We start from the raw sequence: 57,460 nt of genomic DNA, 5'->3' as shown, positions 1-57,460 counted from the left end.
TTTGAATGATTGGTATTGGACGGCATCGCGCAGCACACGGCGCCGGGCGGCGTCCTTGTCCGTTTGCGCTAAAAGCTGCCGGCAACGCTCGGTGGCCTCCGGTGGCAAGGCGGTGGGCAGGTCTTCTGCCAGCAGGGCGGCCAGCCGCCCCCCGTCCTTGCCGGAAATCACTGTCAGTACCGCGTCGGCCAAGGGCGCGGACCACGGCTGCGGCAGGTCTACCAGGAGCGGAGCCAGTGTCAGTGGTTCGTCGCTGCCTAGCCTGACGTGCCTCTCCAGCCAATGTGCCCGCTCCTCCGGAGGGAGGCAATCCAGCAGCCTCCTGTCCGTCGCCGCCGTAAGAAGTGCGCGGGCCCATTCAGCGTCCTGACGGGCTGCCGTTGCAGCAATCATTGCATCCAGGATCCGCGGTTCCTCTCGCAGCAACGCAACGGTGGCCGAGCGGTTACGGCCTGTCACAGACGTCCAGACGTCCAGCGGGGCGCCTTTGATGATGGCTTCCAACCGTGACATCCGATCCGGTTCCCTGTTGCGCGGGTTACCCGGAATTCCGTCCCGAAGCGCCTCCTTATCAGGATCCGGAGGGAGGTCGATCTCCAGCCGTTTGCTCAGAAGCCCTGTGGCGTGAAGCAAGGGTCTTAGCCGGGCGGCCATGCGGCCCGCGCGCGCACTCCCGGGAAGCTGGTCCAGGAGCCTAAGGGCAACGTCCCGTACGCCTTTGGCTTTGTCGTCCAAGGCCCGCTCCAGCAATGCTTCGTCATCGTTATGGAGGTTGCCGACGAACAGCGCCAAAGTGCCGGCCCGTTCCCTGGCGCTGAGCGACGTCCAGTTCTCCGTGAGTTGGACACGCGCATCTGAAGGTTTACGTCCCCCTAGCGGACCGTAATCCGCCGCAGGCTCAGAGCTTGAGAGGTTGGCCGTAGGAGCTGCAGGATCTGGTGAAGACGGGTTCTTGATCTCTTGCATCCACCGGCCGCGGGTACCGATGGCAGGCTCCAGATGCCTGAAAACCGCGGATTTGGTCTCGGCCAGCGTCAGCAAGGCCGGTAGCAGCCGGTGAGGGACCCGTCGTCGTGATTCTTCTGCGAACCTCAACCAGTCCACTATCAGCTGGTCCGTAGCTCAAGACCCACGGGTGGCTGGGTCAGCAAAAGCTCAAGAAGGCGGGCGGCCTCGCCGTCGGCCTGTGGTTCTGTGTCGACAGGCGCCGGTGAAAAAAGTCCGGTGTCCGGCGCCGCGGATGCTGTCCGCGTCGCCCGGGTCATCACGTCAGCCAGGGCGGCTTGGTCCAACATGGATTCCTCGCGGCCAAGGTCCTCTGGCGCGCGAAATCCCAGCTCGGCGGGTGGAGGGGGAGCGTCGTGCCGCCCCGTACCCACCAGTGCTGCCGTTCGGAGTTCATCCAACCAGGTCATGGGGTCACCACCATTGAATCCACGACGACGGTCAGCGGACGCAGGCGGCCATCTTCCAATTCGCCGAAAATATGGCTCGGATGGCCACCAGTCAGTGCCAGCAAGGAGTCCAGGGGAGCGTCCACCAAAGGAAGAGAGTCGCCGTTTCCGTCCTGCAACCAGCCACTTCCCTCGGGGTTGACTATGACACCACCCAACAACACAGGAATCCTGGGCCGCCATGGCGAGCGGGCGACCGCGCCGGACTCATCCTCGAGCGCTTGCCGAATGCTGTTCCCGGGGCCGAGACCAGTGGCCGCACCTTGAGGAGTGAGAGGTCCAGTGAACATGGCACGCTGCGGTGCTGAGCCGGGGTAGCGGGCAAGTGTGACATCAAGCAGGGCCCCGGCGAGTTGCGGAGCAGCCAAACCCTGGCCCTGTACTGCGAAATCTAGGACCACCACCACGGTTCCGTCCGGCCCCTGAAGCCAGGTCCGTTGTTGCTGTAGTCGTCCGTCCTCGCTCCGGTGAGCTCCCAGAACCAGCCATGGGCCAGCCAAAGACTCCGTGTCCTGTACATCGGCAGACGCCGTGGCCCACCCAAGGGCAGCCTTGAGGTCAGCGAATTCTTCAGGGGACAGGGTGTCCCTGGCTGACCATGCCTTGGTGAGGGCCCACCAGCGACCCGCGTGAAGGAGAAGATGCTCAGCCCAGTCCGTCCTGCCGTGGACCTGGGAAGCCATCTCCCGTATTTGTTCGGCCAAGCCGGGAAGCTGGGAGTCAACCAAGCGGGCTGCAACCCCATCCCACCAGGAATATGGCTGGTTGCGCGCAGCAGCGAGTCCTGTCCGGACCAGGTCCGTTAGCCACCGCGAAAAGTCACTCACCCCTGCGTCCATGAGGGCCAGCCTGGCGGCCAGACGTTTAGCCTGTGCTTCAGGATCGGCGGGCTGCTCGGTTTGCCGGCGTTCTTTGGCTGTGGCGCGATCGGCTCGTTGATCGGCCCACGCCTGCGCGAAATCAGCGGTGTTGGCTCCTGCTTGGGCTGCTTCACCCCTGGACCACAAGAGAAGCAGTGCAAGGGCATGCTTGCAGGGGAACTTTCGGCTGGGGCAGGAGCATCGGTAGGCGGGCGCAACGATGTCCACACTTACTTGGTACGGTGTTTTTCCGCTGCCTTGGCATTTGCCCCATACAAGGACATCATTGCTGCCGGAGTCCGACCACGGGCCGGGATGCGCAAGCTTCCGCGCTGCTGCCAGTGAGGATGAGTCCGGGGCTGCGTTAATGACTGTCTCTTCGCTCCAACGCCCCATGACTCACATTCTGCCTGACGGCTCCGACACTATAGAACAGCACAGACGGTGTGGCGATGGAACTGCCGGGGAGTTGATACTCGACTCCCCGGCATTCTCCCTTGCCCCTACGCCTGGTTGCTGACCAAGCCCGGCTGGGTTTCGCTGGCAGGCCGGCCCGCCGACAACAGCGGGGCGAAGAATTCGCCGAGCTCTGCGGTGGCTGTCAGGGGCAGCACGTTGGCGACATACTGGTCTGGTCGAACCACCACAATCACGCCGTCACGGCTCAGCCCGCGCAGATCGTAGATGTCGTTGCTGGGATCGGTGCCGAAGACCTTTTCCAGGTAAGTGAGCTTGAAGGGTCCTACGGTGGGCTTGAACGCTGCGGGTACGGCGTTGATATCAACGTTGGTGTGGTCCTGCTGGTAAATCACCTTGACGTCGAACCAGGCGTCGCGGTCAAGGTTCGACGGCGTGGCGGCCAGCGGCGAGTCCGGCGAGTTCGCGATCCACTCGGCCAAGTCCGCAACTGGCCCAGGTGTGCCTGCCGGGGCGGCGTCGGCGAACACGTAGATACGCCACCGGCCGTCAGCTTTGGCGTGGTGTCCCAGGTGCATGGGGTTGGTGTCGCAAACCCGTAGGACCGGGGCCGATTTGAAGCGTTTGCCCACGGGGAAGCCGGCGGCCAATTCCTGATGCTCTGCCTTCGCAACCAGCATTGAGGGCGAGTACTGGGTCATGAAGCCGGCCGGGAACTCGGCCGTGCTGGTGTAAAAGGTCTCCAGTTCCGCCGGGTCCTCAAATTCTTCAGGTTTCTTGGCCATCAGCGTGGACCATTGTTTGTCGAAGTCGATGAGGTTTTTCGCCACTACCTGGCGTTCAGCCGAGTAGGTGTCCAGCAGGCTTTCGGGGCTTCGTCCTTCCAGGACATGACCTAGCTTCCAGCCGATGTTGAAGCCGTCCTGCATGGAGACGTTCATGCCTTGGCCGGCCTTTGCGGAGTGAGTGTGGCAGGCATCTCCGGTGATGAACACCCGCGGGGTACGCGTACCGCGCTCCTCCGGCAGAACGTCGTCGAACCTGTCCGTGAGGCGGTGGCCTACCTCGTACACGCTATGCCAGGCGACGTTGCGGACATCCAGGGTGTAAGGGTGGAGGATGTCGTTGGCCTTCCGGATGATCTGCTCAATGGTGGTCTTTCGCACCGCACCCTTGTCCGCAGGGTTGACTTCTCCCAAGTCCACATACATGCGGAACAGGTGCCCACCCTCTCGAGGGATCAAGAGGATGCTGCCACCGGTTCCGGACTGGATGGCGCATTTGGTTCGGATGTCAGGGAAATCGGTCACTGCCAGCACGTCCATGACACCCCACGCATGGTTGGCCTGATCGCCGGCAAGGTGACATCCGATGGACTCACGCACCTTGCTGCGGGCACCGTCAGCACCTACAACATATTTCGCGCGGATGACCCGTTCCTGGCCTTCGTTCGGCCCCGAGGTGTGGGCGAGCGTGACGGTGACGGGGTAGTCGCCCTCTCCATTGACATGGAGACCATGGAATTCGTAACCGTAATCGGGTTTCATCCGCGTGGGGGAGTTGGCCATGAATTCCGCAAAGTAGTCCAGGACGCGGGCTTGGTTCACGATCAGGTGCGGGAACTCGCTGATTCCTGCGGGGTCATCCACGGCCCGGGCGGCACGGACAATCCGGGAATGGTCGGCAGGGTCCGGCTTCCAGAACGCCATCTCCGTGATCCGGTAGGCCTCCGCGATGATGCGCTCAGCAAATCCGAAGGCCTGGAACGTCTCTACGCTGCGGGCTTGAATACCGTCCGCCTGGCCGATGGCCAAACGCCCCGGACGCCGCTCCACAATACGTGTGGTCACGTCCGGGAATTGGGACAGCTGAGCCGCCGTAAGCATGCCGGCAGGGCCGGTGCCCACGATGAGGACGTCAACCTCGTCAGGAAGCTCGGCCGGGCGATCGATCCCTACACCGGCGGCCGGCTCAACTCGGGGGTCACCGGATACGTAACCGTGATGGTGAAACTGCACGGGCTTTCCTCACTTCTTTGTGGGCTACTGCATTTGATTAGTTGTTCGATAATAGAACACGCTGTTCTATTATCGCTCAGACAATCGTAATGCGGCTCACACCGCTGTTCAAGTCTTTGGCTAGTCTTATGCCGGAACCTTGTGCGGCCTCCTCCGGATTGGACTGCAGACATGTCAGGATCAGGTATGCCGCGACTGATGCTCCTGGACACTGCCTCCCTGTATTTCCGCGCCTTCTACGGCGTGCCCGATTCCATTCGTCGATCCGACGGAACGCCAGTTAACGCAGTGCGTGGGCTGATGGACATGATTGCCCGCCTCACTACTGACTATGAGGCCACACATCTGGTGGCATGCTGGGACAACGATTGGCGCCCGCAATGGCGCGTGGACCTGATCCCCAGCTACAAGCAACACAGGGTCGCGGAAATCGTCTCCAACGGCGCTGACATAGAGGTTGTCCCGGACCCGCTTGAGGCACAGATTCCCATGATCCGCCGGGTCCTGGAGCTCGCCGGGATAGCGGTAGTGGGCGTTGACGAGCACGAAGCGGACGACGTCATTGGCACCTATGCAAGCCACGCAGCCATGCCCACGGATGTGGTCACCGGTGACCGCGACCTCTTCCAGCTTGTGGACGATGACCGTGCGGTCCGCGTCATTTACACCGCACGGGGCATGAAGAACCTGGAAGTTCTCACCGACGTCGTAGTCGTGGGAAAGTACCGTGTGCTGCCCCGGCAATACGCGGACTTCGCAACCCTCCGCGGTGATGCCTCCGACGGGCTCCCCGGCGTTGCCGGCATCGGCGAAAAGACGGCGGCGTCACTACTCGGTACCTATGGGTCATTGGAAGGGCTGCTGGACGCGGCGGAAGCTCCCGACGGCGGCCTGTCGGCTACCATGCGGAGCAAGCTGTCTGCAGCCGCTGACTATCTCAAAGTGGCTCCCGCCGTCGTGAATGTTGTGCGTGACCTGAAGGTGCCCAGCCTTGAAGCGGCGGGCGCTGAGCTCCGCCCCGTCACCGGAGATGCCCGCGCTGAACTGGAGAAGTTGGCAACAGAGTGGAATCTGGGTGGATCGGTCAAAAGGCTTCTGGACGCGCTGGATCAGGTCCGCTAAGACACAATCTCACAGCTGCTGGTCAATTTTCACAGCCGAATGACAGGTTCGAAACAGCTTGGACTGTGGTGGGTCTCCCATCGTGTTAAGAGGACGGAACCATTGACCGTCCCTCAGACACAAGCCGTACCAACGGATCATTGAGGAGAGGCATATGTCGAAAACCAAGAGAATCACGCTGGGAGTTGCAGCCGGAGCTTTGGCGCTGGGAGCAGGGCTGGGCGCAACCAGCATTGCAACGGCTGCCACCACACCGTCGCCGAGTTCCACAGCTTCCCCGAGCGCTACCTCGTCTACTGATGCGGGCACGCCGTCCGACCGTGGCGGAAAGCCTGGTGGGCACGGACGTGGGGCCGATCGTGGACAGATAGCCGCTGAACTGGCCACCAAGCTCGGTGTGGACGAAGCCAAGGTAACCGAAGCCTTGAAAGCCTTCCGTGAAGCGAACAAACCCACCACGCCTCCTGCCGAAGGAACCAAGCCGGACCGCACAGCACAGGATGCAGCCATGGCGAAGTCGCTCGCCGAAGCATTGGGTGTTGACGAAGCCAAGGTCACCACCGCGCTGGAAGAAATCCGGGCGGCTGGACAGGCGGAACGTGCGGCTGCGCTGAAGACCAGGCTGGACCAAGCCGTCACGGACGGCAAGCTCACTCAAGCCGAAGCTGACGCTGTGACAAAAGCTGTTGAAGCCGGGGTCCTCGGAGGAGGCGGCCACTAAGGCCACCGAAAAGGCGACATCGTACAAAGGATCCTCCGGATACGTCCGGGGGATCCTTGCTGTTGGCGCTTGCCATTGACTGACCGGGACTGAACTGGCCCGTCTCCGGGCACCCGAAGGACTCACTGGCAAACAGTTTCACCTCGTCCAGTTATCGCAGACCACCGCCACCCAAGGGGCAGGCAAGTTGGTTTCCTGTGCGGGATGTCCAGCTCCCTGCAGCAAAGGTGGGGCGGCGTCCGGTCTTGCACCGGGGCAGCGCATGTTGCCGAGCGGGGGAGGAGAAGCGCCGAGCACCCTTGTTACGTGTAGGGCAACTTACGTCACCACGCGGGGGAGGAGAAGCGCCGAGCACCCTTGTTACGTGTAGGGCAACTTACGTCACCAAGCGGGGGAGGAGAAGCGCCGAGCACCCTTGTTACGTGTAGGGCAACTTACGTCACCACGCGGGGGAGGAGCGTCTCGCGCTATGGCAACATGCCGGGGCAGCGCACGTCACTACGCGGGCTGGACTCACCCGGCCTCACCACCCGGCGCAGCGCCCGCCCCCTGTTTCTGCGCGTGCTTATGGTCCTCGCGCGTGTTTATGTTCGTTGGGGTGTGTGGTGGTGGTTGCGGCGTGGTGTTTGGTGGGGGTCGATGTGGGGTATGGCTTTGCGGATGTGGGGTGGGAAGATCCGGGTGGTGCGGCCGATGTCCAGGACGCGCGAGTCGCTGCCGAGCAGGATGGGGATGATGTCGGCGTCGCAGGCGATTTTGCGGATGGTGTTCGGGTAGATCGGGCCGGTGAACGTCGCTGTGCCCGTCCCTAAACCTGTGCCTGTCCCGAAACCTGCACCTGCAGCTGCACCCGTACTTGCAGCTGCACCCACACCTGCGCCTTTGCTGTGCTGTTGGTGGTTGGTGAGTTGTTCGAGGAGTTCTTGGTAGCCGATGGTGATGGCGAGTTGGGGTCGGTAGCCGCCGTTGGAGGGGAGTTTCCCGGTGGTCATCGCGACGCTGCAGGCACCGACGAGGCCGTTGAGGAGTTTCTGTGCCCGGGAGCGGCGGTCCAGGTCAGGGCCGGTGCCGGGTGCTGCTCCGCCGGCTCCAACACCGCCGGCTTCCCCGCCAACACCGGGTGCTGCTCCGCCGGCCCCGGCGCCACTCCGGGCCCCGGCACCGCTACCGGTGTCGTTGTCGGTGTTGGTGTCGTTGGTGGTGAGTCGGGGGTTGGTGGCGGTGTTCATGGCGGTGGTGAGGGTTTCGTATTGTTCGTCGGTGGCGAAGATTTCGATGTGGTGCAGCCCGTAGCGGCGTCGTTTGCGCAGGAACGCGCCTTGGTGTTGGCGGAGGAGTTCTTCGGAAGGTTCGGGGCCGTTCTGGTCGATGGAGTCGATCCAGCGTTTGGTCATGGTGGTGAGGAAGTCCGGGTCGGTTTCGGTTGCGGTGGCGGTCAGGGAGTGTTCCATCCGGGTGATGGTGTCCTGATCGGTGAGGTGCCGGACTTTGTCCAGGGCGGTGCTGATGATCGTCGCGGACTTCGAAGAGATCAGCCCGGTCCCGACGGTTTGGGCGAGGGTTTCGCGGCGGGCCGGGATCTCTTGGCCGGTCATCCCTGCCTGGGGGAGGACGTTGGGGGCGAGGGCGAGCCGGCGCCGTGCTTCACTGATCCCGATCCGCAACCGTGCCCGAAGGAACTGCGCCGCGTCCCGGTACCCATCATCCAGAACGTTGGCCGCGGACCCGGGACCCCCTTCCGCTGAGCCTGTCCCTGTGCCCGTGGTGGAACTGTCGCCGTCCATGTTGGAAACTGACGCCGTGTCGGTTCCCGGCACCGGGTCAGTCCAGCCCGTCCGCCACTCCTGGGAAGCCGCTGTTCCAGTGGGCGACGTCCGCCCTGCACCGGCTTGTTGTGCTTCGTTCCGGGACCGTTCCACCGCCTGCGCCGCAACAATCTGCAAGAACTCCACGCTCCGGGAGATCTCCTCAACCCTTCCCGCAAAATCAGCAGCCTCCACAAACCCCAACAATCGCACCTCATCGATGACGGTTTCACGAAGCGTCCTCAAAGCTTCATCCGCCTGCGCAAGCGGCGCCGCCATCATCCCGGGCGCCACCATCTTTCCGGGCGCCGCCATCATTCCGGAAGCGCCCTGGCCAGCCACCGAGAGGGGATCCGCGCGTCGGTTATCTCCCGGATCCACGGACTGGTCCACGGAATGACCCGTCAGCACGACCCCTGACCCAACGCCCGCATCAGCAGTGCCCCTGGATGAGCCGCTCCATGACTCCAGCCCGGAAAGCAGCTCAGCGTTTCCAGAGGTACCCGCGAGGGTCTCTGCCGCCGTCGTGTACCTAAACGCATGCTCACAAGCGGGCACCCGGGCAGGTCCACTGGAAGAGGTCAGGGCGCGTTGACGCAGCAAAGCGTAGGCGCGCTGCGAAGCCGGCCGCCCTGCCACGATCTGCCCGATGATTCCCATACAAGAACCCTGTCACGGGGCTCTGACATTTTTAGCCCGTGCCCATTTGCGCCCACGGTTTAGCTGCCTCGTATAACAGCGGGTGACGGAAAGTTGGCACCAGGTTCTTACAGCGGGGGCAGCAAACCGGGCACTTTCGCATCACCTCGGCGTGTCTGCGCCAGGCAGACTCCGTCGGTGACGTGCTGAAGAATCTATTTATTGTGAAGGTCCAGGCGAAGGCTTGAATCCTCAGGGCTTGTAAGAGTGGTGGCCCCCCAGCTTGCGAGGAGCTTAAGAGCGTCATCCGTGCCTGTGCCGGGCTCGGCGTTGTACACCGTCAAGGTCATGCCGGCGTCGGCGGAAAGCTCCAGGGCTTCGTAGAGCAAGAACAGATCTCCCACTATCCGATGACGGAATTGTTTCTTGCCGGTGTAGTGCTGCCGGACATTGTGTGAGGCCCAACGCACCCGGAATTCCTCGCTGCGGGTGGACAGTTCGCCCACCAGATCGCTGAGTCCACGGTCATAAGGATCTCGGCCCGCCTCTGTGCGCATGATGGCTACGGTGTCATTGGCGGCGCGTTCCCAGTCGGCGTAAAAGTCATGGCTGCGGGGATCGAGGAAAAGGAATCGGGCGTGGTTGGGCGGTCCCGCGGGGCTGTCGTAAATGTCCGAGTACAAGGCGCGGCCCAGTGCATTGGTGGCCAAGAGGTCCAAACGGCCGTTGCGGATAAAGGCAGGGGACCCGGTGATCGCATCCAAGGTGAGTTGAACGCCAGGCCGGATTGCCTGCTTTCGGACCGGCCGACGTCGTGACCTGCCGCCGTCGCTCGCTGCACGTGCGAGGTCGTACAGGTGAGCGCGCTCGGCGTCGTCCAGTTGAAGGGCGTTCGCCAGGGATTCCAACACGCTTTCGGAGACTCCCGCCAGATTTCCCCGCTCCAATCGGGTGTAGTACTCCACGCTTACTCCGGCCAGCATGGCTACTTCACCGCGGCGAAGGCCCGGCACGCGGCGGTTACCGCCGTAGGCGGCCAGCCCTGCATCCTCAGGTGTGATCTTCGCCCTCCTTGTGGAGAGGAAGTCACGCGTTTCGGTCCGGTTGTCCATGCTTAAACGGTAAGGCGTTCGGCCCACTGAGGGAGTCCCTGTCATTACCCCTAACAGCAGTAACTCCTTCCACTCAGGAAATCAGGGTTAGATGGAGTTATCCAACAAAGTGAACCACGCAGGAGAAACATGCCTACCGCTAACGCTTACGCTGCCCCCTCAGCCACGGGTGACCTGACCCTGACCACCATCGAGCGCCGCGAAGTGGGGCCGAACGACGTCCACATTGACATTAAGTTCGCGGGAATCTGCCACTCGGACATCCACACGGTCCGGGGTGACTGGGGCCCGCAGCAGTATCCATTGGCCCCCGGCCACGAAATAGCCGGCATCGTCACCGAGGTCGGCTCGGAGGTCACCAAGCACAAGGTGGGCGACCGCGTTGGCGTCGGCTGCATGGTGAACTCCTGCAAGGAGTGCAAGAACTGCCTGGCGGGCGAGGAACAGTATTGCCTCAAGGGAAACGTGGGCACCTACGGCTCCGTTGACCGCGACGGGACCATTACCCAGGGCGGCTATTCAAGCAACGTAGTGGTGAATGAAGACTTCGTAGTGACCATTCCTGAAGGATTGGACCTCGACGTCGCCGCGCCCCTTTTGTGCGCAGGCATCACCACCTACTCGCCACTGCACCACTGGGGCGCCGGACCCGGTAAGAAGGTTGCCGTGGTTGGCCTGGGCGGACTCGGCCACATGGCAGTGAAGATTGCAGACGCCATGGGTGCTGAGGTGACCGTGCTCTCGCAGTCGCTGAAGAAGATGGAAGACGGCCTCAAGTTGGGTGCCGACCACTACTACGCCACCAGTGACCCCTCCACGTTCGAGGAACTCGCCGGCACCTTCGATCTCATCGTCAACACGGTCAGCGCCTCGATCGACATCAGCGCCTACCTGCAGTTGCTCACGCTGGACGGCACTTTGGTGAACGTTGGCGCTCCGGCCGAACCACTGCCGGTGAACGTGTTCTCGCTGATCACGGGTCGTCGTCGCTTTGCAGGATCTGCAATCGGTGGCATCCGCGAAACCCAGGAAATGCTGAACTTCTGCGCGGAGCACGGCCTTGGCGCAGAGATCGAGGTCATCCCGGCCAGCAAGATCAACGAAGCGTACGAGCGCGTCCTTGCCTCGGATGTCCGCTACCGCTTTGTCATTGACGCCTCCACCATCGGCTAGGGACACAGCACCTTCGAAGCAAGCATCACGGGAAAGGCCATGCCCCGTAACGGGGCGTGGCCTTTCCAGTACCGCTCAGCGTGGACAATGGTCTGGTGACTTTCAGACTGGACACCATCGGTACGGGCCTGGTCTTTGCTGATTCGCTCCCGAACCTTGCCGCCGCCCTGACCGCCCGCGCCGGCGGCGCTGAACTTGGGGGAGCCGTAGTTGTCCAGGCTCCTCCAGGCACAGGCAAAACCACCCTCGTCCCTCCGCTGCTGGCCAATCTCGTGTCCGAACGGATTCCCGGCCAGCCACGCGTCGTCGTCACCCAACCGCGGCGTGTGGCCGCGCGTTCAGCGGCACGGCGCTTGGCCTCGTTGGACGGAAGCGCCCTGGGTGGCAGGGTGGGCTATACCGTTCGAGGTGAAAGCAAGGTCAGCAGCCACACGGTGGTGGAATTCGTCACTCCGGGAATTCTGCTTCGGCGCCTCCTGGCTGACCCGGGGCTGGAGGACGTTCATGCTGTGGTCCTGGACGAGGTCCACGAACGTGGTCTGGAAACGGATCTCCTGGTGGGCATGCTCGCGGAAGTCCGTGAGCTGCGCGGCGACCTGACGCTGGTAGCGATGTCGGCCACCCTCGATGCGCAGGGCTTTGCAGCACTCCTGGGAGCAGGGGGAGCAGGGCTCGACGACGACTGGCCGGCTCCCGTGGTCGACTGTCCTTCCGCGCTCTACCCGCTGGAGGTCCAGTGGGCTCCCGCGCGGGAGCATCGCCTGGACGCCCGGGGAGTCTCGAGAAGTTTCCTCGATCATGTGGCCGTCACAGCGGCGTCCGCCTACACAGCTGCCCTGAGCCGAAACCCCGAGGTAGACGCACTGGTGTTCCTTCCTGGCGCCCGGGAAGTCGCCGACGTCGCCGCTCGTCTTCGGGGGCAGCTGCCACCCGGTGTGGAAGTACTTGAGTTGCACGGCCAGATCGGTCCGGACGCCCAGGACCGGGCGGTATCGGGCCGCGGACCCGGCGGGCAACCCAGGATCATCGTGTCCACGTCGTTGACGGAATCGTCCCTCACAGTCCCCGGCGTCCGCCTGGTCATTGACTCGGGTCTTTCAAGGGAACCACGGCGGGACTCCGGCCGTGGCATGTCCGGTCTCGTGACGGTCTCCTGCTCCCGGGCGTCGGCGGACCAGCGTGCAGGCCGTGCAGCACGACAAGGTCCGGGCACTGTGGTCCGCTGCTACGATCAGCAGGCCTTTGCCGCGGCGCCCGCGCACCAGACGCCCGAAATTGCCGTCGCTGACCTCACCGGTGCAGCCTTGGTCCTTGCGTGCTGGGGAGCGCCGGGCGGTTCTGGCCTCAAGCTGCCGGACGCGCCTCCGTCGGCTGCCATGAAGGATGCCATGGAAGTTCTCCGGGAACTCGGTGCTGTGAACAAAGATGGATCGGTCACCGGCGCGGGCAAAACTTTGGCCCGCATCCCTGCCGACCCACGGCTTGCCCGCGCCTTGTTGGACGGTTCCACCGTGGTGGGCAGGCGCGTAACCGCTGAAACAGTGGCCCTCGTGGCCGGTGACCAGAGAGCGCCCGGCGCTGACCTGACCAAGCTGCTGACTCTGCTGCGTTCGGGGTCAGACCCTGCCGCCCGTCGTTTCGCCGAGGACGTCAAGCGAATGGAAACGCTGGCAGGGAAGGAAACGCGCCCGCGTGAGGAGGCTGCCGGCGTCGCGAATCCCCGGCCGGCCACGGACGTCACGGCGAGGGAAGCGCCCGGCTTTGTGGTGGCGCTGGCCTTCCCCGACCGCATCGCCAGGCGCGTACCCGGTGATGGATCCACCACGTACCTGCTTTCGTCCGGGACGCGCGCCGGGCTCCCTGCAAGCAGTTCATTGTCCGGGTATGACTGGCTTGCCGTGGCCGAGGTGTCGAGAGCACAAGGACGCGATGCTGCGGGAACTGGCGCTGTCATCCGTTCGGCCGCGCCGTTGTCAGGGGAACTTGCGGCGATCGCCGCGCCGGGCATCCTCACAGAGGAGGTGCAGGCGAAATTCCACCAAGGCCGCGTCATGGCGCGGCTGGAACGCAGCCTGGGCGCCATTGTGTTGTCTTCGACGCCCGTTCGCCCCACCGCTGAAACCGGGCGTCACGCAGTGTCCACGGCGTTGGAAAGATCCGGCTTGTCCGTGATCGGTTGGTCCACGGCAGCCGATGCGCTCCGCCGGCGCCTGGCCATGGTCCACCGTGAGCTCGGGAATCCGTGGCCGGACGTTGGGGAGCCGGCCCTGCTGTCCAGGCTGCAGGAATGGCTGGGCCCGGAGCTGGAGGCCATGGCGGCCGGCGCGCCCGTGACCTCAATCAATCTGGTTGACCCTTTGAGGCGTCTGCTCCCGTGGCCCGACGCCGCCCGGCTTGAGGACCTTGTACCGGAGCGGCTCCTGGTGCCGAGCGGTTCGCGTATCCGGATCGACTATCCCGAGGTCTCCGATGACGGCGGAACGGGTCACGACGACGACCGCCCGGTTGTAGCGGTTAAGCTTCAGGAATGCTTCGGCTGGGACCGCACGCCGCGCCTCGTGGACGGCAGGGTCCCTGTGCTGTTTCATTTGCTGTCACCGGCGGGAAGACCGTTGGCCGTCACTGATGATCTCGCGTCCTTCTGGTCCGGCCCCTACTCCCAGGTTCGGGCAGAGATGCGTGGGCGCTACCCCAGGCATCCCTGGCCCGAAGACCCGTGGACAACTCCTGCAACGGCCAAGACGAAGAAGCGAATGTAGTCCCGGTGGGGTGGCGCTGCCGGAGACTAAACGAGCCGCTCCAGCATGAACTGGACCTCGCCATCCACGAACGTTCCCAGGACCCTGCTCGCGGCGAAGTCGTCCGGGGCAGTAGTCAGCGGATCGAGTTCGAAGGCAGTGAAGTCTGCCCGCTTGCCAACTGTGATGGAGCCCGATACGTCCCACAGCCCTGCAGCTTTGGCAGCGTGAGACGTGTAGCCTTCCAAGGCCTGAAGCGCGGTGAGGGCTTGGGATGGTGCAATGGGCTGCTGATCCGGGTTTCCCGATCTCCGGCGCAACTGGGCGTCCGCAATGATCGGAAGCGGCTCGAAAGGAGCTATCGGCCAGTCCGAGCCGATACCCAGCGTCACTCCCGCGTCGCGAAGATCCCTGCATCGCCAGGCCCTTCCCGCGCGCTGAGGGCCGAGCCGGGTGGACCAGTTGTCGCTGTGATCAGCCAAGGAATAGTGGGTGCAGTGGGTGGGCTGCATGCTCGCCACCACTCCTGTGCCCTGAAAACGAGCCACCAGCTCATCCGGGACAGTTTCCAGGTGCTCTATCCTGTGGACGGTACGCCGCAGAACGTCGGCAGGCACCGCGTCACGCAGGGATTCCAGGGCAACCAACACATGGTCCACCCCGGCGTCGCCGATTGCGTGCGTGGCAGTGGGAATACCGCGGGCGGCAAAGTACCGGACAGCGGCGGAGTATTCTTCCGGACGCGGCCAGAACGGTGCAGTTGACTGGCCGCGCACGTCGGGTTCGTAGAGCCAGGCCGTTCCATTGTCCACCGTGCCATCGACGAACAGCTTGATGGCTTCAATGGACCAGCGCCGCCCGCCTGTACCCATGCTGCGGGCCAGTTCCTTCCAGTTGGCTTCATTACTGCCCGGCATGCACCAGGGCGCGGCCCGGAGCCGGAGAGGGAGTTCGCCCTCGGCCTCCAACGCCTGAAAGAGTTCGGCGGATTCTGCGCTGTGGTCCATGATGTGGCCACCGGTCAGTCCCGAGCGCGCAAAGTCCCTCAGGAGATCGCCGAGCCGCTCCTTACGCCGGGCAAAGGATTCTTGCGGGATATGGCGCTGGACCAACTCCATGGCGGCGGCTTCAAGCAGGAGACCGGTGGGAACACCCTCTGCGTCGCAGACCACCTCTGAGGCTTGGTCAAATTCGACTCTGCCGTGGATTCCGGCCAGTTCCAGTGCGCGGCTGTTAGCCAGTGCTGAATGGCCGTCGAACAAGCGAATGAAAGCGGGTTGTTCGCCGCTGATGCTGTCGAGGGCACTTCGGTGCAGGGGGACTGTTCCAAAAGCGTTGGGGTTCAATCCCCATCCACGCAACCAGCCGCCGTCGTGCCCTGCTTCTGCTTGGAGGAGCGTGAGGACTTCAGCCAGCGACGCAGCGCCTGTGAGGTCGACGCCGATGGTGAGGTCCAAGCCGAATACCGGGTGGATATGGCAGTCAACCAGCCCTGGGGTGAGCGTCGCGCTTCCGAGGTCCAGTACTCGTGTGCCCGCCTGCTGCCACTGACCGGCATCCTGGCGGCTCCCGACGGCGGTGATCACCCCGCCGCTGACGGCGACAGCTTGGACCGGTTGTTGATGGGTGTCAGGTTGAGCGTGATGTTGCTCATCCATGGTGTGAATGGTGTCGGCAAGGACAATGAGGTCAGGAGTCATGGGTTTCGAAGCTTCCAATCCGGGCGAAGACGTCAGGGCGGGTGGTGCGCAGTCTGCGGGCAATCAGCAGGCCTGCAAGGAAAACAACGGGCGCAACCATCAGAAGGATGGTGTTGGTCAGTGCGTCTGCAAAGGTGAGGAGTTCGATGTTGATGGCGATCAACGCTGCCACACCGAACAGCAGGACGGCCGAGGCCAGGCTCAAGGGAATGAGCAGGCGGTGGGTAGCTGCCGCCGGGTTACGCCGCAGGTAAATGAACGCAGCAACGGAAACCAGTCCCTGCAGCGCCACAATTCCAAAGATGCCCGGCGTGTTGACCCAGATCAGCAGCTGCTTATACGGGTCAGCGCCGGCGATGGGGCAAATGATGATGACGACGGCGGCCAGGATGGTCTGGATCTGTCCGGCACGGTGCGGGGACTTGTACTTGGGGTGGGTCCTGCCGAGGAACGCGGGCAGCACACCGTCTTTGGCGAGCATGTACACGTAGCGGTTGATGGCATTGTGGAAGGCCAGCTGGGAGGCATAGACGCTGGTGACGATCAGCACGTACATGACCACTTCAGCCCAGGGCCCCACGTATTGGTTGATGGTGGCAAAGAACATCCCATCGGCCAGTTCACCGGCGGCGGTAACTACGTTTCCATCGCCGAAAGCCTGGATGACGGTCCACACAATGAAGGCGTAGAACACGGACATGAAACCCACGGCGATGTAGGTTGCCCGGGGAACCGACTTGTCCGGATTCCGGGCCTCACGACGATACAGCACGGTGGACTCAAATCCCATGAAGGCGGCGAAGCAGACGGCCAGGATGGCAAGGACACCTGGAGTGAAGGCATGCTCGGGTGAGAACGAGGAGAAACTGATGCCTTCGGCGCCGCCGCGTGCAAGAATTCCGAGGCCCATAATGGCCAGGATGGCGGTCTCGGCGACTAGCAGGACTCCAAGGACTTTCGCGCCGACGTCGATGCCCCGGTAGCCGAGGAACCAGACCGCCGCAATGGCTACCAGGGCCACCACGGGCCACGGCACATCCAGGCCAAAGAGGGCTCGGAGCATGCCTTGGGTCTGGACGGCGAACAATCCGTAGACGCCGATTTGGAGGCAGTTGTATGAAACGATCGCCAGGATGGCTGCGGCCAGCCCTACCGTTTTGCCCATGGCCAACGTGATGTAGGTGTAGAAGCCGCCGGCAGCTTTGACATGCTTTGTCATGGCCATGAAGGAGACGGCGAATACCAGCAGGACTGCTCCGGCAATGACGTAACCCATGGGGGCGCCTATGCCCCCGACGCCAATTGCTACAGGCGCGACGCCGGCCATAACGGTCAGGGGGGCAGCAGCGGAGATCACCAGAAAGGCGATGCCGCCGGTGCCTATGGCATTTCTTTTGAGCCCATTGCCGGCGTCTGCTGCCGGGGGTCGCGTTTCGAGGTCAGACATGGGGATCCTCAGGTGTTTGGGGAGGGGGATTCGGGTGAAAGCCGAACACTAAGCGAAAGGCTTTCGTTTATCGTAGGTCCTTGTGACCCCGGGCACAATACTTCGAAGCAAAGTTCTGGCTAGAGTCGTAACAACAACCTGAATGGAGACACCTCAATGGCACGCCCGCTGGTCCCGCTGATATCCATCGATGCACTCGTCACTGCCGCCCTGGAGCTGGTGGACGAGGCAGGAGACTTCAGCCTGCCCAAACTGGCCAAGCGGATCGGCGTAAGCCAGTCCTCCATCTACAACCATGTCAGCGGGCGGGAGGAGATCCTGGAGCTCATGCGGGGCCGGATCATTTCCGAGAGCCCGTATGTCCTGAAGGATGAGCAGGACTGGGAGGCGTCCCTTCGCGCCATCGTCCGGAGCTACCGGGATGCCTTCGCCCGCCATCCAAAACTAGCGCCCTTGTTGGTCCTCCAAACTGTGCAGGATAACCAGGTCATGGCCCTCTACGAGAACCTGGCTGTGGCCTTGGAATCGGCAGGTTTCCGCGGCCGGGACGTGATGTCGGCAATCTCCACTATTGACAGCTTCGCCCTCGGCTTCGCCTTGGACCTTGCGGCTCCGGACCTCGTCTGGGCACCACCCGCCCACGGCTACCCCGCACTCACCGACGCTTTGGCCCACGCCGGTCCATCGGAGGAGCGAGCCGAGGCAGCCTTTGATTTCGGTCTTGAGATTCTCATTGCCGGGCTGCATTCCCGACTTCAATCGAGCGTCCTGTGAGGCTGGTAGTCCTGTGAACCTGGTGCAAGACTGGTGGGCCGCGGTAACCCGCGGCTTCACCGACACCCACACCACAGCGGTACCTTTGCCTGCCCTGCTGGGCATCCTCGCGTGCGCCGTAGTGCTGAGCATCCCGCGTGTCACGTGGCGATGGTTCGGACTTTACGTCACCTTCGTTCACGAACTCGGACATGCTTATGCCGCGCTGATGACGGGACGATTCGTCCACGGGCTCCGGATAGGCCTGGACCATTCGGGGCGTCTTGTCAGCAGCGGGCGGAGTGCATTCGGAGCAGCGTGGTCCGGATTCTGGGGCTATCCGGCTCCCGCCGTAGTCGGTCTGTGCTTGATTGTCGCCTTTGCCACCGGCCGGGCCGGTGCAGCCATGTCCATAGGGGCCTTGATCCTGCTCGTCTCGCTGATCTTCCTGCGGAATCTCACGGGAATCCTCGTGGCAGTGTTGAGTGCCGCAATTGCCCAACTCCTGATCCTGTTCGGGAACCCCACGGTTGTCAATTATGTGGTGCTGGCACTCGGCGTGGCACTCTCCGTGGGCGGTGTCCGGGACCTGTTCAAACTTGCCGGTGTGCATACCAGGCGTCGCAACCGCCTTTCGGCGTCGGACGCCTTCATCCTTGGCCGCACTACAGGTGTCCCTGCGTTCGTCTGGTTGACAGGATTCACGGTGGTAATCATCGGGTGCTCCCTCGCGTCCGTCTGGTTGTTGTGGGGAATGCTCGCCGTTTAGGCCGGTGGTTGACCGAGGTCGGGTGCCCGACGGCGGTTGTCCGGTTTTGGTTACTGTGAGGCCTTGCCCTGTGGTCGCTCCAGGGTGTCCAATCCTCTTTAACGTTCGAACCGGATGTGTTCGGACTTCGTGCCGGGATACAACACCAGGAGGTGCCCATGTCCACGAAGGGGACGCGGGAGACGGTCAAGGGGCCGGGCTCCGGCACCTCCGACGCCCGGCGGGGCGATAACGGCTTTGTCCTGGCGCCGGGCGATCCCGCCAAAATTCGCAACGTGGCACTGGTGGGCCATTCCGCTGCGGGCAAGACCACTCTGGTGGAAGCCTTGCTGGCCGCAACAGGTGCCATCACCAGGATGGGGTCCATCAGCGAAGGCACCACGGTCAGCGATTCGGATCCTTCAGCGATTCATCAGCAACGTTCGGTCACTATGTCCGTAGCGCCGATATTGGTGGAGGACATCAAGATCAATCTGATCGACACCCCCGGCTACACAGACTTCACCGGCGAACTGCGCGCAGGTTTGAGGGCCGCCGATGCGGCCCTTTTTGTTGTGTCGGCCGTTGATGGCATTGACGGTGCCACGGTGGCCTTGTGGGGTGAGTGTGAGAAAATCCGGATGCCGCGAGCAGTGGTGGTCAGCAAACTGGACCATCCGCGCGCAGACTTCAGCGCCGCCGTCGTGCGTTGCCAGGAAGCGTTTGGCGAGTCAGTCCTCCCGCTGTACCTCCCCGCTGTTGGCAACGCCGGACTTATCGGCGTCCTCCACGGTACGGAGGCCGAAGACGTGACGCCGGCCTCGGACGTGGAAGCGGCCAGAGGACCCTTGATCGAAGGAATCATTGCCGAAAGCGAAGACGAAACCCTCATGGACCGGTACCTGGGCGGCGAAGAACTCCCCCTTGCGGACTTGATCACCGATCTTGAAACGGCCGTGGGACGCGGGAGCTTTTTCCCCGTGATGCCTGTATCTTCAGAAACCGGTCTTGGACTTCCCGAACTCATGGCACTGTTGACCGATGCTTTGCCGTCGCCGTTGGAGCGCAGTGCGCCGGCCGTCATGAAACTCGACGGTTCCTCACTAAAGCCGCTGGAGTGCGATCCCGACGGGCGCTTGGCCGCTGAGGTGGTGCGGACCACCGTGGACCCGTTCCTGGGCCGGGTGTGCTTGGTCAGGGTGTTTTCCGGGACCCTGCGCGAAGACTCCGCCATTCACATTGGAGGCAGGGGTTTAGCGGACCGGGGCCACGAGGACCACGACGCCGATGAACGCATCACGCACCTCTACTCGCCTGTGGGTTCGAGTCTCAAAGCCGTTCCACAGTGCATTGCCGGTGACATCTGCGCCATCAGTAAACTGGCCAGCGCCGAAACGGGGGACACTGTTTCCGGTCGCGAGGCGCCGCTGCTGATCGAGACCTGGAACATGCCCGAACCATTGATGCCTGTAGCCATAGAAGGGGCATCACGCAGTGATGAGGATGCGCTGGCAAAGAGCATTGGCAAAGTGGCTGCCGCCGACCCTACTCTTCGATTGGAGCGCAACCAGGACACTCACCAGCTCATCCTCTGGTGCATGGGGGAAGCCCACGCGGAAGTGGTCCTGGACAGACTACGCAACCAAGGTGTCAAGCTTCAAACCGTGGATGTCATCACTCCTCTCAGGGAGACCTTCGCCAGCAAAGCCACCGGGCATGGACGGCACGTCAAACAATCCGGTGGGCACGGTCAATTCGCCATCTGTGACATCGAGGTGGAGCCGTTGGACCGCGGTGCGGGCTTTGAATTCACGGACAAAATCGTGGGCGGTGCCATTCCAGGGACGTTTGTCTCCTCCGTGGAGAAGGGGGTCCGCTCACAAATGCTCAAAGGCGTCTCAGCAGGATTCCCCGTAGTGGACATCAAGGTGACACTGGTGGGCGGTAAGACGCACAGCGTCGACTCGTCCGACGCCGCCTTCCAAGCTGCCGGCGCCCTGGCCCTAAGGGAAGCCGCGGCAGCTGCAAAAATGCAGTTGCTGGAGCCGGTCTCTTCCGTTGTCATCAGCGTTCCCGACGAATACGTTGGTGCCGTGATGAGCGATCTGTCAGGACGCCGGGGCCGGGTTACAGGCACCACCGCCGCTGACGGAGAGGGAACGGACATCAGCGCCGAAGTACCGGACCAGGAGCTTCTGCGCTACGCCATTGAACTCCGCGCCCTCACTGCAGGAACCGGCCGTTTCCGCCGGTCCTTCCTCCGTCACGAACCTCTGCCCAAGCAGCCCTAGGGGTTTGCCCGCAGGAAGGCGGCAACTGCAGGCGCCAGGGAAGCTCCTACCTCGGCCGCTCCACGCTTTATACCCTTGACGGCGAACGAATGGTCTCCACCCTCCGCCCACTGCAGCGTCGCCGTCGGGCCGATCTTTTTCACCACTGCCTCCAGCAGCTCCCGGGTAGCAAAAGTATCGCGGGTGCCTTGGAGAAAGAGCATGGGCACTGTGACGCCGTAGAGGTGCTCATCCCGCAGTTTCTCCGGCTTGCCGGGGGCGTGGAGCGGATAGCCGAGGTACACCAAACCCCGTGCGGGCATGCCCTCGGCCACTGCCATGGAAGCCATGCGGCCACCGAACGATTTACCGGCAGCCCACAACGGCTCACCCGCACTGAATTCTGCTGCCTTGTCCATCACGGCCCGCCACGTTGCGATGGCAAGTGGCGGCCGGTCCGGAAATCGGCGCCCAGCCTCACGGTAGGGAAAGTTGAAGCGCAACGTGGCCACGCCTTGGTCCGCCATCGCTTCAGCGAAACCTTGCAGGAACGGATGTTCCATTCCTGCTCCGGCGCCGTGCGCCACCACCAGGGTGGCGAAGGGCTCTTCGGGCAGGATGTGAAGGGCGGATACCTCGGCTTCCCCCACCACGATGGTCACGGATGTTTCAGTGTTTGGCATGCATCCATCATTACCCACCACGCCAAAACCCGCCGGGTGCTGACGCGAACGGCATAAACGAGGTAGCTTGTGGCCATGGCGAGCGAAGCAACCACCGTTACTGTCCCAGGTCCCCACGGCCCGCGGGAGGTCAGAATTTCCAGTCCCAGCCGGGTGATGTGGCCTGAGGCGGGACTGACCAAACTGGACCTCGCCAATTACCTTATTGACGTGGGGGAAGCCTTTGTCGCGGCCAACGGAAACCGTCCCATCAGCCTCCAGCGATACTCCGGGAACATTGAAGGCGAAATGTTCTTCTCCAAGAACCCGCCCAAGGGCGCGCCGGAGTACGTCCGTTCCGTACCCGTGACCTACCCCAGCGCGCGTTCGCACCCCCAGTTGGTGATTGACGAGCCGGCGGCTGCGGTGTGGGCCGCTCAAATGAATACGGTGGTCTTCCACCCTTGGGCGTCCCGGGCCAATGAATCGGACAACCCGGATCAACTGAGGATCGATCTTGATCCACAACCCGGCACGGACTTCGACGACGCCATTCCGGCCGCAGTGGAACTGCGCTCCGTGCTGGAAGAAGCAGGACTCACCGCGTTCATCAAAACCTCCGGAAACCGCGGACTCCACGTATATGCGCCCATCCATCCCAAACATGAATTCCTCGATGTCCGCCATGCAGTGATCGCTGCCGGACGCGAGCTGGAGCGGCGCATGCCGGACAAGGTCACCACTGCGTGGTGGAAAGAAGAACGCGGAACCCGGATATTCGTTGACTTCAACCAAGCCAACCGGGACCGGACCATTGCCGGAGCCTATAGCCCCCGCGCTGTACCCACTGCCCAAGTCTCCTGCCCGTTGACGTGGGAAGAACTGGAGAAGGCAGATCCGGCGAAGTACACCATCAAGACCGTCCCGGACCGGTTGGCGAAGGTTGGAGACCCTTGGGCGTCCATGCACGATCACCCTGGTGAGATCGATGTTCTGCTCAAATGGTGGGAGCGCGACGTAAAAAACGGACAAGGTGAAATGCCGTTCCCGCCGGAATTCCCCAAGATGCCGGGTGAGCCTATGCGGGTTCAGCCGAGCCGGGCACGGAAGCCGGAGGAGTAAACCGGTGGTTCCTATTCGAAGCGCGAGGGATCGCCGGTCCCGTACCGCACAACTTCGGCCACGCCGCTGGAGAAATCGATCACGGTAGTGGGTTCCGAACCGGTGTCGCCGGCATCAATAACGCCGTCCACCTGGTTGTCCAGGCGTTCCTTAATCTCCCAGCCCTGGGTCAAAGGTTCTTCCTCATCCGGCAGCAGGAGTGTGCTGGAAAGCAGGGGTTCGCCCAGCTCGGCCAAGAGAGCCTGGACCACGCGGTGATCCGGTATGCGCACACCCACAGTCTTCTTTTTGGGGTGCAGGAGGCGCTTGGGAACTTCCCGGGTGGCCGGGAGGATGAAGGTGTAGCTACCGGGTGTCACAGCCTTGATGCTCCTGAAGATGTCGTTGTCCAACATCACGAACTGCCCCATTTGGGCGAAGTCCTTGCACACCAGGGTGAAGTGGTGTTTGTCGTCCAGTTGCCTGATGGACCTGATGCGGTCCAAGGCTTCCCTGTTACCTATCTGGGCGCCAAGCGCGTAGCAAGAGTCGGTGGGGTAGGCGATCAGGCCGCCGCCTTGGAGCATGTTTACCACTTGGCCTATGGCGCGTGGTTGGGGATCTTCCGGGTGCACATCAAAGAATCTGGCCATGGAAAGAGCCTACGACAAAGCTAGGATAAGACGTCTTTGTTGGAGAATTTTGCATAGGCAAGCGCGCCGCAGACCACAATGTACCCGGTTTGGAGGAGCGCGTTCAGGCCGAATGATGTCCACGAGACGGGCTGTCGCAGCAGGTCCGCGAAGCCAAGCCAGTGATGGCTGAACAGCCACGGATGCAGCCACTCCAGCTGGGGCAGGTTGTCCAGCACCTGGGACACCACGGAGAGCACAATGGTGGCAGCCATGGCCCCCACCGGTACATCGGTAAAAGTGGAGATCAAGAGGCCGATAGCAGACAGACCCAGCAGGGACACGGTGATGTAGGCAGCAATCAGCAAGGATCTCAGAGCTGATTCGCCAACGCTGATGGTGTCCCCGGACAGCAAAGTCACCGGACCCACAGGAAAGAGCACGACGCCGGCCAGGGCACCGGACGCTGTCACGGCGGTTGTGGCAGCGAAACAGAAAGCGACGGCCCCCGCATACTTCACCAGCAACAACCGAATCCGTCCTGCGGGAGCGAGGAGCAGGTAGCGCAGGGTTCCAAGGTTCGCCTCACCGGCGATGGTGTCCCCGGCCACCACCCCGACTGTGAGTGGGAGGAACAGCGGGACACACACCACCAAGGCGGTCACAGCAACGAAGAGGCCGTTCTGGGTAATGCGGTCCAGAAAGAGTGGACCCCGGCCGGGCGTGGTGGGCCGGGACGACAACTTGACGGCTACGGCGATCAGGACGGGCACGGCAGCGAGGGCGAGCAGCATTGCCCATGTGCGGAGCCGACGGAACAGTACCAACAACTCCGAGCCCAAGAGCGCCCACCCGGGCCCTGGACGCACCGCACCCTCCCGGTCAGGACCTGCAACCTTAGCCGACAACGTCAAACCCCTCACCGGTCAAGGAGACGAAACGCTCTTCCAAGCTCGCGTTCTCCACCGTGAAGCCACGGACACGTACGCCGTCAGCAACCAAGGCAGCAACAATCGCCTCGGGGACATGACCGTTGATACCGGTGGCCAACACAGCTGTGGTTTCCCACGTGCTTCCCTTATTTGGTGCTTCACCGGGAACCAGGCCAAGGCGCGTCAACACCCCGGACGCCAACTCGACGTCGGGTGTTTGCACCACAACGTGAGCCTGGCCGGCAGACCGCAGCTCCTCAATGAGCCCCTGGGCCACCAGACGGCCGGCACTCATCACGCCCACGTGCGAACACATTTGTTCCACCTCCGCCAGCAGATGGCTGGAGACGAACACGGTGGTGCCGCCGGCGGCGAGGGAGCGAACCAGATTGCGGACTTCGCGGGTGCCCTGGGGATCCAGACCGTTGGTTGGCTCGTCCAGAACCAGGAGCTCCCGTGGCCTGAGCATCGCATTGGCAAGGCCGAGGCGCTGCTTCATGCCCAAGGAGTAAGCGCGGACCTTCTTACCGGCCGCGTGGCTGAGGCCCACCCTCTCCAGGGCGTCGTGGACGCGCCGCCGCCTGGTGGAGGCCGACGCATGGGGGTCGGCGGCATCCAAGCGCACCAGGTTTGCCGTACCCGAGAGGAAAGGGTAGAAGCCGGGACCCTCCACCAACGCACCAACCTCCGGAAGGACAGAAGCCAAGGCTTGCGGCATCTCCCTGCCAAGAACGCGGACGTCCCCGCTGCTGGCCGAAGCAAGGCCAAGCAGCACCCGAATTGTGGTGGTCTTTCCCGAACCATTTGGTCCCAGGAAGCCGAACACCGAGCCGCGGGGCACAGCGAGGTCTATACCATCCACGGCGGACCGGTGGCCGAAGCGCTTCACCAGTCCGTGAGTTTCGATCGCCAGGTCAGGGGTCCGGACAGGAACCGCATGTTCAGTTGCACCAACAGAGGCTGCGGTCCGGGATTCGTTCACTGGGCGGCAGCGACTGACTGGAGTCGTTCCAAAGGCACCATGCCTGCATAGACACGGCCGTCGTCGAGAATCAGCACGCTCAGCAACGACGTCGTCACGGCCCGTCCACCGTCCACAGCTTGCAGGGCTTGAGACAGCTGGGGATCAGAGGCGAACCCGGCCGGAACAGACCCAGCCGGCAAGGAGATCACTGAATCCCAGCCCTGCCCCGTGACACCTGGATCGGGTGTGGGCTCCGCGGGAAGGGTCATAGTGGGCGTTGGCTTCGCCGGCGCTGCCTTCTCAGTCACTGTTGCACCCTGCGGCGGGGTGAACTGAAACAGCGAGGGATCCGGCGTGGAGAGGTCCAGCTGTGTATAAGCCAGCGAATAGGCTGGCTCGGACTGGCCTTTGGCCCGCACCTCGATACCCAAGGGCAGGCCCGTTTCGGAGTCGACGTCGATGCTCACCGACTCAACCAGGGTTTCGGAACTGCGTGGATTGAGGATCAGAGAGTAGACACTCCGGCCGGCCACCGATGAAGCCTCAGCAACAGTGACCTCCGTACTGGCATCAACAGCTGCAAGGAAACGGCTGGCCATGGTCGCCGGCGTCGGCATGTCCGGCGCTGGCATGTCCTGCGCTGGTATGTCCGGCGCTGGCATGTCCTGTGCCTGCATGTGTGTTGCGGGCAGGCTCAGATGTGTGGCGCTGTTGTCCTTTGAGCTGTAGAACCATGCATCCCCGCCGTTGACAATGACGTCGCGTTCGGCCATCTGGTCCAAAATTTGCAACCGTGCCTTCCGGGGTCCATCTACATAGACACGGGCTATGTGGGATCCAGTCAAAAATTCCAAGCCAGAGGACGCCCCCGGGGCTATGCCCGAATCGGATGCCGGTAGCTCGGGAAGCCCCAAGTCGGCGTCCTGCTTCACTGTGCCGGACAACGCCCGCACCTCGGTGTGCGCAATCAGCGCGAGGATTTCTTCAGCACTCTTGGGCGGGAGGGAAACACTGGCTCCTGCCTGGACTGAGCCGAACATCAGGGCAATCGCCAAGGCAACGGGAATAAAGAGAGCTGGCAGCCACCGCTGCCGGGCCCGCGCCATTGTTACCAACCACCGCTGATGAGGGGCATGAGTCCAGACTACTCCGGTTGGCTCCAGCGATCACCTGCCCCTGATCGCTCCCCGAACCGCCGCCCGCCAATGCATCAGAATGGCTCAGTCCCTGGTCAGCTGCCGGGCCAATTCCACCGCACCGTGAACCGGAGGCTGAGCCAAAATCCGGATTGAGGACGGATCTTCCAAGGAAACCTTGCGCGCCACGGCCCCGGCCAGTTGACTCTGATTCACCAGCAGGGCACCGGCCATCACCAACGGTAGGTCCAGCCCCAACTCGCCCATGACTTGGCGCGCGAGCGTTGCCAGGGAATGGGCCGCCTCAGCCTGGATACGCAACGCCGCCGGGTCGCCCTCAGCCGCCAAGTCAAGTACCAGGGGAGCCAGACCAGCCCAATGGTCAGGTTCCGGCTTGGCGTAGAACGAGTCCATGAGCTGCAACGCATCCACGCTCGCTGTCGCCGCCATCAAGGCTCTGACCAGCGTGCCGGGTTCCAGCCCTGCGTAATACTCCCGCAAAGCCTCGCGGACGGCATCACGCACCACCGAGTAGCCGCCGCCTTCATCGCCCAACAGGTAACCATAGCCTCCGCTGCGGGCCTCGCGCCCCTCGTGGTTCCGGCCCCACGCCACGGAGCCGGTGCCGGCAACCACCACCGCGCCGACCTCGAGCCCCGCTGCGGCCAACACAATTCGGGTGTCATGCACGACGTCGATCCTGGCGCCGGGAAAATGTTCGGTCAGCAGGGCGGCCAGGACAGCACGGCTCGCCGGGGTGTCCGCTCCGGCGGCACCTGCGCAAACGGCTTCAATTCCGCCACCCACGCTTGCAGCGATCCGCCGCAGCACGGCGTCCGCCCCTTGGTGCCCAACGGAGGAGAGGTTGGCACTGGCTTCAGTGATTTCAATGCCGGTACCACTTTGAGGATCAACGCCGCCCGGCGAAGCGTCTGAGCGCACGGCGTGCGTCTTTGAGCCACCAAGGTGAAGGCCCAGAACAGCGGGACTCACAGGATCTCCGCCAATTCACTGTTCTTTCGCTGTATTTCCTCCAACTGACGGCCCTTCGTTTCGAGTGCGAACCTTTGGACAAACATAAACCTGAGGAGAGCCAGTACACCGAAGGTCACTCCGCCGGGTGGGCGGCTTGTCCCTGAGCACAACATGATCGACATCTTTGTCCTTGGTCCAGTGAAAAGTTATGGTCTCAGTGGGTGTTACCGCCCGTTGGTTCAGACCAACGGGATCAACATTGGCATAGACCAATGGCGTTGTCTATAAGTAGGATGTCCAATATGTCCAGTGATGCGGCGCAAGCAACCCCTAAGTATTACCTGTTGAAAACTGAGGTACTCGGGCTCATAGCAGGTCTTCATCCGGGCACCCTCATTCCCACAGAGCGTGCGTTGGCGGAAAAATATGCCACGTCCCGGACCACAGTGAGGCAGGCCATCAGCGAGCTCGTGGCCGAAGGAAAGCTGGGTCGCATCCAAGGCCACGGCACGTTCGTGGCGCCCCCAAAAGTGACGCACGTCAGGCAGCTCACCTCCTTCTCAGATGACGCCCGCACCCAAGGCCTGCAGGCTGACTCGACGCTTCTTGCCCTCAATGTCGTGGGTTCAGATGCAGAGGTTGCCGCGCATTTGGAGCTTGATCAAGGTAAGCCGGTGACCCGGCTCGAGCGGATTCGCCTCATTGACGGTGAGCCGTTGGCGCATGAAATTGCGTGGCTTCCCGGCAAGCTGCCCCGGTTCAAGTCCAATCTGGCCAAGACGGGCTCACTCTATGCGGTCCTGTCCAGCGTTTACGGGATCCGGATAGCCGATGTGGAGGACACCGTGGAAACCGCCCTCGCTGGTCCGGCGGATGTCAGGCTGCTGGGAATCGAAATGGGTGCACCGTTGCTGGTGGTGCACCGCCTGGCAAGGGATGAATCCGGCGCGCCGGTGGAGTGGACCCGGAGCGCATTCCGCGGCGACAGATTCCGGTTCGTTTCCCGCGTGAAGTCCGGGAACTGAGGAGATGGCCAATTCGTCCTCGGGCGAGTCTGTTATTCGCCGGGTAGTCCGCCTGGTGGGAGCGTTCGACGACGCCCACCGCACCATGAGCGTCGCCGCGTTGGCCCGGCGTTCCGGCCTGCCGGTGACAACCACCTACCGTCTGGTGGACGAACTCCTGGGTGAAGGCCTCCTGGAACGGGAAGCCAACGGTGAGGTTCGGGTGGGCACCCGGTTGTGGGAGCTGGTATCCAGGAGTTCCCGCATGGTTGGCCTCCGCGAGGCTGCCCTGCCATTCATGGAGGACGTGCAGTCGGTGGTCCAGCACTCCACCACGTTGGGCATCCTGGATTCCGATGAAGTTCTCTACATAGAGCGAATCGGTTCCCGGGACTCCATGGTGGACATCACCAAGGTAGCTGGCCGGCTTCCGGTCCATGGAACTTCCTCCGGCTTGGTGCTGTTGGCGTATTCTCCACCTGCCTATCAGGACTTGTTTCTGTCCCGAACGCTGCAAAAGTTCACTGATTCGACGCTGACCGACCCGGCAGAACTGCGACGACACCTTGCGGGCATACGTCAACGGGGGTTCGCTTCCATGCCTGGAATCATCGTCCCTGAGTCCAGCGGAATTGCAGTCCCCGTCTTCGGTCGCGCCAATACGGTGGTGGCTGCCTTGAGTGTGGTGGTTCCAAGGAATGAGGAAAACCCAACCATCCGGGTGCCTGTCCTGATGACGGCAGCCCGCGGAATCTCCCGCGCCCTGGGGTGGCGCGGAGAACTCAAAGGCGCCCTTCGGCAAAGCAACGGAAGCATCTGATTCCCGTTCATCGGTAACACTGTGGTTCCACTCACAGCCGCGCTGGCAGAGTGGAACCAAGCAGGGCAAGTCGCCCGGTCACCACTAAGCAAGGCCCTTGTGGGTCCATTCCGTGCTGCCCTGCATCCGAACGAAGTTTCAGCAGCCGCAACGCCGCGGCAGGAGGATTTGTGGTGAGAACAACAACGCAGCCAACTACAAAGTCAATGGCCCGCCGGGTGGCCGGCAAAATTGCCGTAGTCACCGGAGGCAGGGGAGACCTCGGCAGCGCAACGGCCGGATTGCTCGCCGATCATGGAGCAACGGTGGCCAGCCTGGATCGGGCTGGGACAGGTGCTGCGGGCACCCATCCGGGAATTACCGAGTACGACGTCGATGTCACCGACGAAGCCAGCGTGGTCGAAGCAATCCGCAAGGTTGTTGCGGAGCACGGAACCCCGGATGTCCTGGTCAACGCGGCGGGAATCATCGGCCCGGCGGGAGCCAGCCACACCGCCACTGTGGATGACTTCAATCTCATCTTCGATGTCAACGTCAAGGGCGTATGGCTCATGACAAAGCACGTTGTTCCGGGCATGATCCGTCAGCGGTCAGGCAGCATCATCAACTTTTCCTCAATCCATGGATTGACCGGCGGGCGGAACGTGCCCCTGTACCACGCCACCAAGGGCGCAGTCCGGCTGCTCAGCAAGTCTGATGCAGCAACCTACGGCGTCCACGGTGTGAGGGTGAACTCCATTCATCCAGGGTCCATGAACACCCGGATGAGCCGCCGCTCGGCCGAGCAGTCGGACATTGGTGCGGAGGCCTACTACAAGCAGTTGGTGGGTGGAAACCCGCTTCCCCGGCAGGGCGAACCTGACGAGATCGCTTACGGAGTCCTCTACCTGGCCTCCGATGAATCCCGGTTCACCACGGGTTCAGAGCTTGTAATCGACGGCGGTTACACGGCGGTTTGAGCAGCATCTCCACCCGGAACTCCACATTTCTTGAGTGACCAGGTCACTTTTTGACCAGATCGCTCTATTGAATCGCTCTATTGAGAGGTACCACCATGCAATTCATCAACGGCACACCATCAGATACCTATGACGTCGTCGTCATCGGTTCCGGCGCAGGGGCATTGACGGCAGCGGCAACGGCCGCACGGTCCGGCAAGTCCGTCGTCGTACTGGAAAAGACCGAGCTGCTGGGCGGCACCTCGGCTGTATCCGGCGGCATGCTTTGGGTGGCGGACAACCACCACGCCCGCCAGGCGGGGCTGAACGACTCCAAGGCGGCCGCTGCTGAGTACATCAGGGCCGTGGCAAGGGGCCGGAGCCGCGAAGAGCTGCTTGACGCCGCGCTCAACTACGGCGACACCATGCTCCGCTTCACCGAAGACGAATGCGGCGTACGGTTTATCTTCCTGGACAACTTCCCGGACTACCGTCAGGACCTCCCGGGTTCGGTGGAAGGTGGCAGGACAGTTGAACCTGAGCTGTACAACATCCGTGCAGGACTCGGGAAGCTCGCGGTCCATGTTCGCTCGGATGGCCGGGCGCCCTTCACTATGCAGGAATATGAAAACTGGGGCGCCTTCACCAAGTTCCCTTGGCAGGAGCTGAAAGAGCGGCAGGAGCAAGGCCTGGTGGCCAAGGGGCAGGCGCTGGTTTCGATGCTTCTTGCTAGCCTTGTCCGCGATCACGCAGCGTTGGTGATTGGCGCACGCGGACATCGTTTGCTGACCGACGCCGGCAGGGTAGCAGGCGTCCAGCTCGAGTCGGGCGAAACTTTCCACGCAAACGACGGCGTAGTTCTCGCCACGGGCGGTTTCGAATGGGACAAGTCCTTGGCGGACTCGTTGCTGGCCTCGCGGCTGTACATCATGTGCTCGCCTCCTTCGAACACCGGCGATGGCCTGAGGATGGCTCAAAGAATCGGTGCACAAACCCGCGGCACACGGGAAGCATGGTGGGCTCCGATGTCCATCACCGGAGACAGTCGGGACGGCCAACCTGTTGGAACCCTGCTCCGCTTCGAGCGGCAAGGTCCGGGCTCCCTCATGATTAATCGCCATGGCCGCCGCTTCGCCAACGAATCCCAGAACTATAACGACCTCGCGCGATGCCTCCAGTCATGGGATTCGCCCAACAACCAAACCTTGAACACACCGGCGCATGTGGTGTTCGATCACAGCTACCTGGAGCGCTACGGCGTCCTCGCCCACCGTGCGGGCCAGCCGACGCCGGACTACCTGGTGGAAGCTCCCACATTGGCCCGACTCGCAGCAAAGATTGGTGTCCCCGCGGATAACCTTCAAGCCACGGTGGCTCGCTTCAATGAAGACGCCCTGAAGGGACAGGACCCTGACTTCGGGCGCGGCGAAAGCGCCTACGACAAGTACTGGGGCGATGACGACTGCCCGTGGCCCAACCCTTCCCTCGGACCCTTGCAGTCAGGACCCTTCTATGCCATGGAAGTGGTCAATGGTGCCTTCGGCAGTAACGGGGGAGTTGCCACCGATGGTTCGGCAAGAGTCCTGGACGTGGACGGACAAGCAATTCCCGGGCTGTTCGCCGCTGGAAACACCACGGAGAATGCCTATGCTGCCGGATACCCGGGCGCCGGGGCAACGCTGGGTCCCATCATGACCATGGGGTACCTCGCAGGCCGCACCATAGCCGGGCAACCGGCAGAGTACGTCTCGGAAGAATCCGTTTCAGCAGCGTACGTGGGCGCCGGAGCCGGCGCTGATCCAGGAGTCGGAGCATGATCCGCCACGCAGTGCTCTTCAAATTCAAGCCGGACTTTCCAGCCGCGGAGAGGGCTGCATGGATCGCTGGCCTGGACCGGATGGAGGGCAACGTTCCAGGGCTCTTGAGCCTCAGCCACGGAGCGGATGTGCTGAAGCAGGATAGGTCGTTCGATTACGCGATCGTTGCTGACTTCAATGCCGTGGAAGACCTTGAGGTCTACAACACGCACCCGCTGCATGAACCGCTCAAAAAGTACTCGTTCCCCAACAGCGAGCAAATTATCGCCGTTGATTTTCCGCTTTAGCCTCGGAATTTTCGAACCTGCGCCATTCAAAGGAGAATCGCATGACAAGCACTACCCGGCAGCCCGCAACGCTGCGCAAGACCCCCGGAAAAGCGGCCCTGGCCTCATTCCTGGGGAGCACCCTGGAGTACTACGACTTCTTTATTTACGGCTCGGCCGCAGCTTTGGTGTTCGGTCCGCTTTTCTTTCCTTCAGATGACCCTGCCGTTGGCCTGATCGGTGCGTTCGCTACTTTCGGGGTGGCCTACGTCGCCCGCCCGGTGGGTGGACTGGTGATGGGCCATTTCGGTGACAAACTGGGCAGGAAGAAGATTCTGCTCATCACGCTGAGCGTCATGGGCCTTGCTTCCCTGGGTATTGGTTTCCTGCCCAGCTACAACCAGATCGGTGTCTGGGCTCCGATTCTTCTGGTGGTGGGCCGCCTTGCGCAGGGCTTTTCCGCCGGTGCCGAATCGGCGGGCGCCTCCACGCTGACCTTGGAACACTCTCCCGAGGGCCGGCGTGGGTTCTTCACCAGCTTTGTCATGACCGGATATGCCTCAGGGATGGTGCTTGCCACGCTTGTTTTCATCCCCGTTGCGGCGCTTCCCACAGAAGCACTCATGAGTTGGGGCTGGCGCGTACCTTTCTGGCTTTCCATCGTGGTGCTGGCCATCGCCTACTGGGTGCGGACCCACTTGGATGAAACGCCGGTGTTCGAAGAATCGAAGGAGCGCAAGTCAGTTGCGCCGATGCCGATCCGGGAAGTCCTGCGCTTTCAATCGGCAGATGTGGTCAAGGTGGTTGGCATGTCCATCATGTCGGTCATGCAAACCATCTTCACGGTCTTCGGCCTGTCCTATGCCACCGGAGCTGCGGGATTCGACAAAGCATCGATTCTTACCGTCAATGCCGTGGCAATCGGCCTGTCCATGTTCGTGATGCCCTTGGCCGCCAGGATCTCTGACCGGGTGGGCCGGCGTCCTCTGTTGTTGACGGCGGCCATCGGTTGTTCGGTGACGATCTTCGCCTACTTCGGGGCCCTGTCCACCGGCAACATCCTCTTGGTTTTTGCTGCCGCATTCGTGAACATGACCTTGCTCTACTCCTGCTTCAACGGGATCTGGCCCGCCTACTTTGCCGAGCTTTTTGCCGCGCCGGTCCGGTACTCCGGAATGGCCCTGGGCAACCAGCTGGGTTTGGTGGTTGCTGGATTCGCTCCATTGATTGCGGGCCTGCTCCTCGGCAAGGGCAGCGACGGCTGGTTCCCGGTGGCCTGCTTCGCCGTCCTGTGCATGGCAATTGCAGGAGTGGCCGCCTTCTTCTCCCGGGAGACTGCCAAGACGCCCATCGAACAGCTCGGGGAGCCCTACTGGCGGGGCGTCGCAGCCCGGAACCGAAGCTAGTCAGCAGAAGCACTCAGCGTCTTGCGCACAAACTCCCCACTCGGTTCCGAATAGGCAGCAACTATCCGGCTGAACAAGGCAGTACCTTCAGCCCCGGGCCAGTCCGCAGGCAGAAAAGCCGACGGCAGTCCGGGGTCGAGGTACGGGATGATCCGCCACCGGTCGATGCATTGGACGTACGCCGCAAAAACCTCGGGAGATGGCTCCACCTGGTGACCGGCAGGCAGCCACGTACCCACGCCGTTGACGCCGCCTGATCCGTGCTCGCTGATGAAGTCCCTGTGGAGTTCGGCTACGGCGTCCAGATCCCACCACTTGGAGGCGGCATCCTGAAGGGTGCCGCCCACCAGCGGAGTTTCCGTCACGAAGATGGTGGCCATGGCCCGCAGCTCCAGATCTGCGAGGATCTCCTCCACCTCCAACCGCAGCGAGTCGGGGCAGATCCAGAGACCGGCAGCTACCGTCCCGCAGCCGATCCAATGCAGCCGGCGCCGTAGCTGATGCCGTTTTTCGCGTTCCGTCTCCGGAATGGAGAAGGAAATCAAGCACCACGGATCAGACTCCGACATACTCCGGGGGTTGTAGATCCTGCGGTCGCCGCGGGCCAGCATGGTTGCGGCGCCCTTGGTCAGCGTGAACCCCGGCAAACCCTGGCGGGACTCCTGCAACACCACATCTTTTTTGCGAAGCCGCCCCAGGGCGGTCCGGGTTACTGTTCCGGAGGTACCCAAGGCTTCCATGAGGGTCACAATGTCCTTCGTGGACATCCACCCCCCTGCATCACGCAGATACAGCCCAATAACGGTGCGCAGCAAGGATGTTGTACTCCCGGGGCGGGAGTCCATGTCGTCAAGGACGGCACTCATTTCCGGCTCACAGTGATTCGGAGAGGGCCTCGCGGATGGCTGCGACTCCCAACTCGACCTCGGCGTAGCTGGTGCTCAGGGGCGAGAGTCCAATGCGCAGGCCGTGCGGGGGACGGAAATCGGGGATGACACCCTTCTCCCAGAGTTTGGCCGTCACGTCAGCGAAGAGCGGGTGGTCCACGGTGATGTGGGAGCCGCGCTCCGCAGGGTTCCGGGGACTGACGATTTCTGCACCAAGGGGGACCAAATGTTCCTCGGAGAGTGCGATCGCGTATTCGGTCAGCTTGATCGACTTCTCGCGTACAGCATCCATTCCCACGGACGCGATCAGTTCCAGCATGTCCTTCATCGGCTGCATGGCAAGCACCGGAGGTGTTCCGGTGATGAACCTGCGAATGCCCCGAGCGGGCTCGTAGGACTCCGTCATTCCAAACGGGTTATCTGCACCCATCCAGCCCCAGATGGGTTGCTGCAAGCGATCCTGCTGCGAAGAGTTGACATAGGCGAAGGCGGGCGAGCCGGGGCCGCCGTTGAGGTATTTGTAGGTGCAGCCGACCGCAAGGTCCACGCCCCATTCGTCTAGTTCCATGGGCACTGAACCCACGGAATGGCACACGTCCCACAACATCAGGGCGCCGGCCTGATGCACCTTGGCCGTGATTCCTTGGGCATCGGCAAGGAACCCGGAGCGGTAGGCAACGTGGCTGAGGACCACGACGGCGGTCCGCTCGCCCAGCAGCCCGTCCAGGTCTTCGGCGCGAACACCACTGGCAGGGTTGGCAGCAATCCACTTGATGGTGGCACCGCGCTCCTTGGCAATGCCTTCAATGATGAACCGGTCAGTAGGGAAGTTGTCGCGGTCGATGATGATTTCGTCGCGGCCCGGCTGGGCATCCACGGCGGCGCGGATCATCTTGTAGAGCATTACCGAGGTGGAGTCACCCACTGTGGTCTGCCCCGGGGCCGCACCCAGAGTCACCTTGCCGATGAGGTCTCCCACTGCGGTGGGCTCGTCCATCCACTGTTCGTCCCACCCTCGGATGAGGCGGCTGCCCCAGGCGTCGTGAACAAAGGATGCAAGATTCGCGGAGGTGACCTTCAGCGGGCGCCCAAGGGAGTTGCCGTCCAAATACGAGGCGAGCTGACCGGCGTCGGGCGCGTAGAAAGCATCACGCTGTGCGGCGAGGGGATCAGCGGCGTCCAACTCGGCCGATGTTGGCTTTTGGGTCTGTTGTGCTGTAGTCATTGTTCCTCCTGCGGAAGTGTTGGGTGGCAGAGGCCGGGCGGTGTGGTTAGTTGCCGATCTCGGTGCGGACGGCGTAGAGCTCAGGGAAGAATGTGAGGTCCAGGGCCCGCTTCAGGAAGTCCACTCCCGAGGATCCGCCGGTGCCTACCTTGAATCCGATGGTGCGCTGGACCGTTCGTAGGTGGCGGAACCGCCAGGCTTGGAAGTTGTCCTCAATGTCCACCAGATCTTCGCAGGCTTCATACAGGCCCCAAGGGGTGTCGTCCGATTCGTAGATCTTCTGGAAGATGGGCACAAGGTCTTTACGGAACGTCCACGGTTCGCTGCTGTCCCGCTCCAGAATGTCGGCAGGGATGTCATATCCGGCGCGGGCGAGGACCCTCAGGAACGCGTCATACAACGTGGGCTCTTCCAGGAGCCGGCTGAGCAGGGCATGGGCCTCTGGTTCACTTTCAAAGACGCGCAGCATCCCGCGGTTCTTGTTGCCCAACAGAAACTCCACGCCGCGGTATTGATACGACTGAAAGCCTGACGAGCTCCCCAGGAAGCCGCGGAATTGGGCGTACTCGCGCGGCGTGAGGGTTCCCAGCACGGACCACTGCTCGGTCATGGTTCGCTGGATGGCCTTGACCCTGGCGATGCACTTAAGCGCCTTGCCGAGGTTGTCGGCGTCGAAAAGCCGCCTGGCTTCCAACAGTTCGTGCAGGACCAGCTTCAGCCAAAGTTCACTGGTCTGATGCTGGATGATGAACAGCAATTCATCGTGGTGCTCGGGTTCGCTGAGCGGGTGCTGGGAGCTGAGCAGGCTGTCGAGGTCCAAATAACCGCCGTAGGACATGGCATGCCGGAAATCGGTGCGGACGCTGTCCTCGATGTCGCGGACGCTGTGGGCGGAATGGACTGGTGGCTTTTCCATGGTTCGAGAATATCACTTGCATGACGCACGTCAAGAGTTTGATTCTCGATGATCCAAGCGCCAGGACTTTGCGCCGTAGTTCTCGCGTAGGCTGATGCTCAAACTTGGGGGAAGGGGAGTGGCAATGAACACCAGCCAAGGTGCCGCTGCGATGGTGTCCGTTTATCTGGACGTCGACGGCGTGGTGAACCCCTTCAGTCCCATGGGAACCACCGATTGGGGAAGCGAGTGGAGCTTCGTTGACGCCGGAATCCTCGACGTCGCTTTTGCGCCGGAAGTAGTTGTTGAACTCAACGACCTCGCCCGTCACCCCAATGCACGATTTGTCTGGCTGACCACATGGGAGGGCCTCGCCCCGGAGTTTCTCTGCCCCGCCATCGGCCTGAACGGACAAGACTGGCCGGTGCTATCGAGCCTGGGCTGGGATGAAGCCCCCGAGTGGTGGAAGTTGGTGGCCCTCCAAAAGGACCTGGCCACCTCGGGCAGCGATCGGATCATATGGCTGGACGATCAACTCAGCCAGGAGTCGGACGCGCGATCCTGGGCCGAATACCAACAAGACCATGTGCTTTGCATCTCACCGGATCCCCGTAAGGGTCTTTCCCGTCGTGACCTCGCGGCCGTCAGGGCATATCTGGGGTGAACCCGGGCCCCCGCACGTTTGTCCGCTCACCGTAAGGCACGTAGGATTCTTAAGGTTTCAAGCCCGCCGGAGTGAATCCCGCAAGCCGAGTCAGTTGAACACTTGCTGAACTATGCTGTGGATGGCAGGTATGGGGAAGTGAAACTGCTGAACGTCGTCGACTCTGCAGATTGGGCAACAGGTGGATATCACCTTCATGGTCGCGCTGGTAATAGCGTTGGCCCTATTCTTTGACTTCACCAACGGGTTTCACGACACTGCCAACGCGATGGCTACGCCTATCGCAACGGGGGCGATCAAGCCCAAGACGGCTGTCGCCCTGGCTGCCGTGCTCAACCTCGTCGGCGCATTCCTCTCCACGGAAGTGGCAAAAACCATCTCCGGTGGACTGATCCGGGAAGGGTCAGAGGGCATTCACATTACGCCGGACATCATTTTTGCCGGGCTTATGGGTGCCGTCCTGTGGAATATGATCACCTGGCTTAAGGGCCTGCCATCAAGTTCATCGCATGCCCTGTTCGGCGGCCTCATCGGCGCAGCAGTAGTGGGCATCGGCTTCCACTCCATCAACTTTGAGACCGTGCTGCAGAAGGTGATCCTGCCCGCCGTCTTCGCGCCGCTCATCGCCGGACTCGTAGCGTACATCTGTACCCGTCTGGCCTATGCACTGACCTCACGGCACGATCCCGAAACGGGCGACAAGCTCACGCAGAAACGTGGCGGCTTCCGCACTGGACAGATTTTCACATCAAGCCTTGTGGCCCTCGCGCATGGAACGAATGATGCGCAGAAGACCATGGGCATCATCACCCTGGTGCTCATCGCAGGTGGCACTCAGGCTCCGGGCAGCGGCCCGCAGTTCTGGGTCATCACAGCCTGTGCTTTGGCCATCGCCATCGGTACCTATGCAGGTGGCTGGCGCATCATCCGTACCATGGGCTCGGGACTCACCGAGGTTAAGCCGGCACAGGGTTTCTCCGCTGAAACCAGCACCGCCTCGGCCATCCTGGCCTCATCGCACCTGGGCTTCGCCCTTTCCACCACGCAGGTTGCCTCCGGCTCAGTCATCGGCTCGGGTCTTGGCCGCAAGGGGACGTCCGTCCGATGGGGTACCGCCGGCAAGATTGCTCTGGGTTGGTTGTTCACACTGCCGGCCTCGGCCATTGTGGGCGCGCTGACCGCTCTCCTGGTGAGCATCGGCGTCGTAGGCGTCATCATCGCCGCAGTCGTAGGCACGTCTGCGGTGGTCTTCATGTTCGTCGTTTCCCGGAGGTCGCACGTTGGCCACCATAACGCCGTCGAAGTTGAAGAAGCCGGGCACGCCGTGCGGTTCCGGAAGAAAAAGAAATCCCGAAAGCCCACCACAAGCGAGGATGTGCAGCGATGAAATGGTTGGAATTGCTGCAGGTTGCCGGAGTCACCCTGGTGGCCGCAGTTACCTTGGTGGTGCTCTATTCGCTGGGTGTACGCCTCACGGCCATCGCTGGTGACGCCCAGCAGAAGTCGCCCGCATTGGTGCGTTCCCTGGCCTACGTTTGCTTTGCTTTCTGCGCCGCGGCTGTGCTCTTCGGCATTTATTTGATCGTGCCCTACTTCGCCAAATAGCTGTTTCTGGCAGTCAGGTCTTCCAAGGAGAATAATCAGCTGTGTAGTTATGCACATAGCTGCGTGATTCCAACCGGCAGATATGGGGCCGCCATGACGTTCCGCGCCAGGGAACAGCTCATCGGACTGGTGCTGGTTCCTGCCCTGTTACTGGGACTTTCGGCCTGCTCGCCTCCTGAAGCAGACAACCTCCCGTCCGACTCGAACTTGGGCTCGTCCCCGGCGGCACCCACGAGCCAGGTCACATCGGCGCAGCCCACTGCTCAGGTTGCCCCGGCAGAGCCAACGTCGCCGCAGCCCACCACGCCACCGGAAACATCTCCCCGGGCCCCCGCGACGCCGGCGCAACCCACCGCCGTCGGGCCGTCCGGCAATTCCACCAGCGGCAACCCGCCCGGGCCCGCTCCGGAGGACTCTGCCAACGTACCCCCGCAAAATCCAACAGTCGTGAGTTGGGTTCCCACGGGGCCCATCGGTTCCGCTGATCCCGCCCCGGGCCAGCGATACCTCATGCTTCAGCAATTCCAATGCGATGATTTGGCCCGGAGCGTCGAAGGCGCAGCAGACGCTGCCGTCTGGATGGCTGGCGCCGCCGTTTGCAGGGCACTGCAGACCGGACACCACGACGACTGGGAGCAAGCCTCCATCGCCGTAGCCAAGACCCCGCGGATCCCGCAAAAGCAGTGCCTTGAGTTTCGGGTGGCGGCTACATCGGCACTGGTGGTGGCTCAGTACCGCAGCAATCCCGGTGGTGTCTTCACAGCCGAACCAGGCCCCGGCGAAGCGTGCCCGCGACAATTGCTGGGGCTGACCGTTGTGGACGAAGACTTGCGCCCGGTTGTTGGTATGCCCCGCGCTTCCGGACCCAGGTCAGGTGGCACTGTTGTTCGCTTGGACGGCTACTACGTTCGGGTAGGAAGCGTCCTGTTCGATGGTGTCCCCACGGTTCCGGACATCGTGTCCGGGGGAGGGGATTACCAGGCCTTGTATTTGCGGATGCCGCCGGCTGAAGGCAGGGAGACCATCCGGATCTCCATCACTGACACGGTGGAGGTAGCCGGAACCGTCACCTTCTTCTACGACGAGCCAGCCTTGCCAGGGAGCACAATTCCACCTGCTGCGGAGCCACTCACGGACTCGCCGGTTCAAAGTCCACCGCCACGGGCTGCGTCAAAAGGAGCCTCCCGGGGGAAGGCGGGCAGCCCCGCCGGCCGTTGATCAACCGGTCCTGTCCTGGCCGGGGGCATTGTCCTAGTCTGAGGCCATGTCGATTTTCCAGTATTACGTAGCTTCAACCATTGATGGCTTCATCGCCTCACCGGACGACGACCTCGGCTGGCTCCTGCAGTTCGACAACGCCGAAGGCGTCAATGAGAGCATCGAAACTTTCATGGCCGGCGTCGGGTGCATCGCCATGGGCGGCGACACCTACCGGTGGCTCATGGAGCACGAACCCGGCAAATGGCCGTACCCGGACACCCCGTGCTGGGTCTTCACCCACCATGAATACGCGGCGCCGGCAGGATCAAACGTCACCTTTGTCCGCGGTGACGTGCGCGAGTTTGCACCGGACCTGCTCAGGGATGCAGGCCATAAAAACGTTTGGCTGGTGGGCGGTGGACACCTCGTTGCGCAGTTCGCCAATGCCGGACTGCTCCACGAGATGATCGTCACCATCATTCCTGTGGTGCTCGGTGCCGGAAAGCGGCTGTTGCCGCTCAACGGCCCGACGGCGCCGCTCGAGTTGGTCTCGTCGAAGATACTTGGCGGGGCCGCGGCTGAACTGCACTACCGGCTGCCGCGGCCCGGCGGCCAGGCTTAGTGGCGGTTGTCCCGGATCATGTTGGTGATCCGGGCAGTTGAGAGCCTGCGGCCCTTGTCGTCGGTGATAACTATCTCGTGAGTTGCCAAGGTTCCGCCAAGATGGATGGCCGTGCAGGTGCCTGTCACCGTTCCGCCGGCCACCGAACGGTGATGGGTGGCGCCCACCTCAATGCCCACTGCATGGCGTCCGCGGCCGGCATGCAGCGATGCTGCGAAAGAGCCCAAAGTCTCTGCCAGGACTACGTGGGCGCCTCCGTGCAGGATGCCTGCCACTTGTGTGTTTCCTTCCACCGGCATGGTGGCTACGATGCGCTCGGCGCTCATTTCCGTGAACCGGATGCCCAGTTTCACCACCAGGGCACCAACGCCATGCGCTGAGAGCCAATCGTGGAATTCTTCCGGAACACCTGCTTCATTGAGCTCGTCGACAAACCGGTTCGGCGTGAAATTGTCCATCATGCCAACTAGGCTGGCACCTGTGAGTGAAACAACCAAACCGGACCAGGTTCCAACGGCCCAAGCTGCTGCGATCGCGACAGCACCCACCCCCTCTGCCTCAACTTCCACCAGCGCCACGGGGGAGGGCCGGCCAAGGTTGCTGGTCCTGGACGGCCACTCCATGGCATTCCGGGCTTTCTATGCCCTTCCTGCAGAGAATTTCTCTACGGCCAGGGGGCAATACACCAACGCCGTGCACGGGTTCACGTCCATGCTGATCAACCTCATCAAGGACCAGAAGCCAACACACGTTGCAGTGGCCTTTGACGTCTCGGATGACACTACGTTCCGCAAGGCGGAGTACAGCGAATACAAGGGCGGCCGTAACGCCACGCCCGCCGAGTTTGCAGGCCAGATCCGTCTGATAGCCAAGGTCATGGAAGCCTGGGGTATCCGGACAATCGCCATGCCCGGATATGAAGCCGACGATGTCCTCGCTACGCTGGCAGCGCAGGGCGACGCCGCAGGCTTCGAGGTCTTGCTGGTGTCCGGGGACAGGGATGCCTTCCAGCTCATCAATGACAACGTCTTTGTGCTGTACCCCAAGCAGGGCGTGAGCAACATTCCCAGGATGGACGCCGCCGCCATCGAAGAGAAGTACTTCGTCAAGCCCGGCCTGTACTCGGACCTCGCCGCGCTTGTTGGCGAAACTGCCGACAACCTGCCTGGCGTTCCCGGCGTTGGGCCCAAGACCGCTGCCAAGTGGATCAACCTTTACGGAGGCCTCGAAGGCATCCTGGAAAACCTTGATTCGATCGGTGGCAAGGTGGGCGGAGCCCTCAAGGAGAACATTGAGAACGTCAAGCGCAACCGCAGGCTTAACCGGCTGCTGACAGACCTTGAGCTGCCCGTCACGTTGGCTGACTTGCACGAGCCCCGTCCGGATCGCCAAGCGATTGAAGAGCTCTTTGAGGAACTCGAGTTCCGGACGCTCCGCACGCGGCTGTTCGATCTCTACGGTGACGACACCGCCGGAGAGGCTCCGGATACCATCGAAGCCCCGGAATACTCCGTCCTCACCGACGCCGCAGGCCTTGAGTCCTTCTTCGCAGCCGGGTCCGGCGTGCGTTCGGCGCTGGCAGTGCAGCTGGTGCCCGGACGCATCGGTGATGACGCAAGCGCCCTGGCTGTTGTCCGAAGCAACGGAGCCGCGTACATCGAACTGACAAGCCTGGACGCTGCAGCGGAGTCGGTCCTTGCGCGGTGGCTCAAGGACCCCGAGGAAGCCAAGGTGCTGCACGAGTTCAAGTCAGCCCTGAAGGCTCTTCACAACCGTGGCCTCGGCTTGGAAGGCGTGGTGGATGACACCTCCATCTCCGGCTATCTGATCCAGCCGGACCGCCGTAGCTATGATCTTGCCGAACTCGCCCAAGTGCACCTGAAGATCACACTTGCCACAGCCGCTGCCCAGTCCGGGCAGTTGGAGCTGGACCTCTCCGGCGAAACAGACCAGGCTGCCGCCGCAGCGCTTGTCCAGCATGCCGCCGTCGTGCACGCCCTCAGCAAGCACTTCGAAACGGAACTTGCCGAGATCAAGGCTGATGCCCTGTTGACCACACTGGAACTTCCCGTCGCACGCGTACTTGCGCAGATGGAGCTGACCGGCATCTTCGTATCCACGGACCGCATGGATGAGCAGCTCGCTGACCTCACCAAGGTGATCGAGAACGCCCAGGAACAGGCTTTTGCTGCGATCGGGCACGAGGTAAACCTCGGTTCACCCAAGCAGTTGCAGACAGTCCTTTTCGAGGAACTCGGTCTGCCCAAGACCAAGAAGATCAAGTCGGGCTACACCACCGATGCAGCGTCCTTGAAGGGCCTGCTGGAGAAGACCGGACACGAATTCCTGGTCCAGCTCATGGCGCACCGTGAGTCGTCCAAGCTTGCCCAGATGGTGGAGACGCTCAAGAAGTCCGTCGCCGATGACGCTCGCATCCACACCACCTACGCCCAGAACATCGCAGCCACCGGCCGCATCTCCTCCAACAACCCCAACCTGCAGAACATCCCCGTCCGAAGCGAGGAAGGCCGCAGGGTCCGCGGCATCTTCGTGGTCAGCGAAGGCTATGAGTGTTTGCTGTCGGCCGACTACTCCCAGATCGAGATGCGCATCATGGCACATCTTTCAGGCGACGAAGCGCTGATCCAGGCGTACCGCGACGGCGAGGACCTGCACCGGTTCGTTGGATCGAGAATCTTCAACGTGGCGCCTGACGAAGTCACCAGCGCCATGCGCTCCAAGGTGAAGGCAATGTCCTACGGCTTGGCTTATGGCCTGACCTCCTTTGGCTTGTCAAAGCAGTTGGAGATCTCCGTCGATGAAGCACGGACACTGATGAAGGATTACTTCGACCGCTTCGGCGGCGTGCGTGACTACCTGCGGGGAGTAGTGGATCAAGCCAGGACCGACGGCTACACGGCCACCATTGAAGGCCGTCGCCGTTACCTTCCTGACCTGACCAGCACCAACCGTCAGGCCCGCGAAGCAGCCGAACGTATCGCCCTGAACTCGCCCATCCAAGGCTCGGCTGCGGACCTCATCAAGCGGGCCATGCTGGGCGTCTCTGCAGAGCTCGCCAGCCAGGGCCTCAAGTCGCGCATGCTGCTTCAGGTCCACGACGAACTCGTTTTGGAAGTTGCCCCCGGGGAACGCGAAACCGTCGAGAAGCTGGTCATCGAACAGATGGGCTCCGCCGCTGAGTTGTCTGTGCCATTGGATGTCCAGATCGGCGTCGGTTCCAGCTGGTACGAGGCCGGCCACTAACCCGGCACTGCATTCAAGGGAACGCCGAAGGGCGCGCCGCCGAGATGGTGGCGCGCCCTTCGGCGTCTGGCTAGGCTCGAGAGCGTGGCCGATCCCAATGAAAACACGTCCGGAAAGTACACCGTCCAACGATTCCCCGCTGTAGCTGACTCACAGCACGCCGGCTACAGCCGCTGCACCACTTGGGTACAGGCGGTCTCCCACGGATTCCACCAGCAGCGGCGCGATGATGAGTACCTGGCCAAAACCCTGGCCGCCTATCAAAAAGATCAGCGCGAGCTGACGGCTGTTTACGTCAATGGCAGCGTGCCGGAGCACTCTCTTGGGGCAGACGTTCCGGTGGCAACGTATGCCACCATGCGTAAGGTCTTGAACATCGGCTTTGGACGCCAACTCGACTGCAACCTCGTCACTGCCGTCACGGTCCGCGGCACCCACCGGCGGAACGGCATCCTGCGTGGCATGATCACCGCCGACTTGGAAGCGGCCAAGGATGATGGCCTCGCCATGGCAGCCCTGACGGCGTCCGAGGCGTCCGTCTATGGGCGCTTTGGTTTTGGTGTGGCCACCTTCGAGAGAAGCATCAAAGTTGATACCGGCCCCCGGTTCCAGCTCCGGGGACTGCCCGAGGGAACCGTTGAAGTGGCCGATCCCTCGGTGTTGATGGACGTAGCCCCGCAGGTCTTCGAACGTGTCCAACGTCTCTCCCCGGGTTCGGTCGACCGGCAGGAGTACTACCGGCTGCTCGCCTCCGGTTCCATTGGCCACGACGGCAAGCCGGATACCTCCGTCCGATGCGCCCTCCACTACGATCAGTCCGGCGCGCTGGATGGCTACGTTTCCTACCGCTTCAAAGGTTGGGAACACAAGCCGTACACCATGGAAATCGTGGACCTCGTCGCGGCAAGCAACGCCGCTTACCTGGACCTGTGGAGGTTCCTTGGCAGCATCGATCTCATCGATGAAGTGACCTGGGCGGAAGCACCCGTGGACGATCCCCTGGTGTGGGCACTGGTTGATCCCAGATGCATAGACGCTTCTGAAATCAGAGACATGCTCTGGCTCCGGATCCTGGACACACCGGCCGCCCTGCGTGCCCGCCACTTCCCGGTGGCAGGCAAGCTGGTGCTCCATGTGAGCGATTCTTTGGATATGGCTGGCGGCACCTGGGTACTTGAGTCCGACGGCGACGCTGCCGCCGTCGTGACTGAGGCGCCCGGCGAGACGCCGGACCTCAGCCTGGACGCCGCCGACCTCGCGTCGATTTATCTCGGGGCTGTGTCGCCTGTGACCTTGGCGGCGGCAGGTCGCGTCGCCGAACACACTCCCGGAGCGGCCTTCCTGGCGCAGCAGCTGTTTACTGCCGAACGCTCGGCGCACTGCCTGACGCACTTCTAGAAGGCGCCGGCCACCACCACCATCACCATCAAATAGTCACCATCAGATAGGGACATCCATGGGGGATTCCAAGCGGCGGCCGTTGGCCGGCCGGCGATCAGTGCTGCTTGGAATGGCAGGCTTTGCTTCAGCTGCGCTGACCGGATGTACGGGCAAGCAGCAGATCGTGGCAGAGTTTGCCCGAAGGCAGCCCAGGGAATGGGGACTCCACGTGACGGAGACGTTGAGCCGACGAAGGGTTTTCAGGAGTGGCAGCCGATCCGCTGTTTGAACTGGCCAATCACGGCACCGCCCACCTTCCGCTTTCAGTTAACGGCAGGGCGGCTTACGGCATTCAAGGAACTGCCACGATTGCAGCCGCCTACGACGAGTTGATGGGCAATCAGGGCATTTTGCAGGAACTCACTGGACATCCGGCCCGGTTCTTCCGTCCGGGGACTGCGTATTATGACGACGTCGCCGTAGAGATGACTCGAAAGCTTGGAATTCTGCCGGTCAACTTCACGGAGACGTCCTGACGCTGTAGCACTCCTTTTGACCCCGCTTTGCCAATGCGACTAGAATAAACGGGCGTGTACTACGTGCATGCATCCATTTGTACTAATCCACAAATCAGGATGACCCGGTAATTTGCCGTGTTCTGCCGTCCGGACCCGGGCGGCAGCGGTTTGCCTGACCGACTTACTATCCACAACGGAGCCCCTACTACATGACCATCACCTCCACCGAGAAGCCCGGTACCCCCGTAGTCGCGATTAACGACATCGGTACCGCTGAGGACTTCCTCGCAGCTGTCGACGCCACCATCAAGTACTTCAACGACGGAGACCTCGTCGAAGGTACCGTCGTCAAGGTCGACCGCGACGAAGTTCTGCTCGACATCGGTTACAAGACCGAAGGTGTCATCCCTTCCCGCGAGCTTTCCATCAAGCACGATGTTGATCCCGGTGACGTCGTCGCCGTTGGCGATCAGGTCGAAGCTTTGGTTCTCACCAAGGAAGACAAGGAAGGCCGTCTGATCCTCTCCAAGAAGCGTGCTCAGTACGAGCGCGCCTGGGGCGACATCGAGAAGGTCAAGGAAGAAGACGGTGTCGTTACCGGTACCGTCATCGAGGTTGTCAAGGGTGGCCTCATCCTGGACATCGGCCTGCGTGGCTTCCTGCCCGCATCGCTCGTGGAGATGCGTCGTGTCCGCGACCTCGCTCCGTACATCGGTCAGCAGATCGAAGCCAAGATCATCGAGCTGGACAAGAACCGCAACAACGTTGTGCTGTCCCGCCGTGCATGGCTCGAGCAGACTCAGTCCGAGGTTCGCTCCACGTTCCTCAACAAGTTGGAAAAGGGCCAGGTTCGTCCGGGCGTTGTTTCCTCCATCGTCAACTTCGGTGCATTCGTGGACCTGGGCGGCGTAGACGGCCTCGTTCACGTTTCCGAGCTGTCCTGGAAGCACATCGACCACCCGTCCGAGGTTGTCGAGGTTGGCCAGGAAGTCACCGTCGAGGTCCTCGAAGTGGATCTGGACCGCGAGCGTGTCTCCCTGTCGCTCAAGGCTACGCAGGAAGATCCGTGGCAGACCTTCGCCCGCACCCACGCCCTCGGCCAGGTTGTTCCGGGTAAGGTCACCAAGCTGGTTCCGTTCGGTGCGTTCGTTCGCGTCGAAGACGGCATCGAAGGCCTCGTGCACATCTCCGAGCTGGCTGTCCGCCACGTGGAGCTGGCAGAGCAGGTTGTCTCCGTTGGTGACGAACTGTTCGTCAAGGTCATCGACATCGACCTCGAGCGTCGCCGCATCTCCCTCTCCCTCAAGCAGGCTAACGAGGGCGTTGACGCTGACAGCACCGAGTTCGATCCCGCTCTGTACGGCATGGCCGCTGAGTACGACGAAGAGGGCAACTACAAGTACCCTGAGGGCTTCGACCCCGAGTCGAACGAATGGCTCGAAGGCTACGAGACCCAGCGCGCCGCTTGGGAGCAGCAGTACGCTGACGCCCAGACCCGTTGGGAAGCTCACAAGAAGCAGGTTGCCCAGCACGCTGCTGACGACGCTGCTGCTGCAACGTCCGGTGAGAGCGATTCCGGCACCACCAGCTACTCTTCGGAGCCGGCTGCTGCTGAGTCCAACACCGGCGGCGGTACCCTGGCGTCCGACGAAGCACTCGCCGCACTGCGTGAGAAGCTGACCGGCAACTAATTCCGCCTCCCTCACGGGATGTGCTGAATAGCCAAAGAAGGACCCCTGCCTCCGGGCGGGGGTCCTTTTGCTTAAACTTACTCAGCGGGTCCACCTTACCGAGCGGGAAGGTCTACCCACTTGGTTCCCTGCGGCCGCAGCTGGAGATTCCCTGCCGTCAGGGAAGCCAGCCGTGCGTGGGCCTCGGAGATGGTGCCTGCCTCATCAGGCAGGGCCACTCGAAGAACCGCGTGCAGGGCCTCATATCCTGTCTCGGCCATGACATACCCGGCGTTGCGCAGTTCGTTTTCCAAGCGGCCGGCATCGGAGTGGGGGACATCAATGGCACACAATCGAAGCCGACGCCGCTGAACCAACGGCGCCAGGTCCAATGCTGCGGACACGGATTCGGAGTAGGCGCGGACAAGGCCGCCCGCTCCCAAGAGAACCCCGCCGAAATAGCGCACGACGACGACACTTACGTCGCTGAGGTCTGCCACCTTTGGTGAAGTCTCACGTTTGATAAGTGCTTCCAGCATGGGGATCCCAGCCGTACCGGATGGTTCGCCGTCGTCGCTGGACCGTTGAACCATGCGATCGGGACCTATGACGAAAGCTGAGCAGTGATGGCGGGCGTCGTGGAATTCACGCCGAAGATCACTGACCAGTGAACGGGCAGTTTCCTCGTCGGGTGACCGCCGCAGGACCGTGATGAAACGAGACCTCCGGATTTCCAGTTCGTGGCGGAAGTCCGAACCGGCCGCGACTGTTGTGTATGTTGTCGCGCGGCTGTCTTCCTCATTTTCCACCGCTTCAGTCTAGTGTTGGAGGGTGCTGAAGATTGGGCTGACGGGCGGCATCGCCTCGGGAAAATCACTGGTGGCCTCAAGGTTGCGGGAATTGGGCGCGATCCTGGTGGACGCGGACCACCTTGCGAGGGAAGTGGTGAAGCCTGGAACCCCCGGGCTGGCGCGCGTTGTGGACGCATTCGGCCCGGGCATTCTCGACTCACAGGGAAAGCTTGATCGGCCCAAGCTCGGAGCCATCGTATTCAAAGATCCTTCGCAGCGCGAGGTGCTTAACGGCATCGTTCACCCGCTGGTCCGCGAGGCAGCCGCAGCCATGGTGGCAAAGGCCGGCCCCGAGGACATCGTGGTCCAGGACATTCCTTTGCTTGTCGAAACAGGGCAGGGCCGCAACTTCCACCTGGTGGTGGTGGTGGATGCCCCGGATGACATACGCATCCAACGCATGGTGGAGTTTCGACGGATGACCACCGAGGAAGCGATGGCCCGCATGGCCTCACAGGCCACGCGCGCTGAACGGAATGCCGCTGCCGACGTTGTTCTGGACAACTCCGGAACCCGGGAACAGTTGCTCGCAGCGGTGGATACTTTGTGGGAACACCGGCTGGTGCCCTTGGCAAATAGCCTCTACCACAGCTCCGGAGCTCCGCGTGATAACGGGTCGGTCAGTCCGCACAACCCGATCACGCCCAGTGGCTGAACCGCACAGGCTTCACGCCGCCGTCGTATATCTCTTCTGCTGAAGGCAAACGCGGACAGTAGCTGTCCTGGGGCGGGGGTAGATTGGTTTTATGAGTCTTGCCCAGGAGATCAATCGTGTCGTCGCGCCCTTCGAAGTAATCAGTGAGTTCAAACCTGCCGGAGATCAGCCCACCGCCATTGCCGAACTGACCGAACGAATCAACAACGGCGAAAAAGACGTCGTCCTCCTCGGTGCCACAGGTACGGGCAAGAGCGCCACCACGGCGTGGCTCATTGAGCAGGTCCAACGCCCAACCCTGGTGATGGTCCAGAACAAGACCCTGGCCGCACAGCTGGCCAACGAGTTCAGGGAACTCCTGCCCAACAATGCAGTGGAATACTTCGTCTCCTACTACGACTACTACCAGCCCGAGGCCTATGTAGCGCAGACGGACACGTTCATTGAAAAAGACTCCTCCATCAATGAGGAAGTCGAAAGGCTTCGGCACTCGGCCACCAACGCCCTGCTCACCCGGCGCGATGTGATCGTGGTGGCTACGGTGTCCTGCATCTATGGTCTGGGTACGCCGGAAGAGTACATCGCAGGCATGGTCACGCTCCGCAAGGGCGCGGAAATGAACCGGGATCACCTCCTGAGGAAGTTCGTCTCCATGCAGTACGCGAGGAATGACATGGACTTCCACCGGGGCACATTCCGGGTCCGCGGGGACACCGTGGAGATCATTCCCATGTACGAGGAACTTGCCATCAGAATCGAGTTCTTCGGTGATGAGATCGAGAACATTCAAACCCTCCATCCCCTCACCGGTGAGGTATTGCGGGACGAAGAGGAGATGTACGTCTTCCCGGCCTCGCACTACGTAGCCGGTCCTGAACGTATGGCACGAGCCATCAAACGGATTGAGGATGAACTTGCGGACCGTTTGAAGGTCCTCGAAGGCCAAAACAAGTTAGTGGAGGCCCAGCGGCTCCGGATGCGCACCACGTACGATCTCGAGATGATGCAGCAGATGGGTTTCTGCAACGGCATTGAGAACTACTCCGTCCACATTGATGGCCGCGAGCCAGGAACGGCGCCACACTGCCTGATCGACTACTTCCCGGATGACTTCCTGCTTGTAGTGGACGAATCGCACGTCACGATTCCGCAGATCGGGGCAATGTACGAGGGCGATATGTCCCGGAAGCGGAACCTCGTGGACTTCGGCTTCCGGCTTCCCTCGGCCATGGATAACAGGCCCCTGAAATGGGACGAATTCCTGGAACGCATCGGCCAGACCGTGTACCTGTCCGCCACCCCGGGCAAGTATGAGCTCGGTAAGGCAGATGGCTATGTACAGCAGATCATTCGTCCCACCGGCCTCATCGATCCCGAAGTAGTGGTCAAGCCCACCAAGGGACAGATCGATGACCTTCTCGGCGAGATCCGGACCCGTACGGAAAAGAATGAACGCGTTCTGGTCACCACCTTGACCAAGCGCATGGCGGAGGATCTTACCGACTACCTGGTGGGACATGGTGTCAAGGTGGAGTACCTGCACTCCGACGTCGATACTCTGCGACGGGTGGAACTGCTCCGGGAACTCCGGATGGGCGTTTTCGACGTCTTGGTTGGTATCAACCTGCTCCGCGAAGGCTTGGACCTTCCAGAGGTTTCCTTGGTGAGCATTCTGGATGCCGACAAGGAAGGTTTCCTGCGGTCCTCCACCTCCCTGATCCAGACCATTGGCCGTGCCGCCCGTAACGTCTCGGGCCAAGTCCATATGTACGCAGACAGGATCACTGACTCCATGGCCCATGCCATTGAGGAGACCAACCGCCGCCGTGCCATCCAAGTGCAGTACAACACCGACCACGGCATTGACCCCCAGCCGCTGCGCAAGAAAATTGCGGACATCACCGATCAGTTGGCCAAGGAAGACGCCGACACCCAGGAACTGCTCAACAACAACCGGCTGGCCAAGGGTGCCAAGCGCAGCAAGACCGCTGCCAAGGGTGCTGCCACGGTTCGCCAGGACGGCCTGGCCGCTGCTCCCGCTGAGGACCTTGTGGGCCTTATCGAGCAACTGACGGAACAGATGCACGGTGCCGCTGCTGAATTGCAGTTCGAAGTCGCCGCCCGCATCCGTGATGAAGTCAAGGAGTTGAAGCGCGAATTACGTCAGATGCAGTCCGCCGGGCACGCCTAAGGTAAAGTTGAGGTCACGTAGGGGAGTATCCCAAGCGCTACGTCCGTCAGCACGCAAGGCACAGATGCCTCGCCGGATCTAGCGGGCCGCCAAATTTTTGCATTCATCGCACCCTGGCAGGCCGGAGAGACTTACACCGCTTTCCCGTACCCTGCGAAAGGCACCTTTAATGCAGCTTCCCGTCTGGTTTGAGATCGGCTCCTTTGTCGTTCTCGGAATCATCCTGGCTATCGACCTCCTGTTGGTCGTCAAGCGTCCCCACGAACCTTCCATGAAAGAAGCCGGCCTGTGGGTTGGCTTCTATGTAGCGCTGGCGCTGCTTTTCGCAGTTGCCATGTTCGCCTTCGCCGGCCCTGAGTACGGCGGCCAGTTCGTCGCCGGATGGGTCACTGAGTACAGCCTCAGCATTGACAACCTCTTTGTATTCATCATCATCATGGCCCGCTTCTCCGTGCCCCGAAAGTACCAGCAGGAAGTGCTGATGGTGGGCATCATCATTGCGCTGATCCTTCGCGGCATCTTCATTGCCCTGGGCGCAGTGGTCATTGAACAGTTCAGCTGGGTCTTCTACATCTTCGGGGCGTTCCTGCTCTGGACGGCCTGGAAGCAGGCCAAGGATTCGGGCGAGGACGAGGAAGAAGGCGCGGAGAACCCGCTGATCGCACGCCTTCGCAAGGTCCTCCCAATGTCCGAAAAGTTCGACGGCGGCAAGTTGCGGACCGTCGTCGACGGTAAGAAGGTCTTCACCCCCATGCTGATCGTCTTCGTGACCATCGGCCTGACGGATCTGCTTTTCGCTGTGGACTCCATCCCCGCGATCTTCGGCCTGACGCAGAGTGCCTTCATCGTGTTTACTGCCAATATTTTTGCTTTGATGGGCCTTCGTCAGTTGTACTTCCTCCTCGGCGGACTCATGACACGCCTGGTGTACCTGAAGCACGCACTGTCCGTGATTCTGGCCTTCATCGGCGTAAAACTTGTCCTGCACGCCATGCACGTGAACGAGCTCCCGTTCATCAACGGCGGCCACCACATCGAGTGGGCTCCTGAGATCCCCACCTACGTTTCATTGGCAGTCATTGTGGGCACCATCATCGTTGCAGTGGTGGCCAGCCTTATGAGCCCGCAAGCACGGCAAGCCAAACTGGATGCCCGCCTCGAGGAAGATGCCAGGAAGAGCTTGAGCGACGCAGAGTAACCGACGTTCAAAAGTTGTAGTCTCATGAAGTGACTACCACTTCTGCTACGGCGCTGGACCCGCAACGGGTTCAGCGCCGTACTGTTTTCCTGCTCAGTTCGGCACAGTTGCTCAGCGGGGTTGGCAACGGTGCCACCCTGTCCATCGGGTCCTTGCTGGCCGTGGACTTGTCAGGTTCTGAGGCCTGGGCAGGCTCCATCACCACCGTCCTGACACTGGCCGCAGCCATTGCCGCTCTTCCGCTGGCGAGGTTGGCTGAGACGCGCGGCCGGCGCGTTGGACTCGTCACCGGGCTGTTGGCCGCGATGACCGGTGCATTGCTTGTGATTGCTTCAGTAATGAGCAGTTCGTTCCTGCTGCTTTTGCTGGGCGCAGCCTTCCTCGGCCTGGGCACGGCGGCGAACCTGCAAGCACGCTTCGCCGCCGTCGACCTCGCCGAACCCGAGCGCCGCGGACGATCCTTATCTACCGTGGTCTGGGCCATCACCATAGGGGCTGTGGCAGGTCCCAACCTCATTCAGCCCGGCGCCGCACTAGGTTCGGCGCTTGGCCTGCCGCCCATTGCAGGACCTTTCGTTTTCTCGGCAATGGGTCTGCTTTTGGCTGCCGGGCTGCTGTTCGCGGGCTTGCGTCCGGACCCCTTGTTGCTGGCCCGACGCCTCGCCCGTCATGCTGATTCAGGCAGCGCGCCGGCAACGCAGCCTGTGCGGGGAACCATCCGGTCAGGTCTTCGTGCCGTGCGTTCATCGCCTCAGGCCATGGTGGCGCTGGCGGCAGTGGTAGCTGCGCACGGCGTCATGGTGGCGGTCATGTCCATGACACCATTGCATCTTCAACAGCTTGTGGGCGGATCCCACGAGGGACACCATGGCGGGACCACTGAGAGCACGGACGCACTGGTGGTTATCGGCATCACTATTTCTCTTCACATCGCCGGTATGTTCGCCCTGTCGCCGCTCTGGGGGTGGCTCACGGACAAGGCCGGCCGCTTTCAGACCATTGCCATGGGTCACGGACTCCTGTTGGTGGCCGTGTTCATTGCTGGATTCGGCCAGCACGAGCCCGTGTTGGTGACTGCAGGACTGATTCTTCTGGGCCTTGGCTGGTCTGCGGCAACAATTGCGGGTTCAACGCTGTTGGCTGAGAGCATTGACCCCGATCAGCGGGTCACCGTGCAAGGTGTCTCGGACACGCTGATGGGTGCTGCGGGCGCGCTTGGAGGCGCCACGTCAGGCGTGCTCCTTGCGTGGATCGGCTATCAAGGCCTGAACATGGCTTCCAGCGTTCTCGCCGCAGCGGTGCTGGCCTTGGCGGCCTTCGCCATTGGTCGCCAGCGTAAGTCAGCATTGATGAACGGGGCAGCCGACGCCGCATCCGGCTAGCGATAAGCGCGGACCATGCCAAAAAGTCTTGTGAAGATGCCCTCGCCGTCTTCGCCGATGCCATCGTGGTGGAAGTCCGATGTGACCCAGGTTTGGAGTCCACGGACGGCTGCGGCGGTCTCCATCGAGAGATCATGGTCCACGTAGATGTCGTCTCTATAAACGGCGGCCGCGACAGGGACGGCATTGGACGCCAACCGGGCGGGGTCGTACAACGGTTTCCAGTCTTTCCTGGCCGCTAGTTCTTCGGCAACACCTTGCAGGGGAACGAGCGACGGGTCCTGTTCGAAGTACCAGGGGTACACCATTTCTCCGGTGAGCAGTGGCTCATCGGCATCGGGCTTGAACTCAGGGTAGTCCTCCAGGACTCGCCAGGCTGCCCAGTTGGTTGCCTCGCCTTGACCATAGATGGACTCGTGAAGGACGGCATAGAGCGGATTGCCCGATCGGCTGACAAGGCCCCGTACCTGTTCAAGGAACGATTCGGACAACCACTCACCGTCGAGCGTCTCTATGAACGCGTCCTCCAAAAGGTAGTGGAGCGCATCCACCCTTGCGTTGCCGCCGAGGAAGGATCCCACCATTTGGAAACGCTCGGGCGTTAACCTCTCACCGCTCGCCAGAAATTCAGGGTGCTGTTCCAAGTGACGGGCAATGCGCGTCACTTGTTCCCTGTCCTCCGGATACCACGAGAAATATTCTGCGTTCCTTGCGGCAACCCGACGGAACGTTGCTTGATAAACGCGGTCCGCTGAACCTTGGAGCGGGGCCAGGCCGCCGGTGATCATCACCTCGCGCAACCCCTCCGGCGCGAAGGACAGGTACGTCAGCGCACAGAACCCACCGAAGCTCTGTCCCAGCACTGACCAGGGGGCGGAACCAAGAACGCCCCGGATGTACTCGGCGTCGGCCACGATGGAGTCAGCACGAAAGTGGGTCAAGTAATCTGCTTGCGCAGTGGCGTCGCCCCGGAGCTCCAAAGACTGCCGTTCTACCGGCGAGGACAATCCGGTTCCGCGCTGGTCCAGCATCAGGATGCGGAAATCCTTCGCAGCTGCCTTCATCCAGCCGGACAGCGAAGTGACCCGGTTACCCCGGCCGCCCGGCCCACCCTGAAGATAGAGGAGCCATGGCAGTTTGGCGGCCTCCTCCGGCGAATGGCTTGTGGAGGAGTATTCCCTTGCAAAGATGGTGATCGTCTCGCCGGCAACTCCCGATTGGTGGTGCACCAGGGGGACGGTGAAGTAGTGCTCCGCCGTCCGGAGTCCGCGGAACTCATGGCGGGCTTGGATACGGTGCTGAGCACCTCCGGACGCGTCAGCCATGGGTGAGTGCCTCTTTGGCCTCGCCGATGTTCGCCCCAAAGGCCTGGAGGGCATCCCCGGTCAGCCTGAACGTTGACCATTCCTCCAGGGGGAATGCACCCAGGTTTTTGTAGAAGTTGATGGAGGGCTCGTTCCAATTCAGGACGCTCCACTCCACCCGGGCATAACCACGTTCGACGGCGGTGGCAGCCAAGTACTGCAACAGAGCCTTGCCATGGCCCTCGCCGCGCGCATCCGGAACTACATAGAGGTCCTCAAGGTAGATACCGTGAACGCCTTCCCACGTGGAGTAATTCAGGAACCAGAGGGCGAAACCTTGAACTGTACCGGCACTGTTTTCGGCAATGCTGGCGTAGACACGCGGGTTCTCGCCAAAGAGTACTTCGGTAAGCATGGCCGGAGTGTTTTTAACGGCGTCCGGCTCCTTTTCGTAGATGGCAAGATCGTGAATCATACGCAGGATCGCAGGAACATCTTCAACGGTGGCGGGGCGGATTACACTCATGCGTTCGAGCTTACTAGGGGCTAGCCGGCTTCCTGCCTCCATGCAAGGCGAGACGTTCCGTAGAGCACCGGCGTCCGGCCGTATGTGAGTGGCATTCCCTGTACAACGAGAGGTGGTCCAACAAATCTGAGCTGGCCGTAGGGACTGTCCGCAAACATGTACTCGGGCTCCTGCAACGAGCTGACAGGATTGTCATGGCCGCCGGCAGGCAGAGCGAAGAGTTCCTCCGCCGTCCGCGCCAAGGAGAGCACCGCTGAGCCTCCTGTTCCGGTCCTGATTCGCTCTGCCAGTAGAGTCAGCACCGCCGCCGCCAACCCGTATCCGGTGGCGTGGTCCAGGGCCTGGACGGGGAGCGCACCAGGCTTCCAGCCGTCGTCGTCCTGCCGACCATAAGTCACGGCAATCCCGCAGGCTGCCTGCACGAGGCTGTCGAAACCCCGCCTTTCCCGCCACGGCCCGCTATTGCCCCAGGCCGTCAAGGTGACCGCCACCAGCTCGGGCTTGGCAGCCAACAGCGCTTCCGGGCTCAATCCGTATTTGTCCAGGACCCCGTTCCGGTAGCCGCTGACCACCACATCGGCAGAGGCCACAAGAGAATGAACAGCCGACAAGTCCCGGGCCTTCCTGAAATCAGCTTCAGCGCTGCGTTTGTCGAACCCTTCGTCAATGAAAGCCTCAGGCAGCTCGGGAAGGAACGGGGGATCAATCCTCAGAACGTCAGCACCAAGCGCCCCCAGGAGGCGGGTGGCGGTTGGCCCGGCGATCACGCGGGTAAGGTCGAGTACTTTCAAGCCATCCAGCGGCCGCAACGGGTTCCCGGCGGGCACCCACGGCGAGGAAGCCCAACCCCGGGGCTGCGCCTCGTGACGGGAGAGGCTGATCCACGGCCCGGAGCGAGCCCCCGGATGCATGGCTGAAGAAACCCACTCTTCCCGACTCCGAACGGCGGCGGCCACGCCTTTGTGCGCCACGATCACGGTCTCGGCCTCCCGGGAGGTCATCGACAACAGTGCCCGGTCCACGTCCTGCGGTGTCCTGGCAGAAAGGGCCTCCATCAAACGCGCAGCGTGATGCGGGTAGTTGGCGTGCAGGCGGATCCAGCCGTCCGCAGTGGGCCGGAATCCGGACGTCGGAGCGAAGCCCTGCGGCTTCGGTCCCTCAATCCGAAGGTGGCCCAGCGAATCAAAAGCAGCCGCAACGAGTCCTGAGTCAACCGAGTATCTGCCTGGAGAACCCGTTAATGCATTCAGCGCTGTGGCTGCGCTTTGAACGGACCCCACTGCCAGGCCCTCCACATCCAAGGCGCCGCCCCACCAGCGACGCGAACCATCACAGGATGCCGCCGGTTCGTTGCGCAGGGCTTCCGCCTCGCGCAAGCCGGCTGACAGATCAGGGACCGATTCCATGGCGAGCTTACAGCCTGTTGACGTCTGTCACCCGAACCACGGCGGTGCCGGTCTCATCGGACGCTGCCAGGTCCACTTCGGCGGAAATACCCCAGTCGTGGTTGCCCGCAGGATCATCGAAGATCTGGCGGACCTTCCAGGTGCCTGGTTCCTCGGTAATGATCAGAAGCCCCGGACCCCTGGCATCGGGCCCGGTGCCGATGTCGTCATGTTCGTCAAAGTAGTCGTCCAGGACTTCCTCCCACCGCTCTGCCTCCCAGCCGGCGTCGGCATCAAGTTCGCCCAAAGCGGCTGAATCCTCATCCGCAAAAAGTTCAACCCTGCGGAACATTTCGTTCCGGACCATCACCCTGAAGGCCCGGATATTGGAAGTCAGCAGCGGAGGCG

At 62.1% G+C, this 57,460-nt stretch carries 49 protein-coding genes and 1 pseudogene (1 of these 50 running past the window's edge); 27 read left to right on the top strand and 23 right to left on the bottom strand.

Annotated features, from left to right (window positions below):
- From BACI9J_RS10440 to BACI9J_RS10430, 4 genes are all read right to left on the bottom strand, one after another.
- Positions 1-1,095, bottom strand: the 5' portion of a protein-coding gene (locus BACI9J_RS10440; protein ID WP_236558650.1) for a DUF5691 domain-containing protein. Its footprint begins 27 nt before the window's first position; 1,095 of the gene's 1,122 nt are visible here — the first part of the coding sequence; it begins with the start codon at positions 1,093-1,095; the stop codon falls past the left edge of the window.
- An 11-nt stretch (positions 1,096-1,106) separates the two neighbouring features.
- On the bottom strand, positions 1,107-1,415 hold the full coding sequence (locus BACI9J_RS24335) for a DUF5691 domain-containing protein (RefSeq protein WP_236558649.1): 309 nt from the start codon (positions 1,413-1,415) through the stop codon (positions 1,107-1,109).
- Positions 1,412-2,710, bottom strand: coding sequence for an SWIM zinc finger family protein (locus BACI9J_RS10435; protein WP_159734308.1), 1,299 nt, complete (start codon positions 2,708-2,710; stop codon positions 1,412-1,414). Before BACI9J_RS10435 ends, BACI9J_RS24335 begins: the two co-directional genes overlap by 4 nt.
- A gap of 107 nt (positions 2,711-2,817) precedes the next feature.
- The gene (locus BACI9J_RS10430; RefSeq protein WP_159734307.1) at positions 2,818-4,749 is read right to left on the bottom strand and encodes an FAD-binding monooxygenase; all 1,932 of its coding nucleotides are present in this window, start codon (positions 4,747-4,749) and stop codon (positions 2,818-2,820) included.
- A gap of 171 nt (positions 4,750-4,920) precedes the next feature.
- Here BACI9J_RS10430 and BACI9J_RS10425 point away from each other — a divergent pair, with 171 nt between their 5' ends.
- Complete coding sequence (locus BACI9J_RS10425) at positions 4,921-5,871, top strand: 5'-3' exonuclease (protein ID WP_159734306.1); 951 nt, start codon at positions 4,921-4,923, stop codon at positions 5,869-5,871.
- A gap of 154 nt (positions 5,872-6,025) precedes the next feature.
- Positions 6,026-6,592 (top strand): Clp protease N-terminal domain-containing protein, encoded by a 567-nt coding sequence (locus tag BACI9J_RS10420; protein WP_159734305.1) that lies wholly within the window; start codon positions 6,026-6,028, stop codon positions 6,590-6,592.
- Positions 6,593-7,176: 584 nt separating this feature from the next.
- On the opposite strand, the gene BACI9J_RS10415 is transcribed toward BACI9J_RS10420, so the two are convergent.
- Together BACI9J_RS10415 and BACI9J_RS10410 are read right to left on the bottom strand one after the other, a co-directional pair.
- Positions 7,177-9,057, bottom strand: a complete 1,881-nt coding sequence (locus BACI9J_RS10415) for a DUF222 domain-containing protein (RefSeq protein ID WP_159734304.1) — start codon at positions 9,055-9,057, stop codon at positions 7,177-7,179.
- A 194-nt stretch (positions 9,058-9,251) separates the two neighbouring features.
- The gene (locus tag BACI9J_RS10410) at positions 9,252-10,148 is read right to left on the bottom strand and encodes a helix-turn-helix transcriptional regulator (RefSeq protein WP_159734303.1); all 897 of its coding nucleotides are present in this window, start codon (positions 10,146-10,148) and stop codon (positions 9,252-9,254) included.
- Between the two features lie 129 nt (positions 10,149-10,277).
- Between BACI9J_RS10410 and BACI9J_RS10405 the strand changes: the two genes are divergently transcribed.
- Positions 10,278-11,321 (top strand): NAD(P)-dependent alcohol dehydrogenase, encoded by a 1,044-nt coding sequence (locus tag BACI9J_RS10405; protein ID WP_159734302.1) that lies wholly within the window; start codon positions 10,278-10,280, stop codon positions 11,319-11,321.
- A 95-nt stretch (positions 11,322-11,416) separates the two neighbouring features.
- On the top strand, positions 11,417-14,080 hold the full coding sequence (hrpB, locus tag BACI9J_RS10400) for an ATP-dependent helicase HrpB (protein ID WP_159734301.1): 2,664 nt from the start codon (positions 11,417-11,419) through the stop codon (positions 14,078-14,080).
- 26 nt (positions 14,081-14,106) lie between these two features.
- On the opposite strand, the gene BACI9J_RS10395 is transcribed toward hrpB, so the two are convergent.
- The gene (locus BACI9J_RS10395; RefSeq protein WP_159734300.1) at positions 14,107-15,759 is read right to left on the bottom strand and encodes an amidohydrolase; all 1,653 of its coding nucleotides are present in this window, start codon (positions 15,757-15,759) and stop codon (positions 14,107-14,109) included.
- Positions 15,749-17,206, bottom strand: coding sequence for an APC family permease (locus BACI9J_RS10390; RefSeq protein WP_159734299.1), 1,458 nt, complete (start codon positions 17,204-17,206; stop codon positions 15,749-15,751). The genes BACI9J_RS10395 and BACI9J_RS10390 overlap by 11 nt, the downstream gene beginning before the upstream one ends.
- Positions 17,207-17,362: 156 nt before the next feature.
- Between BACI9J_RS10390 and BACI9J_RS10385 the strand changes: the two genes are divergently transcribed.
- From BACI9J_RS10385 to BACI9J_RS10375, 3 genes are all read left to right on the top strand, one after another.
- Positions 17,363-17,980 carry a TetR/AcrR family transcriptional regulator C-terminal domain-containing protein gene (locus BACI9J_RS10385; RefSeq protein WP_159734298.1) on the top strand — a complete coding sequence of 206 codons (618 nt, stop codon included), beginning with the start codon at positions 17,363-17,365 and terminating at the stop codon, positions 17,978-17,980.
- A 13-nt stretch (positions 17,981-17,993) separates the two neighbouring features.
- Positions 17,994-18,728, top strand: a complete 735-nt coding sequence (locus BACI9J_RS10380) for a M50 family metallopeptidase (protein ID WP_159734297.1) — start codon at positions 17,994-17,996, stop codon at positions 18,726-18,728.
- A 158-nt stretch (positions 18,729-18,886) separates the two neighbouring features.
- The gene (locus tag BACI9J_RS10375) at positions 18,887-20,998 is read left to right on the top strand and encodes an elongation factor G-like protein EF-G2 (protein ID WP_159734296.1); all 2,112 of its coding nucleotides are present in this window, start codon (positions 18,887-18,889) and stop codon (positions 20,996-20,998) included.
- On the opposite strand, the gene BACI9J_RS10370 is transcribed toward BACI9J_RS10375, so the two are convergent.
- Entirely contained in the window at positions 20,995-21,660 is a 666-nt protein-coding gene (locus tag BACI9J_RS10370; protein ID WP_159734295.1) for an alpha/beta hydrolase family protein, read from the bottom strand. The two genes, BACI9J_RS10375 and BACI9J_RS10370, sit on opposite strands and share 4 nt — an antisense overlap.
- A gap of 75 nt (positions 21,661-21,735) precedes the next feature.
- Here BACI9J_RS10370 and ligD point away from each other — a divergent pair, with 75 nt between their 5' ends.
- Complete coding sequence (gene ligD / locus BACI9J_RS10365) at positions 21,736-22,761, top strand: non-homologous end-joining DNA ligase (protein WP_159734294.1); 1,026 nt, start codon at positions 21,736-21,738, stop codon at positions 22,759-22,761.
- An 11-nt stretch (positions 22,762-22,772) separates the two neighbouring features.
- Here the strand turns inward: ligD and BACI9J_RS10360 are convergent, their stop codons facing one another.
- The 5 genes from BACI9J_RS10360 to BACI9J_RS10340 form a co-directional block, all read right to left on the bottom strand.
- Positions 22,773-23,393: an L-threonylcarbamoyladenylate synthase gene (locus BACI9J_RS10360; RefSeq protein ID WP_024820974.1), complete on the bottom strand. Its 621-nt coding sequence runs from the start codon at positions 23,391-23,393 to the stop codon at positions 22,773-22,775.
- A gap of 20 nt (positions 23,394-23,413) precedes the next feature.
- Positions 23,414-24,286 (bottom strand): ABC transporter permease, encoded by an 873-nt coding sequence (locus BACI9J_RS10355; protein WP_159734293.1) that lies wholly within the window; start codon positions 24,284-24,286, stop codon positions 23,414-23,416.
- Positions 24,270-25,286: an ABC transporter ATP-binding protein gene (locus BACI9J_RS10350; RefSeq protein ID WP_159734292.1), complete on the bottom strand. Its 1,017-nt coding sequence runs from the start codon at positions 25,284-25,286 to the stop codon at positions 24,270-24,272. The genes BACI9J_RS10355 and BACI9J_RS10350 overlap by 17 nt, the downstream gene beginning before the upstream one ends.
- Positions 25,283-26,374 (bottom strand): LolA family protein, encoded by a 1,092-nt coding sequence (locus tag BACI9J_RS10345; RefSeq protein ID WP_159734291.1) that lies wholly within the window; start codon positions 26,372-26,374, stop codon positions 25,283-25,285. Before BACI9J_RS10345 ends, BACI9J_RS10350 begins: the two co-directional genes overlap by 4 nt.
- 114 nt (positions 26,375-26,488) lie before the next feature.
- Entirely contained in the window at positions 26,489-27,397 is a 909-nt protein-coding gene (locus tag BACI9J_RS10340; protein WP_159734290.1) for an N-acetylglucosamine kinase, read from the bottom strand.
- A 275-nt stretch (positions 27,398-27,672) separates the two neighbouring features.
- Between BACI9J_RS10340 and BACI9J_RS10335 the strand changes: the two genes are divergently transcribed.
- The 6 genes from BACI9J_RS10335 (at position 27,673) to BACI9J_RS10310 (ending at position 33,630) form a co-directional block, all read left to right on the top strand.
- Complete coding sequence (locus BACI9J_RS10335; protein WP_159734289.1) at positions 27,673-28,404, top strand: GntR family transcriptional regulator; 732 nt, start codon at positions 27,673-27,675, stop codon at positions 28,402-28,404.
- Between the two features lie 4 nt (positions 28,405-28,408).
- On the top strand, positions 28,409-29,203 hold the full coding sequence (locus BACI9J_RS10330) for an IclR family transcriptional regulator (protein WP_159734288.1): 795 nt from the start codon (positions 28,409-28,411) through the stop codon (positions 29,201-29,203).
- Positions 29,204-29,376: 173 nt separating this feature from the next.
- Complete coding sequence (locus tag BACI9J_RS10325) at positions 29,377-30,162, top strand: SDR family NAD(P)-dependent oxidoreductase (RefSeq protein ID WP_236558648.1); 786 nt, start codon at positions 29,377-29,379, stop codon at positions 30,160-30,162.
- 95 nt (positions 30,163-30,257) lie between these two features.
- The gene (locus tag BACI9J_RS10320; RefSeq protein ID WP_159734287.1) at positions 30,258-31,958 is read left to right on the top strand and encodes an FAD-dependent oxidoreductase; all 1,701 of its coding nucleotides are present in this window, start codon (positions 30,258-30,260) and stop codon (positions 31,956-31,958) included.
- A complete protein-coding gene (locus BACI9J_RS10315) occupies positions 31,955-32,245 on the top strand; it encodes a Dabb family protein (protein ID WP_159734286.1) in 291 nt (96 codons plus the stop codon). The genes BACI9J_RS10320 and BACI9J_RS10315 overlap by 4 nt, the downstream gene beginning before the upstream one ends.
- 41 nt (positions 32,246-32,286) lie before the next feature.
- Positions 32,287-33,630 carry an MFS transporter gene (locus BACI9J_RS10310; RefSeq protein WP_159734285.1) on the top strand — a complete coding sequence of 448 codons (1,344 nt, stop codon included), beginning with the start codon at positions 32,287-32,289 and terminating at the stop codon, positions 33,628-33,630.
- On the opposite strand, the gene BACI9J_RS10305 is transcribed toward BACI9J_RS10310, so the two are convergent.
- From BACI9J_RS10305 to kynA, 3 genes are read right to left on the bottom strand one after another with little or no spacing between them, the layout of a single operon-like run.
- The gene (locus tag BACI9J_RS10305; protein WP_159734284.1) at positions 33,627-34,496 is read right to left on the bottom strand and encodes a PaaX family transcriptional regulator; all 870 of its coding nucleotides are present in this window, start codon (positions 34,494-34,496) and stop codon (positions 33,627-33,629) included. The genes BACI9J_RS10310 and BACI9J_RS10305 overlap by 4 nt on opposite strands.
- A gap of 7 nt (positions 34,497-34,503) precedes the next feature.
- On the bottom strand, positions 34,504-35,742 hold the full coding sequence (gene kynU, locus BACI9J_RS10300) for a kynureninase (protein ID WP_159734283.1): 1,239 nt from the start codon (positions 35,740-35,742) through the stop codon (positions 34,504-34,506).
- A gap of 46 nt (positions 35,743-35,788) precedes the next feature.
- Entirely contained in the window at positions 35,789-36,658 is an 870-nt protein-coding gene (gene kynA, locus BACI9J_RS10295; RefSeq protein ID WP_159734282.1) for a tryptophan 2,3-dioxygenase, read from the bottom strand.
- A gap of 124 nt (positions 36,659-36,782) precedes the next feature.
- Between kynA and BACI9J_RS10290 the strand changes: the two genes are divergently transcribed.
- The 5 genes from BACI9J_RS10290 to BACI9J_RS10270 all read left to right on the top strand — a co-directional run bounded on the left by BACI9J_RS10290 (position 36,783) and on the right by BACI9J_RS10270 (position 40,728).
- Entirely contained in the window at positions 36,783-37,301 is a 519-nt protein-coding gene (locus BACI9J_RS10290; RefSeq protein ID WP_159734281.1) for an HAD domain-containing protein, read from the top strand.
- A gap of 181 nt (positions 37,302-37,482) precedes the next feature.
- On the top strand, positions 37,483-38,688 hold the full coding sequence (locus BACI9J_RS10285) for an inorganic phosphate transporter (protein ID WP_159734280.1): 1,206 nt from the start codon (positions 37,483-37,485) through the stop codon (positions 38,686-38,688).
- Positions 38,685-38,906: a hypothetical protein gene (locus BACI9J_RS10280; protein ID WP_159734279.1), complete on the top strand. Its 222-nt coding sequence runs from the start codon at positions 38,685-38,687 to the stop codon at positions 38,904-38,906. Before BACI9J_RS10285 ends, BACI9J_RS10280 begins: the two co-directional genes overlap by 4 nt.
- 93 nt (positions 38,907-38,999) lie before the next feature.
- Positions 39,000-40,124, top strand: coding sequence for a hypothetical protein (locus BACI9J_RS10275; RefSeq protein ID WP_159734278.1), 1,125 nt, complete (start codon positions 39,000-39,002; stop codon positions 40,122-40,124).
- A gap of 46 nt (positions 40,125-40,170) precedes the next feature.
- The gene (locus tag BACI9J_RS10270) at positions 40,171-40,728 is read left to right on the top strand and encodes a dihydrofolate reductase family protein (RefSeq protein WP_159734277.1); all 558 of its coding nucleotides are present in this window, start codon (positions 40,171-40,173) and stop codon (positions 40,726-40,728) included.
- Here BACI9J_RS10270 and BACI9J_RS10265 read toward each other — a convergent pair.
- Positions 40,725-41,189, bottom strand: coding sequence for a hotdog fold thioesterase (locus tag BACI9J_RS10265; RefSeq protein ID WP_201296556.1), 465 nt, complete (start codon positions 41,187-41,189; stop codon positions 40,725-40,727). The genes BACI9J_RS10270 and BACI9J_RS10265 overlap by 4 nt on opposite strands.
- A 160-nt stretch (positions 41,190-41,349) precedes the next feature.
- On the opposite strand from BACI9J_RS10265, the gene polA reads away from it, so the two are divergent.
- The 4 genes from polA to rpsA all read left to right on the top strand — a co-directional run bounded on the left by polA (position 41,350) and on the right by rpsA (position 47,581).
- The gene (gene polA / locus BACI9J_RS10260) at positions 41,350-43,992 is read left to right on the top strand and encodes a DNA polymerase I (protein ID WP_236558846.1); all 2,643 of its coding nucleotides are present in this window, start codon (positions 41,350-41,352) and stop codon (positions 43,990-43,992) included.
- 84 nt (positions 43,993-44,076) lie between these two features.
- Positions 44,077-45,390, top strand: coding sequence for a GNAT family N-acetyltransferase (locus BACI9J_RS10255; protein ID WP_159734275.1), 1,314 nt, complete (start codon positions 44,077-44,079; stop codon positions 45,388-45,390).
- A 248-nt stretch (positions 45,391-45,638) separates the two neighbouring features.
- Entirely contained in the window at positions 45,639-45,908 is a 270-nt protein-coding gene (locus tag BACI9J_RS24330; protein ID WP_236558647.1) for a polysaccharide deacetylase family protein, read from the top strand.
- 191 nt (positions 45,909-46,099) lie between these two features.
- Positions 46,100-47,581, top strand: coding sequence for a 30S ribosomal protein S1 (gene rpsA / locus BACI9J_RS10245; protein ID WP_026540604.1), 1,482 nt, complete (start codon positions 46,100-46,102; stop codon positions 47,579-47,581).
- A 95-nt stretch (positions 47,582-47,676) separates the two neighbouring features.
- Here rpsA and BACI9J_RS10240 read toward each other — a convergent pair whose 3' ends face one another.
- Positions 47,677-48,369 (bottom strand): IMPACT family protein, encoded by a 693-nt coding sequence (locus BACI9J_RS10240; protein WP_159734274.1) that lies wholly within the window; start codon positions 48,367-48,369, stop codon positions 47,677-47,679.
- Positions 48,370-48,391: 22 nt separating this feature from the next.
- Between BACI9J_RS10240 and coaE the strand changes: the two are divergent.
- From coaE to BACI9J_RS10220, 4 genes and pseudogenes are all read left to right on the top strand, one after another.
- Positions 48,392-49,042 (top strand): annotated as a pseudogene (coaE, locus tag BACI9J_RS10235) (dephospho-CoA kinase); the annotation flags it as partial.
- 115 nt (positions 49,043-49,157) lie between these two features.
- Positions 49,158-51,257 carry an excinuclease ABC subunit UvrB gene (uvrB, locus tag BACI9J_RS10230; RefSeq protein ID WP_159734273.1) on the top strand — a complete coding sequence of 700 codons (2,100 nt, stop codon included), beginning with the start codon at positions 49,158-49,160 and terminating at the stop codon, positions 51,255-51,257.
- 169 nt (positions 51,258-51,426) lie between these two features.
- Positions 51,427-52,455, top strand: a complete 1,029-nt coding sequence (locus tag BACI9J_RS10225) for a TerC family protein (protein WP_159734272.1) — start codon at positions 51,427-51,429, stop codon at positions 52,453-52,455.
- Between the two features lie 29 nt (positions 52,456-52,484).
- Positions 52,485-53,837, top strand: coding sequence for an MFS transporter (locus BACI9J_RS10220; RefSeq protein WP_159734271.1), 1,353 nt, complete (start codon positions 52,485-52,487; stop codon positions 53,835-53,837).
- Here the strand turns inward: BACI9J_RS10220 and BACI9J_RS10215 are convergent.
- The 4 genes from BACI9J_RS10215 to BACI9J_RS24325 form a co-directional block, all read right to left on the bottom strand.
- Positions 53,834-55,162, bottom strand: coding sequence for an alpha/beta fold hydrolase (locus BACI9J_RS10215; protein WP_159734270.1), 1,329 nt, complete (start codon positions 55,160-55,162; stop codon positions 53,834-53,836). The two genes, BACI9J_RS10220 and BACI9J_RS10215, sit on opposite strands and share 4 nt — an antisense overlap.
- Positions 55,155-55,667, bottom strand: a complete 513-nt coding sequence (locus tag BACI9J_RS10210; RefSeq protein WP_159734269.1) for a GNAT family N-acetyltransferase — start codon at positions 55,665-55,667, stop codon at positions 55,155-55,157. Before BACI9J_RS10210 ends, BACI9J_RS10215 begins: the two co-directional genes overlap by 8 nt.
- 20 nt (positions 55,668-55,687) lie before the next feature.
- A complete protein-coding gene (locus tag BACI9J_RS10205) occupies positions 55,688-57,073 on the bottom strand; it encodes a CoA transferase (protein WP_159734268.1) in 1,386 nt (461 codons plus the stop codon).
- Positions 57,074-57,080: 7 nt separating this feature from the next.
- On the bottom strand, positions 57,081-57,460 hold a 380-nt coding region (locus BACI9J_RS24325), incomplete at its 5' end, for a DUF3516 domain-containing protein (protein ID WP_236558646.1).

Source organism: Arthrobacter sp. 9V, from assembly GCF_902506065.1.
Taxonomy (GTDB): Bacteria; Actinomycetota; Actinomycetes; order Actinomycetales; family Micrococcaceae; genus Arthrobacter.
The sequence above is the reverse complement of the archived record's forward strand: the minus strand, read 5'-3'. Positions and strand labels throughout refer to the sequence as shown.

What these genes read in the sequence shown, in the direction of transcription:
- BACI9J_RS10310 (WP_159734285.1), top strand. Translation starts at nt 32,287, where the DNA reads ATGACAAGCACTACCCGGCAGCCCGCAACGCTGCGCAAGACCCCCGGA.
- BACI9J_RS10375 (WP_159734296.1), top strand. Translation starts at nt 18,887, where the DNA reads ATGTCCACGAAGGGGACGCGGGAGACGGTCAAGGGGCCGGGCTCCGGC.
- BACI9J_RS10395 (WP_159734300.1), bottom strand. Translation starts at nt 15,759, where the DNA reads ATGACTCCTGACCTCATTGTCCTTGCCGACACCATTCACACCATGGAT.
- uvrB (WP_159734273.1), top strand. Translation starts at nt 49,158, where the DNA reads ATGAGTCTTGCCCAGGAGATCAATCGTGTCGTCGCGCCCTTCGAAGTA.
- ligD (WP_159734294.1), top strand. Translation starts at nt 21,736, where the DNA reads ATGGCGAGCGAAGCAACCACCGTTACTGTCCCAGGTCCCCACGGCCCG.
- BACI9J_RS10280 (WP_159734279.1), top strand. Translation starts at nt 38,685, where the DNA reads ATGAAATGGTTGGAATTGCTGCAGGTTGCCGGAGTCACCCTGGTGGCC.
- kynU (WP_159734283.1), bottom strand. Translation starts at nt 35,742, where the DNA reads ATGACTACAGCACAACAGACCCAAAAGCCAACATCGGCCGAGTTGGAC.
- BACI9J_RS10270 (WP_159734277.1), top strand. Translation starts at nt 40,171, where the DNA reads ATGTCGATTTTCCAGTATTACGTAGCTTCAACCATTGATGGCTTCATC.
- BACI9J_RS10265 (WP_201296556.1), bottom strand. Translation starts at nt 41,189, where the DNA reads ATGATGGACAATTTCACGCCGAACCGGTTTGTCGACGAGCTCAATGAA.
- BACI9J_RS10305 (WP_159734284.1), bottom strand. Translation starts at nt 34,496, where the DNA reads ATGAGTGCCGTCCTTGACGACATGGACTCCCGCCCCGGGAGTACAACA.
- BACI9J_RS10315 (WP_159734286.1), top strand. Translation starts at nt 31,955, where the DNA reads ATGATCCGCCACGCAGTGCTCTTCAAATTCAAGCCGGACTTTCCAGCC.
- BACI9J_RS10275 (WP_159734278.1), top strand. Translation starts at nt 39,000, where the DNA reads ATGACGTTCCGCGCCAGGGAACAGCTCATCGGACTGGTGCTGGTTCCT.
- rpsA (WP_026540604.1), top strand. Translation starts at nt 46,100, where the DNA reads ATGACCATCACCTCCACCGAGAAGCCCGGTACCCCCGTAGTCGCGATT.
- BACI9J_RS10435 (WP_159734308.1), bottom strand. Translation starts at nt 2,710, where the DNA reads ATGGGGCGTTGGAGCGAAGAGACAGTCATTAACGCAGCCCCGGACTCA.
- BACI9J_RS10330 (WP_159734288.1), top strand. Translation starts at nt 28,409, where the DNA reads ATGGCCAATTCGTCCTCGGGCGAGTCTGTTATTCGCCGGGTAGTCCGC.
- kynA (WP_159734282.1), bottom strand. Translation starts at nt 36,658, where the DNA reads ATGGAAAAGCCACCAGTCCATTCCGCCCACAGCGTCCGCGACATCGAG.
- BACI9J_RS10345 (WP_159734291.1), bottom strand. Translation starts at nt 26,374, where the DNA reads ATGGCGCGGGCCCGGCAGCGGTGGCTGCCAGCTCTCTTTATTCCCGTT.
- BACI9J_RS10370 (WP_159734295.1), bottom strand. Translation starts at nt 21,660, where the DNA reads ATGCCAAACACTGAAACATCCGTGACCATCGTGGTGGGGGAAGCCGAG.
- BACI9J_RS10335 (WP_159734289.1), top strand. Translation starts at nt 27,673, where the DNA reads ATGTCCAATATGTCCAGTGATGCGGCGCAAGCAACCCCTAAGTATTAC.
- BACI9J_RS10405 (WP_159734302.1), top strand. Translation starts at nt 10,278, where the DNA reads ATGCCTACCGCTAACGCTTACGCTGCCCCCTCAGCCACGGGTGACCTG.
- BACI9J_RS10360 (WP_024820974.1), bottom strand. Translation starts at nt 23,393, where the DNA reads ATGGCCAGATTCTTTGATGTGCACCCGGAAGATCCCCAACCACGCGCC.
- BACI9J_RS10215 (WP_159734270.1), bottom strand. Translation starts at nt 55,162, where the DNA reads ATGGCTGACGCGTCCGGAGGTGCTCAGCACCGTATCCAAGCCCGCCAT.
- BACI9J_RS10425 (WP_159734306.1), top strand. Translation starts at nt 4,921, where the DNA reads ATGTCAGGATCAGGTATGCCGCGACTGATGCTCCTGGACACTGCCTCC.
- polA (WP_236558846.1), top strand. Translation starts at nt 41,350, where the DNA reads ATGGCATTCCGGGCTTTCTATGCCCTTCCTGCAGAGAATTTCTCTACG.
- BACI9J_RS10205 (WP_159734268.1), bottom strand. Translation starts at nt 57,073, where the DNA reads ATGGAATCGGTCCCTGATCTGTCAGCCGGCTTGCGCGAGGCGGAAGCC.
- BACI9J_RS10410 (WP_159734303.1), bottom strand. Translation starts at nt 10,148, where the DNA reads ATGGACAACCGGACCGAAACGCGTGACTTCCTCTCCACAAGGAGGGCG.
- BACI9J_RS10420 (WP_159734305.1), top strand. Translation starts at nt 6,026, where the DNA reads ATGTCGAAAACCAAGAGAATCACGCTGGGAGTTGCAGCCGGAGCTTTG.
- BACI9J_RS10290 (WP_159734281.1), top strand. Translation starts at nt 36,783, where the DNA reads ATGAACACCAGCCAAGGTGCCGCTGCGATGGTGTCCGTTTATCTGGAC.
- BACI9J_RS10390 (WP_159734299.1), bottom strand. Translation starts at nt 17,206, where the DNA reads ATGTCTGACCTCGAAACGCGACCCCCGGCAGCAGACGCCGGCAATGGG.
- BACI9J_RS10320 (WP_159734287.1), top strand. Translation starts at nt 30,258, where the DNA reads ATGCAATTCATCAACGGCACACCATCAGATACCTATGACGTCGTCGTC.
- BACI9J_RS10415 (WP_159734304.1), bottom strand. Translation starts at nt 9,057, where the DNA reads ATGGGAATCATCGGGCAGATCGTGGCAGGGCGGCCGGCTTCGCAGCGC.
- BACI9J_RS10225 (WP_159734272.1), top strand. Translation starts at nt 51,427, where the DNA reads ATGCAGCTTCCCGTCTGGTTTGAGATCGGCTCCTTTGTCGTTCTCGGA.
- BACI9J_RS10385 (WP_159734298.1), top strand. Translation starts at nt 17,363, where the DNA reads ATGGCACGCCCGCTGGTCCCGCTGATATCCATCGATGCACTCGTCACT.
- BACI9J_RS10210 (WP_159734269.1), bottom strand. Translation starts at nt 55,667, where the DNA reads ATGAGTGTAATCCGCCCCGCCACCGTTGAAGATGTTCCTGCGATCCTG.
- BACI9J_RS24335 (WP_236558649.1), bottom strand. Translation starts at nt 1,415, where the DNA reads ATGACCTGGTTGGATGAACTCCGAACGGCAGCACTGGTGGGTACGGGG.